At 61.4% G+C, this 57,671-nt stretch carries 43 protein-coding genes and 1 pseudogene (1 of these 44 running past the window's edge); 17 read left to right on the forward strand and 27 right to left on the reverse strand.

Annotated features, from left to right (window positions below; all coding sequences use genetic code 11):
* Positions 1–179: 179 nt before the first annotated feature.
* Positions 180–6,449 (reverse strand): amino acid adenylation domain-containing protein, encoded by a 6,270-nt coding sequence (locus AC19YS_RS29980; protein ID WP_500603392.1) that lies wholly within the window; start codon positions 6,447–6,449, stop codon positions 180–182.
* Between the two features lie 490 nt (positions 6,450–6,939).
* On the opposite strand from AC19YS_RS29980, the gene AC19YS_RS29985 reads away from it, so the two are divergent.
* Both AC19YS_RS29985 and AC19YS_RS29990 read left to right on the forward strand, forming a co-directional pair.
* Positions 6,940–7,734, forward strand: coding sequence for a helix-turn-helix transcriptional regulator (locus AC19YS_RS29985; protein WP_106578919.1), 795 nt, complete (start codon positions 6,940–6,942; stop codon positions 7,732–7,734).
* Entirely contained in the window at positions 7,734–9,158 is a 1,425-nt protein-coding gene (locus tag AC19YS_RS29990; RefSeq protein ID WP_119742839.1) for an efflux transporter outer membrane subunit, read from the forward strand. Before AC19YS_RS29985 ends, AC19YS_RS29990 begins: the two co-directional genes overlap by 1 nt.
* Before the next feature lie 42 nt (positions 9,159–9,200).
* Here AC19YS_RS29990 and AC19YS_RS29995 read toward each other — a convergent pair whose 3' ends face one another.
* From AC19YS_RS29995 to AC19YS_RS30020, 6 genes are all read right to left on the reverse strand, one after another.
* Entirely contained in the window at positions 9,201–10,541 is a 1,341-nt protein-coding gene (locus AC19YS_RS29995) for a PQQ-dependent sugar dehydrogenase (protein WP_500603393.1), read from the reverse strand.
* A gap of 153 nt (positions 10,542–10,694) precedes the next feature.
* The gene (locus AC19YS_RS30000; protein ID WP_500603394.1) at positions 10,695–11,630 is read right to left on the reverse strand and encodes a flavin-nucleotide-binding protein; all 936 of its coding nucleotides are present in this window, start codon (positions 11,628–11,630) and stop codon (positions 10,695–10,697) included.
* Positions 11,631–11,709: 79 nt separating this feature from the next.
* Positions 11,710–12,594, reverse strand: a complete 885-nt coding sequence (locus AC19YS_RS30005) for a LysR family transcriptional regulator (RefSeq protein ID WP_106578922.1) — start codon at positions 12,592–12,594, stop codon at positions 11,710–11,712.
* Positions 12,594–13,514: a LysR family transcriptional regulator gene (locus AC19YS_RS30010; RefSeq protein ID WP_214247801.1), complete on the reverse strand. Its 921-nt coding sequence runs from the start codon at positions 13,512–13,514 to the stop codon at positions 12,594–12,596. Before AC19YS_RS30010 ends, AC19YS_RS30005 begins: the two co-directional genes overlap by 1 nt.
* 29 nt (positions 13,515–13,543) lie before the next feature.
* Positions 13,544–14,176 carry a glutathione S-transferase family protein gene (locus tag AC19YS_RS30015; protein ID WP_200624492.1) on the reverse strand — a complete coding sequence of 211 codons (633 nt, stop codon included), beginning with the start codon at positions 14,174–14,176 and terminating at the stop codon, positions 13,544–13,546.
* Between the two features lie 103 nt (positions 14,177–14,279).
* Positions 14,280–15,152 carry a LysR family transcriptional regulator gene (locus tag AC19YS_RS30020; RefSeq protein ID WP_500603395.1) on the reverse strand — a complete coding sequence of 291 codons (873 nt, stop codon included), beginning with the start codon at positions 15,150–15,152 and terminating at the stop codon, positions 14,280–14,282.
* Positions 15,153–15,293: 141 nt separating this feature from the next.
* Between AC19YS_RS30020 and AC19YS_RS30025 the strand changes: the two genes are divergently transcribed.
* The 3 genes from AC19YS_RS30025 to AC19YS_RS30035 are packed head-to-tail and all read left to right on the forward strand — an operon-like array spanning position 15,294 to position 18,507.
* Complete coding sequence (locus tag AC19YS_RS30025) at positions 15,294–16,646, forward strand: GntP family permease (RefSeq protein ID WP_106578926.1); 1,353 nt, start codon at positions 15,294–15,296, stop codon at positions 16,644–16,646.
* 20 nt (positions 16,647–16,666) lie between these two features.
* Complete coding sequence (locus AC19YS_RS30030) at positions 16,667–17,440, forward strand: glucose 1-dehydrogenase (RefSeq protein WP_106578927.1); 774 nt, start codon at positions 16,667–16,669, stop codon at positions 17,438–17,440.
* 14 nt (positions 17,441–17,454) lie between these two features.
* Positions 17,455–18,507: an L-idonate 5-dehydrogenase gene (locus AC19YS_RS30035; RefSeq protein WP_500603396.1), complete on the forward strand. Its 1,053-nt coding sequence runs from the start codon at positions 17,455–17,457 to the stop codon at positions 18,505–18,507.
* 256 nt (positions 18,508–18,763) lie between these two features.
* On the opposite strand, the gene AC19YS_RS30040 is transcribed toward AC19YS_RS30035, so the two are convergent.
* Both AC19YS_RS30040 and AC19YS_RS30045 read right to left on the reverse strand, forming a co-directional pair.
* Positions 18,764–19,558, reverse strand: a complete 795-nt coding sequence (locus AC19YS_RS30040) for an ABC transporter permease (protein ID WP_500603397.1) — start codon at positions 19,556–19,558, stop codon at positions 18,764–18,766.
* Entirely contained in the window at positions 19,555–20,232 is a 678-nt protein-coding gene (locus AC19YS_RS30045) for an ABC transporter ATP-binding protein (protein ID WP_500603398.1), read from the reverse strand. The genes AC19YS_RS30040 and AC19YS_RS30045 overlap by 4 nt, the downstream gene beginning before the upstream one ends.
* A gap of 132 nt (positions 20,233–20,364) precedes the next feature.
* Between AC19YS_RS30045 and AC19YS_RS30050 the strand changes: the two genes are divergently transcribed.
* Positions 20,365–21,441: an aldo/keto reductase gene (locus AC19YS_RS30050; RefSeq protein ID WP_448194106.1), complete on the forward strand. Its 1,077-nt coding sequence runs from the start codon at positions 20,365–20,367 to the stop codon at positions 21,439–21,441.
* A gap of 266 nt (positions 21,442–21,707) precedes the next feature.
* On the forward strand, positions 21,708–22,913 hold the full coding sequence (locus tag AC19YS_RS30055; RefSeq protein ID WP_500603399.1) for a DUF1835 domain-containing protein: 1,206 nt from the start codon (positions 21,708–21,710) through the stop codon (positions 22,911–22,913).
* Here the strand turns inward: AC19YS_RS30055 and AC19YS_RS30060 are convergent.
* Positions 22,899–24,014 carry a catalase family protein gene (locus AC19YS_RS30060; RefSeq protein ID WP_500603425.1) on the reverse strand — a complete coding sequence of 372 codons (1,116 nt, stop codon included), beginning with the start codon at positions 24,012–24,014 and terminating at the stop codon, positions 22,899–22,901. The genes AC19YS_RS30055 and AC19YS_RS30060 overlap by 15 nt on opposite strands.
* A 234-nt stretch (positions 24,015–24,248) precedes the next feature.
* On the opposite strand from AC19YS_RS30060, the gene AC19YS_RS30065 reads away from it, so the two are divergent.
* On the forward strand, positions 24,249–26,567 hold the full coding sequence (locus tag AC19YS_RS30065) for an FdhF/YdeP family oxidoreductase (protein ID WP_500603400.1): 2,319 nt from the start codon (positions 24,249–24,251) through the stop codon (positions 26,565–26,567).
* 199 nt (positions 26,568–26,766) lie between these two features.
* Here the strand turns inward: AC19YS_RS30065 and AC19YS_RS30070 are convergent, their stop codons facing one another.
* From AC19YS_RS30070 to AC19YS_RS30090, 5 genes are all read right to left on the reverse strand, one after another.
* The gene (locus AC19YS_RS30070) at positions 26,767–27,531 is read right to left on the reverse strand and encodes a fimbrial biogenesis chaperone (RefSeq protein ID WP_200624500.1); all 765 of its coding nucleotides are present in this window, start codon (positions 27,529–27,531) and stop codon (positions 26,767–26,769) included.
* Positions 27,528–28,841, reverse strand: a complete 1,314-nt coding sequence (locus AC19YS_RS30075; RefSeq protein WP_500603401.1) for a fimbrial protein — start codon at positions 28,839–28,841, stop codon at positions 27,528–27,530. Before AC19YS_RS30075 ends, AC19YS_RS30070 begins: the two co-directional genes overlap by 4 nt.
* Before the next feature lie 23 nt (positions 28,842–28,864).
* A complete protein-coding gene (locus AC19YS_RS30080) occupies positions 28,865–31,474 on the reverse strand; it encodes a fimbria/pilus outer membrane usher protein (protein ID WP_500603402.1) in 2,610 nt (869 codons plus the stop codon).
* 49 nt (positions 31,475–31,523) lie between these two features.
* Positions 31,524–32,249, reverse strand: a complete 726-nt coding sequence (locus AC19YS_RS30085) for a fimbrial biogenesis chaperone (protein WP_500603403.1) — start codon at positions 32,247–32,249, stop codon at positions 31,524–31,526.
* A gap of 89 nt (positions 32,250–32,338) precedes the next feature.
* Positions 32,339–32,866, reverse strand: coding sequence for a fimbrial protein (locus AC19YS_RS30090; RefSeq protein ID WP_200624503.1), 528 nt, complete (start codon positions 32,864–32,866; stop codon positions 32,339–32,341).
* A gap of 247 nt (positions 32,867–33,113) precedes the next feature.
* Here AC19YS_RS30090 and AC19YS_RS30095 point away from each other — a divergent pair, with 247 nt between their 5' ends.
* Complete coding sequence (locus AC19YS_RS30095) at positions 33,114–35,921, forward strand: ATP-binding protein (protein ID WP_500603404.1); 2,808 nt, start codon at positions 33,114–33,116, stop codon at positions 35,919–35,921.
* On the forward strand, positions 35,918–37,114 hold the full coding sequence (gene pvrR / locus AC19YS_RS30100) for a response regulator cyclic di-GMP phosphodiesterase PvrR (protein ID WP_200624505.1): 1,197 nt from the start codon (positions 35,918–35,920) through the stop codon (positions 37,112–37,114). Before AC19YS_RS30095 ends, pvrR begins: the two co-directional genes overlap by 4 nt.
* 154 nt (positions 37,115–37,268) lie before the next feature.
* Here pvrR and AC19YS_RS30105 read toward each other — a convergent pair whose 3' ends face one another.
* Complete coding sequence (locus tag AC19YS_RS30105; protein WP_500603405.1) at positions 37,269–37,394, reverse strand: hypothetical protein; 126 nt, start codon at positions 37,392–37,394, stop codon at positions 37,269–37,271.
* Between the two features lie 216 nt (positions 37,395–37,610).
* Here AC19YS_RS30105 and AC19YS_RS30110 point away from each other — a divergent pair, with 216 nt between their 5' ends.
* The 5 genes and pseudogenes from AC19YS_RS30110 (at position 37,611) to AC19YS_RS30130 (ending at position 43,011) form a co-directional block, all read left to right on the forward strand.
* On the forward strand, positions 37,611–40,457 hold the full coding sequence (locus AC19YS_RS30110) for a hybrid sensor histidine kinase/response regulator (RefSeq protein ID WP_500603406.1): 2,847 nt from the start codon (positions 37,611–37,613) through the stop codon (positions 40,455–40,457).
* Positions 40,454–41,101: a response regulator gene (locus AC19YS_RS30115; RefSeq protein WP_200624506.1), complete on the forward strand. Its 648-nt coding sequence runs from the start codon at positions 40,454–40,456 to the stop codon at positions 41,099–41,101. Before AC19YS_RS30110 ends, AC19YS_RS30115 begins: the two co-directional genes overlap by 4 nt.
* A gap of 86 nt (positions 41,102–41,187) precedes the next feature.
* Entirely contained in the window at positions 41,188–41,580 is a 393-nt protein-coding gene (locus AC19YS_RS30120) for a hypothetical protein (protein WP_200624507.1), read from the forward strand.
* A gap of 104 nt (positions 41,581–41,684) precedes the next feature.
* Positions 41,685–41,963: pseudogene (locus AC19YS_RS30125) on the forward strand (FimD/PapC C-terminal domain-containing protein); the annotation flags it as partial.
* A 211-nt stretch (positions 41,964–42,174) separates the two neighbouring features.
* Complete coding sequence (locus tag AC19YS_RS30130) at positions 42,175–43,011, forward strand: HAD family acid phosphatase (protein WP_500603426.1); 837 nt, start codon at positions 42,175–42,177, stop codon at positions 43,009–43,011.
* Positions 43,012–43,026: 15 nt separating this feature from the next.
* Here the strand turns inward: AC19YS_RS30130 and AC19YS_RS30135 are convergent, their stop codons facing one another.
* Positions 43,027–43,515 (reverse strand): Hcp family type VI secretion system effector, encoded by a 489-nt coding sequence (locus AC19YS_RS30135; protein ID WP_106578945.1) that lies wholly within the window; start codon positions 43,513–43,515, stop codon positions 43,027–43,029.
* Between the two features lie 185 nt (positions 43,516–43,700).
* Between AC19YS_RS30135 and ssp4 the strand changes: the two genes are divergently transcribed.
* Positions 43,701–44,615 (forward strand): Ssp4 family T6SS effector, encoded by a 915-nt coding sequence (gene ssp4, locus AC19YS_RS30140; RefSeq protein WP_448209099.1) that lies wholly within the window; start codon positions 43,701–43,703, stop codon positions 44,613–44,615.
* Positions 44,612–45,181: a hypothetical protein gene (locus AC19YS_RS30145; protein WP_500603407.1), complete on the forward strand. Its 570-nt coding sequence runs from the start codon at positions 44,612–44,614 to the stop codon at positions 45,179–45,181. Before ssp4 ends, AC19YS_RS30145 begins: the two co-directional genes overlap by 4 nt.
* A gap of 4 nt (positions 45,182–45,185) precedes the next feature.
* Here the strand turns inward: AC19YS_RS30145 and AC19YS_RS30150 are convergent, their stop codons facing one another.
* From AC19YS_RS30150 to gspM, 10 genes are all read right to left on the reverse strand, one after another.
* Positions 45,186–46,544, reverse strand: a complete 1,359-nt coding sequence (locus AC19YS_RS30150) for an LLM class flavin-dependent oxidoreductase (protein ID WP_200624511.1) — start codon at positions 46,542–46,544, stop codon at positions 45,186–45,188.
* 218 nt (positions 46,545–46,762) lie between these two features.
* A complete protein-coding gene (locus AC19YS_RS30155; RefSeq protein WP_200624512.1) occupies positions 46,763–47,197 on the reverse strand; it encodes a RidA family protein in 435 nt (144 codons plus the stop codon).
* Between the two features lie 11 nt (positions 47,198–47,208).
* Positions 47,209–48,792: a flavin monoamine oxidase family protein gene (locus AC19YS_RS30160; protein ID WP_500603408.1), complete on the reverse strand. Its 1,584-nt coding sequence runs from the start codon at positions 48,790–48,792 to the stop codon at positions 47,209–47,211.
* Positions 48,793–48,803: 11 nt separating this feature from the next.
* The gene (locus AC19YS_RS30165; protein WP_169367199.1) at positions 48,804–49,727 is read right to left on the reverse strand and encodes an ABC transporter substrate-binding protein; all 924 of its coding nucleotides are present in this window, start codon (positions 49,725–49,727) and stop codon (positions 48,804–48,806) included.
* Positions 49,728–49,744: 17 nt separating this feature from the next.
* On the reverse strand, positions 49,745–50,518 hold the full coding sequence (locus AC19YS_RS30170) for an amino acid ABC transporter ATP-binding protein (protein WP_106578951.1): 774 nt from the start codon (positions 50,516–50,518) through the stop codon (positions 49,745–49,747).
* Positions 50,511–51,482, reverse strand: coding sequence for an amino acid ABC transporter permease (locus tag AC19YS_RS30175; RefSeq protein ID WP_500603409.1), 972 nt, complete (start codon positions 51,480–51,482; stop codon positions 50,511–50,513). Before AC19YS_RS30175 ends, AC19YS_RS30170 begins: the two co-directional genes overlap by 8 nt.
* A 25-nt stretch (positions 51,483–51,507) precedes the next feature.
* Positions 51,508–53,901 carry a TonB-dependent receptor plug domain-containing protein gene (locus AC19YS_RS30180; RefSeq protein ID WP_500603410.1) on the reverse strand — a complete coding sequence of 798 codons (2,394 nt, stop codon included), beginning with the start codon at positions 53,899–53,901 and terminating at the stop codon, positions 51,508–51,510.
* A gap of 1,019 nt (positions 53,902–54,920) precedes the next feature.
* Positions 54,921–57,044, reverse strand: coding sequence for a type II secretion system secretin GspD (gene gspD / locus AC19YS_RS30185; RefSeq protein ID WP_500603411.1), 2,124 nt, complete (start codon positions 57,042–57,044; stop codon positions 54,921–54,923).
* A 5-nt stretch (positions 57,045–57,049) separates the two neighbouring features.
* Positions 57,050–57,568 (reverse strand): type II secretion system protein, XpsN-like, encoded by a 519-nt coding sequence (locus AC19YS_RS30190; RefSeq protein ID WP_500603413.1) that lies wholly within the window; start codon positions 57,566–57,568, stop codon positions 57,050–57,052.
* Positions 57,565–57,671, reverse strand: the 3' end of a protein-coding gene (gene gspM, locus AC19YS_RS30195) for a type II secretion system protein GspM (RefSeq protein ID WP_500603414.1). 493 nt of this gene lie beyond the right edge of the window; 107 of the gene's 600 nt are visible here — the last part of the coding sequence; the start codon falls outside the window, past its right edge; it ends in the stop codon at positions 57,565–57,567. The genes AC19YS_RS30190 and gspM overlap by 4 nt, the downstream gene beginning before the upstream one ends.

The following is a 57,671-nucleotide window of genomic DNA, read 5'->3' on the forward strand; positions in this document are numbered from 1 at the left end:
GCCGGAGTGAGGGCACACCGAGCCTAAGCGAGGTGCCGAGTGGTGGGGCAAAGACCTTTTGGTTACTTTTGGCTGGGCCGGCATTCCGGGCGTTTGCCAAAAGTGACCCGCTGTAAGAGCGGAACCCTAAGTGGCCGTTACCGCAGCAACGGATATGCACTCCCCCAAAAGCCCCCCACTCAAATCCGCCGACGCCGACCAAGCTGCGGAATAGCCGTCTGCACAACATCCACACCCTCCACCCGTGTCGCAGTGCAGGCTGCAAGCTGCGCCAAGGTCGGCTGACTGAACAACATCCGCGCATCCACATCCAACCCCGCCTTGCGCATACGCGCCACCAAACTCACCGCCAGCAACGAATGCCCGCCCAGCTCGAAGAAATGGTCATGCCGCCCTACCCGCTCCAACTTCAAGACCTGCGCCCAAATCCCCGCCATCAAGGTTTCCACCTCACCAACCGGCGCTTCATACGCACGGCTGACCACCGCCTCCAACCCCGGCTCAGGCAACGCCCTGCGATCAAGCTTACCGGCAGGATTAAGCGGCAATACCTCAAGCTGCACAAAAGCCGCCGGCACCATGTACTCCGGCAATTGCTCCAGCACATACGCACGCAAGGCCTCCAGGCTCGGCGCCTGAGCGCGCAGGGTGAAGTAGGCCACCAGCCGCTCATCGCGAATCAGCACCGCCACTTCGCGCAACGCCGGATGCGTCGCCAGACGTGACTCGATCTCCCCCAGCTCCAGGCGTACCCCGCGCAGTTTGACCTGAAAGTCATTGCGCCCCAGAAACTCCAGATTACCGTCCGGCAAGTAACGCACCAGATCGCCCGTGCGGTACAGCCGGTCACCCGCCACGAACGGGCTGTCGATAAAGCGCTCGGCCGTCATCTGCTCCAGCCCCAGATAACCCCGCGCTACGCCAACGCCGCCGATATGCAACTGGCCGCTGACGCCCATCGGCACCGGCGCATCGTGTTCGTCCAGCACATACAGACGCGTGTTGTTGATCGCACGGCCAATCGGCAACTGCAAGGCCGGCACCGGATCGCCGGGTTCCAACGTCCACGCGCTGCTGTCCACCGTGGCTTCGGTGGGCCCGTAGACGTTATGCAAACGCACCTTGGGCAAGCGCGCCTGCACGCCACGGGCCAGGGCTTCGGTGAGTTCGCCGCCGCCGCAGAGCACGTCGGTGAGGCTGGTGCACAACGCCGACTCTTCCAGCTCGAGAAACTGCTGCAACATTGCCGGCACGAACTTGATCACCGTGATCTGCTGCTCGCGGATCACTTGCGCCAGATAAGCCGGTTCACGGTGGCCGTCGGGCCGCGCAAGGACCAGGCGCATGCCGTTGGCCAGCGGCCAGAACAGCTCCCACACCGAGCCGTCGAAACTGAACGGCGCACGTTGCAACAACGCGCCGCCTTCGGCATTCGGGCACAGCCGGGAGCCCCAGTGCATCAGGTTGCCCAGGCCGCGATGCTCGATCATCACGCCTTTTGGCGTGCCGGTGGAGCCCGAGGTGTACATCACGTAGGCCAGGTTGGCGACGCTCAAGCCGGGCACCGACGGATTGCCGATGGGCGCCTGGCTCCAGGCGTTCTGGTCAAAGTCGATCACCGGGACAGACACCGCGCCCGGCACGTCGCGGGTGGCGGCGTGCACCAGCAGGGCCACCGGTTGGCTGTCGTTGAGCATGTAGGCCAGGCGCTCGCGCGGATAGCCAGGGTCGAGCGGCACATAGGCGCCGCCCGCCTTGAGAATCGCCAGCAAACCCACCACCAGGTCCAGCCCGCGTTCGACACACAGCGCCACCCGCGAATCCGGCTCAACCCCGCGTTCACGCAGGTGAAAGGCCAGCTGATTCGCGCGCTCATTTAGCTCGCGATAGGTCAGTTGCCGTTCGCCGGCCTGTACCGCAATGGCATGGGGAATGTGCCGCGCGTGGGCTTCAAACAGCGCCTGCACGGTAAGGGTTTCGGGGTAGTCGGTTTCAGTGGCGTTGAGGTCCACCAACAGCCGGTGCAGCTCGCTGGCAGGCAGCACCGGCACCGTGCGCAATGGCGTGGCCGGTGCGTGTTCAAGGGCATGGGCCAGGCCATGCAGGGTCGTGTCCAGGTACGCCAACAGTCGCTCGGCGCCAACCTTGCGCGGCGCCTTGGCCTTGAGCCGAAAGCCACTGGCAACGTCGTCAACGGTGAGCATCAACGGGTAACTGACGATATCTTCACTGCTGAGCAACGCAATGCCCGGCACCAGGTTCAGGCGTGGGTCGGCGTCGGTGTGACGGTAGTTGAGCAGGCTGTTGAACAGCGGCGACGCACTGCTGCAACGCTGGGCCAATGCGAGCGAGGCCTGTTCATGGGCCAACAAGGCGCTGAGCTGGGTGTGGGTGTCGTTGAGCGCATCGAGCACGGTTTGCCCGGCCAGGCGCACGCGCAACGGCAAGGTATTGATGAACATGCCCAGCGCGCGATCAGCGCCTTCGCCGGCTTGCAGACGGCCGAGCAGCACGGTGCCGAACACCACGTCATCGCGGCTCGCGACACGGCTGAGCACGTGCGCCCAGGCCAGATGAAACAGGCTGGCAGCGCTGACGCCAAGGGCACGCGCCTGGGCCCGCAGGCGTTGGTTGAGCACGTCGCCGAGGGGTTGTTCGGACTCCTCGATTTCAGCGCGGTCCGCCTGCCGCTCCTGCAAGCCGAACGCCAGGGTCGGCTCGTCGACATCCGCCAGGCGCTCGCGGAAGAACGCCTCGTGGGCGGCCTGTCGTTCCGGCGCCCGGGTCTGTGCGACCACATTGCGATACGGCACTGGCACCGGCAGTTGCGCCTGCTCCCCAAGCAAGTGCGCGCGAATTTCGTCCACCAGCACGGTGGTTGAGGTGGCGTCGTTGACCAGGTGATGGAAACGCAGTTTGGCAACCCAGCGCCGGTTGTGCGGTTCTTCGGCGTAATCCAGGGCCATCAGCGGCGCCTGGCGCAAGTCCAGCGGCTGATGTTGTTCGCGCAGGGGTTGAACCCGCAATTGTGCGTCGCGCCACACCACTTGCATGGGCTGGTCCAGGGCATCCCAAACCAGGCTGGTACGCAGGATATCGTGACGGTTGATCACCTGTTGCAACGCCTGGGCAAACGCGTCGAGCTGCGCGCGACTGGCGAAACTGAACAGCGCATGTTGCTGGTAGGGATCGCGCTCGTCGGTGAGGTGGTGGTAAAGCAAGCCTTCCTGCAACGGCGCCAGCGGGTAGATTTCCTGCACATTGGCCGCCCCTCCGGGAATGCCGGCGACGATGCGATCAATGCCGGGCTGATCCAGGTCGGCCAGTGCGAGCATGTCTGGCGTGATGTGCGTGCAACCCGACGGGATGCGGTTAGCCGGCACCTGTCTGTCGCTGCCGGCACTGGCCGCCGCCAACGCTGCCAGGGTGGGCTGGCCGAACAACACCTGCACGTCGGCGCGCAACCCGGCATCACGCATGCGTTGCACCAGTTGCACCGCCAGCAGCGAGTGCCCGCCCAACTCGAAGAAATGATCATGACGCCCTACCTGCTGCACGTGCAGCAATTGCGTCCAGATCTGCGCCAGGGTGGTTTCCACGCCTTCGCGTGGCGCTTCAAACAACCGCGTCACGAAAGCCGCTTGTGTGGGCGCCGGCAAGGCCTTGCGGTCGAGCTTGCCGTTGGCGGTGAGCGGGAAAGCCGCCAGCTTCACGTAGGCCGCCGGCAGCATGTAGTCAGGCAGCGAGGCTTGCAGATGGGCACGCAGCGATTCGACAGTGACGCTGGCGCGTTCGACATACCACGCCAGCAATTGCCCCTCACGAAACAGCACGGCGGCTTCCATGACGGCCGGGTGCGTGGCCAGCGCAGATTCGATTTCCCCCAGCTCGATACGCACGCCGCGGATTTTCACCTGATCGTCATTGCGGCCCAGGTACTCGAGATTGCCGTCGGGCAGCCAACGGGCCAAGTCGCCGGTGCGGTACATCCGGCCGTCGCTGAAGGGGTCATCGAGAAAGCGTTCGCCAGTCAGTTCCGGACGGTTGAGGTATCCGCGCGCCACGCCCTTGCCGCCGACGTACAACTCCCCCGTCACACCGATGGGGACCGGGCGTTGCTGCTCATCAAGCAAGTAAACGCAGGCGTTGGCGACCGGTGCGCCGATATGCAGCGGCCCGCCCACTTCGACACGCCCGGAGGTGGCGACCACCGTGGTTTCGGTGGGGCCGTAGTTGTTGATCACGTCGAAGGTCTGCGTTCGGCTGAACGAGCGCAGACGGTCGCCGCCGATCAGCAATGTACGCAATGTAGGGTGTTCCAGGCGCTGACTGAAGGCGTACTCGGCCACTGGCGTCGGCAAAAAGCACACCTGCAACGGCTGCGCGCGCCACCAACTGAGCAATGCATCGATGTCCTGCGCGTCATCCTGTGCCGGCGGCAGGTGCAGCGTCGCGCCCACACACAGTGCCGGCCAGACTTCCCAGGCCATCGCATCAAACCCGAAGCCGGCCACGCTGGCCGTGTGGCTGCCGGCGCGCAGGTCGAACGCCCGGCAATGCCAGTCCACCAGGTTCGCCACCGTATGGTGCTCGACCATCACGCCCTTGGGCTGCCCGGTGGAGCCGGAGGTGTAGATCACATAGGCAAGGTTCGACGGCGTGACGGCGACCCGCGGACTCTCGCCCAGGTGCCCGGCCGGGTGCTCCAGGCGGATGACCGGCACGTCCAGCAAAGGCAGGCGATGCAGCAAATCCTGCTGGGTCAGCACCGCCACGGGCGCACTGTCGTGTAACAGGTAGTTCAGGCGTTCGGCAGGATGGGCCGGGTCCACGGGGACATAACAGGCGCCGGATTTGAGGATCGCCAACAACCCCACCAAGGTATCCAGGCCACGCCGGGCCACAATCGCCACGCGATCGTCCAGCTGCACGCCGTGTTCGAGCAACTGCCAGGCCAGCGCATTGGCCTGTTGATCGAGCTGGGCGTAGGTCAGTTGCCGGCCCTGGTGCACCGCCGCGATGGCCTGCGGCGTGCGTGCGGCTTGCGCTTCTATGCGCGCGTGCAGGGTTTGCGGCTCGGTGGCGGGTTGTGCGGTGGCATTCCAACGCAGCAATTGGGCCTGTTCGGCGGGCGTGACCAAGGACAACTCACCCACGCTCAGCGCGGTGTCTTCCAGGCCCTGCTCCAGCAGCCAGGTAAAGCGCTGCGCCATCGCTTTCACGTCGTCGTGCTGGAAATACGCCTCGTTGTACACGCAATGCAGGCACGCGGTGTCCTGGTAACGGTTGCTGCGCAGGTGGATGGCAATCGGCAGCGGCTCATGATGGTTGGAAACCTTAATCGCGCGGGCCTGGACCTGACCGTAACGCAGGTCGTGGTCGTCCTGCTCGAAGGACACCGACAGGTCGAACAACTGACCGCGATCTGTACGCCGCAGGCCCAGCTCACGGTTCATCTCGCTCAACGGGAAGCGTTGATGACGGAAATCCTGCTTGAGCTGGTCACGTATGCCACGCACCAAGGCGCTGAAGGGCAAGTGCTGGCTGAACTGAAAACGCACCGCACTCACCTGGGTGAACAAACCCACGGTAGAACGAAAACGCGCGTTGGAGCGGTTGAGGATCGGCAACCCCACCACCCATTCATCGCGTTGGCTGGTGCGGGTGAAATACACGTACATCGCCGCCAGCAACACATGAAAGGCCGAGGCCTGATACCGGTTGGCCACTTGTTCCATACGGTTGAGCAGCGCCACCGGGAACGCTTGCACCAGCGTATTGCTCGGCGCCTGCGCGTTGTGCCGAGGCGTCAACAGCGGCGCGGGCAGCACCTGGTATTTGTCCAGCCAATAGGCGCGGTCACGGGCGTAACGCGCCGATTGCAAGTAGCGCTGGTCGGTGTCGATGAAGTCGATATAGGACGGCGCCAGTGGCTCCGGTTGCCGACCTTGCTCCAGGTCGCTGTACAGCCGAGCCAGGGATTGCAGCATCTGGCCAAAGCCCCAGCCGTCGAGGATCAGGTGGTGAGCCTGGGTACCGAGGCGGTAGTGGTCATCGTCGAGTTTGACCAGGAAAAACCGAAACAGCGGTTCACCGCTCATGGCGTACGGGCGGGCCATTTGCGCCTGCATCAATGCCTGGGTCGCGACCTGCGGGTCGGGCAGCGCAGAGAAATCGTACTGCCCCACTTCCACCGCCATAGCAGGGACGAAGGTTTGCCGAGGCAGACCCTGGTCGTCGCTATGCAGCTGGGTGCGCAACGCATCGTGTTTGGCCACCAGCCGCTCGACCGCGCGCTGGATCAAATCGGGGACCACCGGCCCGGCAAAATCGACATAGCCGCCGATGTTGTACAGCGGTGAGTCGCCCACACGCAGTTGGTCGAGCCAGATGTCCTGTTGGGCAGCGGTGAGGGGGAAGCTGGCCGGCTGGCGGGTGAGATGCGTCATAAGATCCTTCTCATGGGAGGTCAGGCACTGGCCGCGCGAGGGCCCATTTCGCCGAAATTGCCGGATTTGAGCATGGGGGTTCGGGGCTGTCTGTCACCCGAAACCCGGACATCAGAAAGGCGCAAAACGGCCTTGGCTGAGGGTTCATTGCTGAATCGATTAAACGTTTGTAGGAAATTGGCTATTTGTGGCCGCTACCAATGCTTAAAGGGTTCGTTTAAAAAATTATATTTTCCATATAAATCAATAATTTAATTAAATCTAAAGACGATAGGCAGTTTTTCGTGGGCGGAATAAGCCGTCAGAAACGTCGAATTAATGACGTGGTTTTTATGGCAGGTTGTGTCCCTCGTTTCCGCTGCATACGTAGGACAAATCCCTATGGCTAAATAAAATCTCGAACGCCGAATTACGTTCAAGGAGCACGGACCGCGCCTCACAAACCCAGGGCGCCCCGTCGACGGTTTTCGACATCAAGGATGAGATGGCTATGAGTCTGACCCGCAGTATTGGCGACACACAGAGCCCGCATTTCTACGCCGAAATGGGTGAGTTGATTTCAAGCAGTGGCCACCAGCACTTCGCCGCCAACATGTTGCACCTCGTGGACAAGTGGGTGCCGATTCATCTGGTGGACCTCAGTGAATGGACGCTCGACGAGCTGCGCGACAGCGTGCGCGAGATCAAGCTCCTGGGCAGCGCCGGCGTTAAAAATGACCTGTCTGCGCCGCAGACCCTGCACCCCATCAAGGATCACCCGCTGCTGCGGCAAATGCTGCGCATGCAGGACCCGCTGCTGATTCAGATGAAGGCCAAGGCCAACAGTGCGCACCCGCGCGGCAGCTCACACCAGTGCAACCTGGTGTCGCGCCAGGGCAATCGACGCTGCGTGATTTCGTTCTATCGCCCGCCAACCCAGCCAGGGTTTTCGCTGGCGCAGTTGTCGTTTCTCAAGTGCCTGTCGGACACCCTGCTGCCGTTGATGGAACGGCACGCGCAGATCCTGCGCCAGGCACCGCACACCGAGATCGAGCCGGCGCACAACCCGCTGGAGCAATCGCAGCTGCAGCGCGAGTTCTACAAGCGTTTGTCGTTAAGCGATATCACCCTCTCGGCGCGTGAGCAGGAAGTGTGCCTGGGCCTGTTGACCGGCGGCACCGTGCCGCAAATGGCGGAAAAACTCAGCGTGAAAAACAGCTCGATTGAAACCTACCTCAAACGCGCCGCTGCCAAGTTGGGCGTCAGTGGCCGACATGGCCTGGCCAAATGGATGGTTGGCGCCTGATGAACAAAGCGATGCTCACAACGGTAGGCATGGCCTGGATGCTCGGCGGTTGCTCGCTGATCCCCGAGTACCAGCGGCCAGCGCCGCCTGTGCCTGCGCAGTACCCGCAAAGCGGGGTTTACCGCCTGGCGCAATCGGGCACCGTGGCGATAACACAGGACTGGCAGCATGTGTTCCACGACCCTGCCTTGCAGCAGTTGATCGCCAATGCGCTGCTCAACAACCGCGACCTGCGCGTTGCGGCGCTGAATGTGCAGGCGTTCCAGGCGCAGTACCGCATCCAGCGTGCGGACCTGTTCCCGGCCCTATCCGCCACAGGCGCCGGCAAACGCCAAAAGTTGCCAGGCGATGTGACCGGCACCGGCAAGTCTGCGATTACTTCCAATTATTCCGCCACGTTGGGGCTCAGCGCTTATGAACTGGATTTGTTCGGCCGTGTGCGCAGCCTCAGCGAACAGGCGATGCTCACGTACCTGGGCACCGAAGAGGCACGACGCAGCGCGCAGTTGAGCCTGGTGGCCAACGTCGCCAATGCGTACCTGACCTGGCGCGCCGACCAGGAACTGCTGGCCCTGGCCCAGCAAACCCTGGAAGCCGACGACCACAGCTGGCAGCTCACCAGCCGCAGCAAAAGCGCGGGCAAGGCCTCGGCGCTGGACGTGGTGCAAGCGCGCACCGCAGTGGAAAGCACGCGTGCGAGCGTGGCCCGTTATGAACGCCAGGTCGCCCAGGACCTGAACAACCTCGCCCTGCTGGTGGGCGCGCCGGTGGATGAGCGTTTGCCCGCGCGACCGCTCGCCGATGAGCTGGTGGCGCGCGTGCCCGCAGGGCTGCCGTCCGACGTGCTGCAACGGCGCCCGGATATTCTCCAGGCCGAATATCAGTTACAGGCCGCCAACGCCAATATCGGCGCGGCGCGCGCGGCGTTCTTTCCATCCGTGACCCTCACGGCCAACGCCGGCAGCACCAGCACGCAGCTGTCGGGGTTGTTCAAGGGCGGCTCGGGCACCTGGACGTTCCAGCCGCAGATCAACCTGCCGATTTTCAACGCCGGCAGCCTGCGCGCCAGTCTCGACTACGCAAAACTGCAAAAGGACATCACCGTGGCCCAGTATGAAAAGTCGATCCAGACGGCTTTTCAGGAAGTCGCCGACGGCCTCGCCGCCCGCCAGACCTTTAATGACCAGCTGGATGCACAACGCGATTTCGTCGCGGCCAACCAGGCCTATTACGACCTGGCCCAACACCGCTATCGCAGCGGCGTGGACAGCAACCTGACGTTTCTTGATGCACAGCGCTCGTTGTTCAGTTCGCAACAAGCGCTGATTGTCGACCGGCTGGCACAGTTGGTGGCTGAGGTGAACCTGTATACCGCGCTAGGGGGCGCATGGGGGGATACGCCGGTGCTGGCGACGGCAAAATAAAGCGGGTTTGGATGTGGGCTAGCCACATCCTTTGTGCAGCGTTCAAGGCTTGCGCTGTGCCACCCGCCACACCTTGTTGCCCACATCGTCTGCCACCAGCAACGCGCCTTGCGCGTCGAGGGTCACACCCACCGGCCGGCCCTGGGCCTGGCCCGCGGCATTCAGAAAACCGGTCAGGAAGTCGACCGGCGTGCCAGCGGGTTTGCCGTCCTTGAAGGCAATGAACACCACCTTGTAACCGGCCTGCGGGTTGCGGTTCCACGAACCGTGCTCACCGACAAACACGCCATCGGCGAACGCCGTCGGCATGCCGCGCGCATCCGAGAAGGTCAGGCCCAGCGGCGCGACGTGCGTGCCAAGGGCGTAGTCGGGGGCAATGGCCTGGGCCACTTTGTCCGGACGCGGCGGTTGCACGCGCACATCGACGTGGGCGCCGTAGTAGCTCCACGGCCAGCCGTAGAACGCGCCGTCCTGCACCGAGGTGAGGTAATCGGGCACCAGGTCGCTGCCGATTTCGTCACGCTCGTTGACCACTGTCCACAGTTGTGTGGAGCCGGGCTTCCAGGCCAGGCCATTGGGGTTGCGCAAGCCGCTGGCGAACAGGCGCTTCTTACCGCTGGCGAGGTCCAGTTCCCAGATGGCGGCGCGGCCTTCTTCGGCGTCGAGGCCGTTTTCACCGACATTGCTGTTGGAACCCACGGTCACATAGAGCCGCGTGCCGTCCGGGTTGGCCAGCAGGTTTTTGGTCCAGTGATGGTTGATCCCGGCCGGCAGATCTGTGACCTTTACCGGCGTGGCGTCTATATGGGTCTGGCCCAAGGTATACGGCACCTTGACCACCGCGTCGGCGTTGCCGATGTACAGCGCATCGCCCACCAGCGCCATGCCGAAGGGTGATGTCAGGCCGGCAAGGAACTCAGTGCGTACCTCGGCGTGACCATCGTGATCGGCGTCGCGCAGCAGGGTGATGCGGTTGGCGCTGGGCGTATCGGCGCCCACCCGGCCCATCACAAAACCCATCGCGGTACGGCGTGCCCAGGCGATCAAGCCCGTGCCGCCGTCAGTGGCGCCTTCGGGCATCGGCGGGTGATTGCTTTCGGCGACCAGCACATCGCCATTGGGCAAGGTGTAGACCCAGCGCGGGTGGTCGAGATTGTCGGCCAGCGCCGTTACGGTGAAACCTTCAGGCACCGTGGGCTGGGCGTTGCCGGGCCAACCGACGGCCTTTGAGACCTTGAGTGTGGGGATCAGCGACGTGCTGGGTTCCGGTAATTGCGGGGTGGGGCCAACGCTGGCCTGGAACGGCAACTTGGACGATTCACCACAGGCGGTGAGAGCAGTGGCAGCGCAGATCAGGAGCGCAAGGCGGCTCGGTACATTCATAGTTGAAACCTCGGGGCGAAATCCCGACGGAGTATTGCGTGATGAAGCGCGGGTAAACACCGGCAGTGGCGCAATTGAATATTAACCGGCGGGCACGAATGCCAAGGGATGCGCCTGGCCGGCTTGCGGCAACCACTCCGGCCGCGCTGCAAGTCACAGCCAACGGCCCATCGCCAGGCTGAACGGCGAGAACTCGGCAAACTGCCAACGCAACGCCAGCGCTGCCGGGCGCCGTACCGCATGCTCCACGGTCAGCGTCCATAGCCGCTGGGCACCGTCGAATATGGCCACCTCTGGGCCGCTGAGGATCAGCGCGGTGCGCCCGGCAATCTGCAGCACATCGCCCGATTCGAAGTCGATAAACAACAGCCCCGCCACCGGATTGGCCGACAGGTTGCCCAAGGTGTTGAAGAACAGATTGCCGGCGAAGTCGGGAATGGTCAGCACATTGCCGTCGACGCGCACGAAGCCGGTGTTGCCGCCGCGATGGGAGACGTCTACCGAGCGTGCGCCCTCCTCGTCAACGTAGCTTGCGACAAAGAAGGTGTCAGCGTTGCGGATCAAGTCTTGCGCGGCGTCATCCAGGCCGTTCAAGGGCTCGACCAAGGTGCCAGGTTTGCGCGCGATCCCCTCGACCGGGCGCCGTTGAATGTACTTGGGGCAGTTACCGAACGTGTGCACCACATCAACCGAAAAGCCAGCGTGACCAAGGCTGCCCACGCGCCCATTCATGCGGTTGCGGCGGCGGGTAGTGAGGTCGATACCCAGCAGGCCCACGGACGCACCGCGGTGTAACGCAGCCAGCGCCGGATCGCCTTTGGACGGCAAGCTGTCGATCAGCAACGTGTGCGGGTCGGGTGAATGGGCAAACCCCGGCGCACCTTCGAGCAGCGTCGCCCAAGGGATGCCCTGCGCATCCACCACCGCGAGCATCAAGTAGGGCAACAGCGGATAAAAATCCCGATGCTGCTCCGGCAAATGGTCGCGGATCACCTTGGGCCCCACGACTGCCATGCGCTCGGCAACGCCGGCGCTTTGCTGCATCTGCCGTTCGCCGGCATGCCAGGGGGAGGGTTCGATCTGGTTCATGGCGCACTCCTCAGGTTCGATGAGTGGATGCTGCGCCCTGTCACCCTTCAAGAGAATGCCCACGCTTGGCAATCCAGCATTACGCCAACTGAAACGCCGGATGGTCCCGCAGCGCTGCCACGCAGTGATCGACAAAACTGCGCACGCGCATCGGCGCGTTGCGGCCTTCGCGGTACACCACGTGCACCGCCAGCGCCGGCAGTTCAAAGGCCGGTAGCAGGCGACGCAACTGGCCGCTCGCCAACTGTTCATGCACCGGGTAGCTGAGGCAGCGAATCAGCCCCGCACCGTGCACAGCGGCATTGATCGCGCCCTGCACCGTGGTGCAACTCAAGCGTGCGCGCGCCTTTAATGAGCCGCCTTTGAAGCCCCAGTCAACCTGATCGGCACTGGCGATCAGGCGATGCTGCTTGAGGTCGTCAGGATGCGCCGGCTCGCCGTGAGCGGCCAGGTAATCGGGGCTGGCGCAGAGAATCGGGCGCACCTGCCCCACCCTTCGGGCGATCAGTGACGAACTGGGCAGTTCACCGACCAGGATTGCCACGTCCAGCCCCTCTTCATGCAGGTTGGGGTAATGGTCGTGATAGCGGGCGACGAGACGCACGTCGGGGTAGCGCTCCATATAGCCAGCCAACACCGGCGCCATGACGTAGCGGCTGAACAGAAACGGCAGAAAGACTTGCAGGTTGCCCTGAGGCTGCGCGTGCAAACCCTGGGCCGAGGCTTCGGCGGCGTCCACCGCGGCCAGCAGGCGTAGGCAGTCAGCCAGGTAGACGCTGCCCGCGTCGGTCAGGCTCACACCTCGCGTACTGCGTTGCAGCAACTGCGCGTGCAGGCGCGCCTCCACACGCGCAATCGCACGCATCAGGGTCGGGCTGGAGACGTGTGCGTGACGGGCCGCCGAGGCCAGGCTCGGTTGCCCGGCGAGCGCCGTAAACAGCTGCATGTCGCGATAACGTTCCATCAACTGCGCCGCTTCAACGCCGGGTTCAGGGCCGCGTCCTGCCCGAGGCGGTGGGTGAGAAAGTCGACAAAGGTATGGATTTTGGCCGGTACCCGGCCGCTCTTCTGGAACACCACCTGGATCGGCAGCGGCGCCGGCTCGAATTCCTCCAGCACAATCTCCAGCTCGCCCGCCGCCACCGCCGCTGCGACTTGATAGGACAGCACCCGCGTCATGCCCCAACCCAACCGCGCCAGGTGGATCGCCGCGTTATTGGCCGTGACCACCAGACGCGGCTCGATAGGCACGGTCAGCGGCTGGCCGCCGTCGACAAACCGCCACTCGCTCACCAACTGGCTGGAGGACGACGTGACGATCTTCGCTTCACGCAGTTGCTCTGGCCGCGCCGGCCTTGCGTGCTGGTCGAGATACCCTGGCGCAGCACACACTACGCGGCGCACTTCACCCACCTTGATCGCCTGCTGCCCCGGCTCTTGCAGATGGCCGATGCGCACGGCCACCTCCACGCCTTCATCGACCATGTTCACCACGCGATCGACCAGCAAGGCGTTGATGCTCACCCGCGGAAAACGGTCCAGGTAATCGCCCAGCACCGGCGCCACATACAACTCGCCAAACAGCACGGGCGCGGTCAGCGTCAGTTGACCGCTCGGGATGGAATAACTGCCTGCCGCCGCTGCCTCGGCCTCGTTCAGTTCGGCGAGGATGCGTCGGCAATCTTCCAGGTAACGCTGGCCGGCTTCGGTCAGGTGCAGGCTGCGCGTGGTGCGCGACAGCAGTTGCGTGCCGATGCGTTGCTCCATGGCGGCAATGGCCCGGGTCACGCTGGGCGGCGAGGTTTTCAGGCGGCGTGCGGCAGCGGCGAAGCCCGCCTCCTCGGCGACCGCGAGAAATACCTGCATTTCATGAAATCGGTCCATCGGCGCTCACTCTTCTAGCCACAGATCATTTACTGCGCTTGCAGCCCCACTGCCGTGCGCGGCATGCCGACAAAGCCCGGCAAGGCCTCGATGCTGGCAAGCCAGGCCCGCACCTGAGGGTAGTCGGCCAGCGACACATTGCCTTCCGGCGCGTGGGCGACGTAGGTGTAGAAGGCAATATCGGCAATACTCGGCTGTTCGCTGGCCAGGAAGCGGCTTTGGGCCAGTTGCTGCTCCACCAGAGTCAGCAGCGCGTGCGAGCGACTGATGGCGGTGACGGTATCGACCTCGGCGCCAAACACCACGGCCAGTCGCGCGGCCGCCGGCCCGGCGTGAAGTTGACCGGCCGCGGCCGACAGCCAGCGCTGCACGCGCGCCTGGCCGACAGGATCACTCGGCAGCCAGCGGCCGTCGCCGTAGGTGTTCGCGAGATAGACCAGGATCGCATTGGAATCGGCCAACACCGTGCCGTTGTCATCGATCACCGGCACCTGGCCGAAGGGGTTGAGGCGGGCCATAAAGTCCGGGGCTTTCTGCGCGCCGTGCTTGAGGTCAACCAGAATAAATTCGCGGGGCAGCCCCAACAGCGACAACATCAGCTCCACGCGGTGAGAGTGGCCAGACAGTGGGAAACCATACAGTTTGATCGCAGACTGAGACATGAAAGGCTCCAAGGATGGGGGATCGACGCCCGCATCTTCCGCCGCTGCACTGATCGAGAGAATCATCAGGATTTACAATCGAGCATTTCACCGGACGAAACAATCACTGCGCGAATAATTCCATGATCAGGCTGAACAGGGTGATCTTCACCGCGCTGTCCAGCTCGGTCCAGGCCAGTCCGGTACTGGCCTCATACGCCCCCAGCTCAAGGTGACGCGACACGCAATTGGCCGGCAGCGCGCGCGCCGCCTGTTGCGGCAACACCCCGACGCCCAACCCGGCAGACACCAGCGCGAGCATGGTGGTGAACTCACCCAGTTCCGAGGCGATGTCCAGCGTGATGCCCAGGGCATTGATGAACTCGTCGTAGAACCCCGGCGCATAACGACGCGCGAGGATGTACACCGGCACGTTGAGCAAGTCCTGGGGCTGGAGGGTGGTCTGGGCCGCCAAAGGATGATCGACCGGCAATGCCACGCAAAAACTTTCATGCAATACCGCGCGGGTCTGCACGCCGGGATGGGCGGCCGGCAGGCGCATCAGGCCGAAATCCAACAGGCCGTTTTTCAAGGCGGCGGCTTGATCGGGGCCGGGCATGTCCTTGAGTTCCAGCTCGATACGCGGGTAGCGCAGGTGCACGGCGCGGATCAGCTGCGGCAACAATTGCGGCAATACCGACGACACAAACCCCAGACGCACTCGGCCGATTTCGCCACGATGAGACGCCCGCGCGGCGTCTGCGGCGCGCGCGGCCTGGTGCAAGGTGGCCTGGGCTTCGGGCAAAAATGCGCGCCCTGCTTCGGTCAGCATCACCGAGTGGCGATTGCGATCCAGCAGGCGCACACCCAGGCCGCTTTCCAGCAACTTGATCTGCATGCTCAGCGCCGGCTGCACAATCGATAACTGCGCCGCCGCCCGGCCGAAGTGCAGTTGCTGGGCAAGCACCACGAAGGCGCGCAAGTGCTTTAACTCCACGAAATCTCCCGGTTATCAAAAACCATGATCACCCGATCACAAATGAAAATTGGACGCTGACCCGCGCCTGCGGTGAAGTAACGCACCGTCATACACGATATGACAGGGCTTGGCCTCTAACAATGAGAACAAGGAGGCACCATGCTCGGCATGGCTAACGACACTTATCTGCTGGTGGATGCGCTGGTCACGATTATCGGATTGATATTGTTGATCACCCATTTGAAGGTCCATCCGTTTGTCGCGCTCACCGTTGCCGCAGGCTTTCTTGGCCTGACCTCCGGCATGCCGGTGGACAAGGTGATGAAGTCTTTCCAGGACGGTTTTGGCGGCGTACTCGGGTTTGTCGGCATCATTCTTGGCCTGGGCACCATGCTCGGCAAACTGATGGCCGACTCCGGCGGCGCCGATCAGATCGCGCGCACGTTGATCCGCGCATTCGGCAAACAGCGCGTGCACTGGGCAATGATGTTCTCGGCGTTCCTGGTGGGCATTCCGCTGTTTTTCGAGATCGGGTTTGTGCTGCTGATCCCTCTGGTGTTCATCGTGGCACGCCGTACCGGGCTGTCGCTGATCAAGGTCGGCATGCCGCTGCTCGCCGGGTTGTCGGTGGTGCACGGGCTGGTGCCGCCGCACCCGGGGCCGCTGCTGGCCATCGGGATTTTTGGCGCGGACATCGGCAAGACGATTTTCTACGGGCTGATTGTCGGCCTGCCCACGGCGGTGATCGCAGGCCCGCTGTTCGGCAACCTGATTTCACGCTACGTCCCCGGCCACGCATCGCCGGAACTGATGGAGCAACTGGCGAAAGAGTCCACGGGGGAAAACCTGCCGGGCTTTGGCATCACCGTCACCACCATCCTGTTGCCGGTGGTGCTGATGTTGCTCAAGACCTTCGCCGACGTGGCCTTCGCTGCCGACAGCGTGTTCCGCGTGTGGATGGACTTTATCGGCCACCCGATCACCGCGTTGCTCGCGGCGCTGCTGCTGGCGTTCTATACCTTTGGGGCGGCCCGCGGTTTCTCGCGTGAACAGCTGAGCAAGCTATTGGATTCAAGCTTGGCCCCGACCGCCGCGATTGTGCTGATCGTCGGCGCCGGCGGCGGCTTCAAGCAGATGCTGGTGGCCAGCGGCGTCGGCGACGTGATCGGGCACATGGCGGTGCGCGCCGAGATCTCGCCGATCCTGCTGGCGTGGTTGGTGGCGGCGGTGATTCGCGTGGCCACCGGTTCCGCCACCGTGGCGACGATCACCGGTGCGGGAATTGTCGCGCCAGTGATCGGGCTGATGCCCGGCGTGAACCGTGAGCTGCTGGTGCTCGCCACCGGTGCCGGTTCGCTGGTGCTGTCACATGTCAACGATGCCGGGTTCTGGTTGGTGAAGCAGTATTTCAACATGACCGTCGTCGAAACTTTCAAGACCTGGACGCTGATGGAGACCGTGCTCTCCTTCGCCGCCCTGGGGTTCATCATGCTGCTGTCGTTGGTGGTGTGAAGCGTTAGGAGAGGTAGCCCATGCAAAGCGTTTTAGACAACTTCCGCCTCGATGGCCGGCTCGCGCTGGTCACCGGTTCCAGTGCCGGTATCGGCCTGGCGATTGCTCGTGGTCTGGCCCAGGCCGGTGCGCGGGTGGTGCTCAACGGGCGCAACCGCGCCACCTTGCGCGATGCGGCCGCACTGCTGACGCTCGAGGGCCTGGAGGTGCACACCCAGGCATTCGACGTGACCGACAGCGCGGCGATCCAGGCCGCCGTGGCCGACATCGAGGCGCGCCTGGGGCCACTGGAAATCCTCGTCAACAACGCCGGCATGCAACGCCGTGGCCCGTTGGAAGACTACAGCGAGCAACACTGGCGCGAGCTGATCAGCACCAACCTCGACAGCGCCTTCCTGGTCGGCCAGGCCGTGGCCCGAGCAATGATCCCGCGCAAGCGTGGGCGCATCATCAATATCTGCTCGGTACAAAGCGAGCTGGGCCGCCCTGGCATCGCGCCGTATGCGGCGAGCAAAGGCGCGTTGAAAATGCTCACCAAGGGCATGGCCATCGACTGGGGCCCGCACGGGCTGACCGTCAACGGCATCGGCCCTGGCTACTTCAAAACCGAACTGAACGCCAACCTGGTGGCCAACCCCGACTTCAGCGACTGGCTGGTGCAGCGCACGCCGAGCCGCCGTTGGGGCGACGTGGCCGAACTGGCCGGTGCCGCGGTATTCCTTGCCAGTGACGCCGCCAGCTTCGTCAACGGTCATATCCTCTACGTCGACGGTGGCATCACCGCGTCGCTGTAATCCTGGAGAATTTTATGCACGCTATCGTCTGTCACGCTTCAAAGGACCTGCGGGTCGATCCCCAGGATGAACCGCAACCCCTCGCCCCCGACCAGTTACGCGTGCGCATCGCGCGGGGCGGTATCTGCGGTTCGGATTTGCACTACTACCAACACGGCGGCTTCGGCACCGTGCGCCTGCGCGAGCCGATGGTGCTCGGCCACGAAGTGTCGGCGGTGATCGACGCGGTAGGCAGCGACGCCGGGGTATTCAAGGTTGGCGAGCGCATTGCGGTGTCGCCATCGCGCCCCTGCGGCGGCTGCCGCTATTGCCATCAGGGCTTGCCCAACCACTGCCTGAACATGCGCTTCTACGGCAGCGCAATGCCCTTTCCCCACATCCAGGGCGCGTTTCGCCAGAGCCTGGTGATCGAGACCCATCAGGCGCATCGCCTGGCCGACCACGTCAGCCTCGCCGAGGGCGCACTGGCCGAGCCGTTGTCAGTAGGCTTGCACGCGATTCAGCGCGCTGGCGCGGTGTTCGGTAAACGCGTGCTGGTGACCGGCTGCGGCCCGATTGGCAACTTGCTGATCGGCAGCCTGCGTGCTGCCGGTGCCGGTGAAATCGTGGCTGTGGACCTGTCCGCCAGCGCCCTCGCCTGCGCCGAAAAAATGGGAGCCACGCGTACCCATAACATTGCCGACGGCGCCGATGCGCTCAAGCGCTACACCGCCGAAAAGGGCTATTTCGAGGTGATGTTCGAAGTCTCCGGCAGCGCCCAGGCCCTGCGCAGCGGCCTGGATTGCATCGCCCCGCGCGGGGTGCTGGTGACGGTGGGCCTGGGCGGTGATGTGTCGCTGCCGCTGAATTTGCTGGTCAGTCGTGAGATCGACTTGCGCGGCACCTTCCGGTTCCACGCGGAGTTTGCCCAGGCGGTGGATTTGCTCAATCGCCAGATCGTCGATGTACGCCCGGTGATCTCCCACACCGTGCCGTTCGGTGATGCGGTGCAGGCATTTGAACTGGCGGCGGACAAGACCCAGGCCATGAAGGTGGTGCTGGACTTTGGTGTGCCGGATCTGGATTGACGCCTGGCCTGGAATGCAATCCCCCCAGCAAAGTTGATCCCTGTGGGAGCTGGCTTGCCTGCGAAAGCGGTGGCTCAGTTACACATGAGCTGGCTGCCCCACCGCATTCGCGAGCAAGCCCGCTCCCACATTTGATCGACATCAGTGCTGAAGGCTGCGCAGGTCGCTGGGCCGACTGGACCAGTGCCGAGTGTCTGTCTACGCTCACCACCGAGTGGAACCCTCCATCGCCAAGGGTTGCAACAACACGTTAGGCTCAGGCGCGCTCTTCAAGCCTGAAGCGCAAAAAACGATGGCTCTTGGAAAACAACCGCCGGTAGGTGAGCAGTACCGCACCTACCGTGCCCAACGCCGACGACGCGGCGATCAGAAACATGATCACGATCTGATACCGCACCGCGTCCACCGGGCTCTCTCCCGCCAGCACCTGGCCGGTCATCATGCCGGGCAGGCTGACGATGCCAACCACGGTCATCTGGTTAAGCGTCGGGATCATCCCGGCGCGTACTGCCTGGCGGATGGCTTCCTGCGCGGCTTCCCAGCGCGAACCGCCCAACGCCAGGATCATCTCGATGGTGTTGCGCTCCGAGGTCAATTCCTGGGTCATGCGCTCGATGCCCAGTGACACGCCGGTCAGGGTATTGCCAAGGATCATCCCCAGAATCGGAATCGCATACTGCGGCTCGTACCACGGGTGGATGCGGATCACCGCAAACAACCCCACCGCCGTGACCAGCCAGGAGCTGCCCCACACCGACAGGATGCTGTCGACCCGTTGCCCACGATAGGTCCTGCGCCCACGTCCGGCCGCCGACAGGCCGGCGATCAAAGTCATCGCGCACATCAGCGGCAGCACCACGTACCAGTAGGCAAACTCGAACACCCAGCCCAGCAGATAACCAATGGCCAACAATTGCACCACCGTGCGCACCGCCGCCCACAGCAACTGGCGACCCAGGCCCAGGCGCAAGAGCAACGACAGCGCGCCGTTGATCAGGATCAGCGAGGCGGCGATGCCCATGTCCAGCGCGGTGAGATTTTGATAATTCATGGTTGGGCCACTGCGCTCAGCACGCCGGCGCTCATCTGCAGGTGGATGGCGCTCATGCGTTGGGCCTGGTCGAGGTCGTGGGACACCCAGATGAAAGCACGCGAGTTGTCGCCGGCAAACCAGGCGTCGATCAGCGCTTCCACATCACGGGAGGACGTGGGATCGAGGGCCGCTGTGGGTTCGTCGAGCAACAGCACTTCGGGGTTGAGTTGCAGCGTGCGGATCAGCGCGACCACCTGGGCTTCACCGCCCGACAGGTCACCGGCATTTTTGTGCAGAAAGTCCGCAGTTTTACCGGCATGCCCCAGCAGCGTGGTGACCGCCTGCAGGTCAAAGCGGCGCTTGCGCAACGTCTTGAGGCTGAACGGAAAACGCAGGTTGTCCTGCACCGTGCCATCAAGCAGCGCAGGGCGTTGCGACAGGTAGCTGATGTGGCTGCGGTAATGGGGAATGTCGGCATTGGCAACCGGCTGGCCATTCCACAGAATCTGCCCCGAGGTGGGCGCATCCAGCAGCGCCAGCGCGCGCAGGAACACGCTTTTGCCGGAGCCGGAAGAACCGGTGATCGACACGCGGTCGGCGCTGTTGAGGGTGAAGTCCGTCGGTTCAAGCAAGGCCACTTGGCGACGCTCGTCCACGCGCGTGAGGGCGCGGGTTTCTATCAGTGTGCTCATGGACGCGGTGTTCCTCTTAAATCCTGTTGGGGGCAATGGTGCGGCAGGTGCACGAAGATTTCATGAAAAAATTCAAACTATCGCCATTCATGTCGTTCACACCTTCACGTGCAACGTAAAACAGGAGGCGACATGCAATACCGACAACTGGGCCATTCAGGCCTGCTGGTATCCGAAATCATCCTGGGCACCGTGCCCTTCGGCGGTCGCGCCGAGTTTGAAAAGTGCGGCGCGGTGGACGTGCCGCAGGCCAAGCGCATGTTCGACATCGCGTTCGACGCCGGCGTGAATATGGTCGACACTGCCGATCTCTACTCCCACGGCCTGGCCGAGGAAGTGGTGGGCAAGGCCTTGGGCGACAAGCGTCACGACATCCTGTTGGCCACCAAGGGCCGCAGCCCGGTGGACAAGAACCCGAACAACTCCGGGTCCTCGCGCTACCACTTGATTCGCGCCTGCGAAGCCAGCTTGAAGCGCCTGGGCACCGACCACATCGACCTGTACCAATTGCACAATTGGGACGGCATGACGCCCATCGAGGAAACCCTCGAAGCACTGCGACTGTTGGTCGGTTCGGGGAAGATCCGCTACTTCGGCACCAGCAATTTCACGGCCTGGCAAATGATGAAAACCCTGGGCAAGGCCGAGCTGCACGGCATGCTCAAGCCCATCACCCAGCAGATTTACTACACGCCGGAATCGCGCGAAGCCGAATATGAACTGCTGCCGCTGGCACTCGACCAGTCCGTCGGCACGCTGGTGTGGGGCCCGATGGGCGAAGGCCTGCTGACCGGTTCGACGCGGCGCGGGCACACACCACCGGCCACTACCCGCCAAGGCAGTGGCTGGCCGGAACCCTATGTGCATGACCAGGAACGCGCGCTGGATATCATCGAAACCCTCGCCGCCGTGGGCGACGAACACGGTGTATCGGTGGCGCGCACTTGCCTGGCGTGGCTCAAGGATCGCCCGGGCATTACCTCGCTGATCGTCGGCGCCCGCACCGAAGCACACTTGCGCGACAACCTTGCGGCGACCGAACTCAAACTCACCGAAGAACAGTTTTCACGCATCGAGGCGGTGACACGGCGCCAGCCGTTGTACCCGTACTGGCATCGCTTCACTGCCGGGATTGACCGTTTTGATCCGGCGGAGCAGCCGTTCCTGGCCGAGCATCAAAAGACCATGGATGCGCGCAAGGACAAGTAAGAGCAACACGACAAAAAGGTGGGGGCGGGCCTGCCCGCGAAGGCGATGGTTCCGTCAGCGCATTGGCTGACGGAACCATCGCCTTCGCGGCCAGGCCCGTTCCCACACTGGCAGGGTTGCACTGAGCGCCAATGCTGCCTATATTTCCCGCCTGGCGCTCTCTACGCCACCTTCCGCGGAAAGGGCTGCGCCCAAGACACTCAAGCTGCATTTCATTTTTACGACTCCCAACCTTAAAGCGGAAAAGGTCTGTGCAAGGAGATCGTATGTCGCAACGCCCTTTATCCTCCAACACCGATGGCCGTCTTAACCTTGAGCAGCAGCGCAAGCGCGCCAAGGAACTGTTGCCGCGCCTGAAAAGCCAGGACCCTACCGCCACGTTGTCCCAGGCCCAATGGTACGTCGCCCGGCAACTGGGGTTCAGCAGTTGGCCCAAGCTCAAGGCGCACGTCGACGCCCTTGACTTCGCCGCCCGCCATCCCGCGTTTGAGGCCAGCGATGAAGCCCGCACCACCCACTGGCGTTGCGGCAGCGACATCGCCCATAGCCTGCAGGTGGCTGGGTTCAAAGGCCGGTTCCAGATGCTCACCGATCCGCTGTGCATGGGGCCGGTGCGTGACCTTCCCGGCGACGCATTCGGCGCGATGCGCAGCGCGTTTATCAGCCAGGCCTTCGCCCTGGACCCCACCGAAGTCGCGCGGCGCATCAACGATGAATACCACCAACTTGGAGCCTTGGCCGACGCCGATCACAGCGTGCTGTGGTGTGAGGCGGATGCCTACGACCAACTGTTCCTGATCCGCGCGTTGGCCGGGCTTGAGCAGGCACCGCGCAAGCTTGAGCTGATCGAAGTGGACCGCATTCCCGGCGTCGAGCGGTTTATCGGCATTGGCCAACTGGCACCCGATGTCCTCGCGTGGTTATGGCCACAGCGCCGGTTGATCGACGATGAGGCCGTGCAACTGGCCAAGCAGGCCTGGTCGGCTTACTGCAACCCCTCGCCGGTCAACTGGGCGCAACTGGCTCAGGGCAACCACCGCGCCCTGCCCTTGCTCGCGCCGGCACTGACGCGTCAATTGCAGGAATTGCCAGGCAGGCGGGATGGTTTGTCACTCACCGAACGCTTGTCCCTGCAGTACATCGCCGAAGCCGGACCCGTGCCGTTTGGTCGAGTGTTCGCAGAACTGATGGGCAAGCGCGAGCCGCTGCCGTTTCTGGGCGACATGATGTTTCATGCGTTGTTGCGGCCGTTGATTGATGGTGACGAGCCGTTACTGGTCGAGACTGCGACCGAGCCCGAATGGCCGCGTCGCCCACTCGCACTGACCCCACTAGGGCACGCGGTGCTGAACGCCGACGCTTATTGGCTAGACCACGCCAACCAGGTGCGTTGGGTTGGCGGGGTGTGCCTGGAACCCCGCCAACCCCACTGGACGCTGGATGACGACCACCAGCCTTTATGGCGTGATTGACGGCCGCGGTTCGTGGATCGGGCACCCGTTGTGCTCGGCCCTGAACCCCGACGACATCTCGTAAGCCGGTTTACGCACGCGCATTACTCCGCCCAACGGGCGATGCGCCGCCAGCCCGTGCCACGGGCTGAAGGCCATGCCGTCGTCGATTTTCTGGACGTTTTCAGGGCTCCAGGCCGCTTGGGGCTCAAGGTCGATGCGCGCCACGGTCACGTACGGGCTGAGGTCCTCGGGCCATTGCACGGAAGCATCCTCGATGGGCATTTTTTCCAGGTCAGTGGCCAATTGCACGCGCACCTCCCAAGTGCCGCCGCTCTGGGCAAAGTAAGCCTCAACGGCTGCGCGCAGGCCGTCGGGGTTATCGCCAAAGTCCACGTGCAAGTCGGTCAATGCCGTCAGGTTGGACGACACCGGCACCACAGCGATTTTGGCGTAGTAAGGGCCATAGAGCATCGCCACCACGCTGGAAAAACTCTCGCCGAGGATATGGGTCTGGGGATGGCCGCCGAGGCTCTTCAGCGTGCCGCTTTCGCCGCCCATGGATTCGAGTGTGGCTTCCACGCCTCGCAACAGCGCCGAGAAGGCTTTTTTCATGCCCGGCGCCTTGTCAGTGGTCTTGGCCAACAATTTCAGCGTCTTCAAAAAAGCCTTGGGCGTCGCGGCCGTGAAGGCCTTGGCGTTTTGCATGACGAAATCCTGGGTGACCTCGCCCTCACTGCCCGGCAATCGCGGGCCGTCCACGCCGACGATCTTGATTGCCAACCCGCGGGGCGTGGACACCTTGTCATCGAGAATATCGCCTGGGTTGGTCGAAAAGCGCAGGTACACCGGCAAGCGCACCGGTTTGGCGAAGGCGCCCTGGGCCAGTGTGGCGGGCAGGTTTTCCAGCACGCTGATGTGCCCGCGCAGCAAGCCATGGGCCTTGGCGTGGACACTGCGAGTGGCATGGCCATTGTCGCGAAAGGTAGTTTCCATGATGCCGTGCAGCGCTTCAGCCAGCTCCTTGCTGGTCTGCGCTTCATCATCGGGAATCTGTTCGAATGACGGCTCAAAAGCCAAAGGCTGAATCGCTGGGTTGACTGCAGGTAGGTCGTTCATCAGGCGTCTCTCCGCTCGGCAAGGTATTCACGGCAGGCTTTTTTCTAATAGGCAGCGACGACTGAATAAATGCGGCCGTCTTGATTGATAGGGCCGAGGCAGAGAAACGGATGTTCAACAAATCCGCACGGCGTCGGACGAGCGGTTAGCCTGCCGCCCGGAAGCCCGCTCGAACCTTTTGCCAAGCGTACTCGTCGTAACGTTATCCCTCACCGATAAAGCCCTCAGGTGCAGCCCATGCTCATCTATCCAAAAGCCCACTTTCACCCCTACACCCACGCGAGCGGCGGCTGGGGCTCGGCGCAGTCGGTGATGAAAATTCTCTGGCGCGAACAGGCCTTTGCCAAGGCCACCAAAGCGCTGCTCAAACAGAACAAGCCCGATGGCTTCGCGTGCGTCAGTTGCGCCTGGGCCAAACCCGGCAAGCCGCATGCCCTGGAGTTCTGCGAAAACGGCGCCAAGGCCACGGCCTGGGAACTGACCTCGCTCAAAACCTCACCCGCGTTCTTCGCCGAACACTCGCTCAGTGAGCTGCGCCAATGGTCGGACTACGCACTGGAGCAACACGGGCGACTGACCCATCCGATGCGCTACGACGCGGCCACCGACCGCTACCGCGAAACGTCATGGGAGGAGGCTTACCGCGAGATCGGCGCGCAATTGCAAACGCTGCAACCCGACAGTGTGGTGTTTTACGCCTCGGGCCGCGCCTCGCTGGAAACCTCGTTCATGTACCAGCTGTTCGCCCGGGCCTATGGCACCAACAACCTGCCCGACAGTTCGAACATGTGCCACGAAAGCACCTCGGTCGGCTTGCAGGAGAGTATCGGCATCCCCGTCGGGAGCGTGACGCTGGAAGATTTCGAGCACACCGACTGCCTGTTCTTCTTCGGCCAGAATGTCGGCAGTAATGCCCCGCGCATGCTTCACCAGTTGCAGGATGCGCGCAAACGCGACGTGCCGATCATCACCTTCAACCCCTTGCGCGAACGTGGGTTGGAACGCTTCGTCAATCCGCAATCACCGGTGGAAATGCTCACCCCCGAATCCACCGTGATCAGTACCCAGTATCACCAGGTGGCAATCGGTGGCGACACGGCCGCCCTGCTCGGCCTGGCTAAAGTGCTGCTGGAGCTGGACGACCAGGCACAGCGCGACGGGCGTGCGCCGGTACTCGACTACGGCTTTATCGCCGAACACACCGAAGGCTTCGACGCGTTTGCGGCGATGGTTCGCGCCGCGCAGTGGCCGACCATCGAGCGCCGCTCCGGCCTGAGCCGCAGCGCCCTGGAGGCGGCCGCGCAGGTGTACGCGCGCAGTAACCGGGTCATGATGATCTACGGCATGGGCCTGACTCAGCATCGGCACGGGGTGCAAAACGTGCAAATGCTGGTGAACCTGTTGCTGATGCGCGGCAATTTCGGCAAGCCGGGTGCAGGTATCTGCCCGGTGCGCGGCCACTCCAATGTGCAGGGCCAGCGCACGGTGGGCATTACCGAAGACCCGAAAAAAGTCCCGGTCGAACTGATCGAGCAGCAGTTCGGCTTCAAGGTGCCGGAGCAAATGGGCCTGTGCACGGTGGACGCCTGCGAAGGCATTCTGGCCGGGCGCGTGCGCGGCTTTATCGGCTTGGGCGGCAACTTCCTGCGCGCGATTCCCGACACGTCGCGCATGGAGCCGGCCTGGCAAACCTTGCAACTCAACGTGCAGATCGCGACCAAACTCAATCGCACGCACTTGTTGCCCGCGCAACACCAGTGGCTGCTGCCGTGCCTGGGGCGTATCGAAATCGACCGGCAGCAGGGGGTCGAGCAAACCTGGGCCACCGAGGACAGCACCGGCTGCATCCACGGCTGGCATGGCAGCGCCGAACCGGTCAGCGCCCACGTGCGCGCCGAGGCCAGCATCGTCGCCGGCCTGGCCCAGGCCACGTTGCCAGCGGGCGGCTCAATTGACTGGCAAGGCTGGAGCGCGGACTACTCAAAAGTGCGCAGCGCCATCAGCCTCATCTATCCGCAGATCTTCCACGACATGGAAACCCGCATGGCCGAACCGGGAGGATTTCACCGCCCCATCGCCGTTGCACACCGCGAATGGCTGACCGACAGCGGCAAGGCACAGTTCGTGCTGCCCGCCACGCTCAATGAAGACGATGACGTCAACACCCAGGTGCTGGCGCGTGATGTGCTGCAACTGATGACGCTGCGCAGCAACGACCAGTTCAACACCACGATCTACGGCTACGAGGATCGCTTTCGCGGCATCAGTGGCACGCGCGAGGTGATCTTCATGCACCGCAACGATATCGCGCGGCTGGGTTTCGAGAACGGTCAGGGGGTGATGTTGACCACCGCCATAGAGCCTGAGGTCAAGCGCCAGGTCGGCCCGCTGGAAATCGTTGCGTATGACATCCCCGAAGGCTGCGCCGCCGCGTATTACCCTGAATGCAACCCACTGGTGCCGCTCTGGCACCACGCCGAACGCAGCAAAGTGCCGGCGGCCAAATCGGTGCCGATACGCTTGAGCGTGCCGGTTGATGCGCTTGGGCGACAGTGACAGGTGCAGGTCTGGTGCTCTGACTGACACCACCAATCGCTAAGCGATTGGTGGCCCAGTGGGTTGTTATGGCTGTGCATCAACGCGTTGACCTTCCACCGTGCGACAACGCAGCGTTGATGATCCTCGGGGCGAAGGCAAGTCGCCCGCCCGGCCTATAGCAACGCTGAAGTGTTTGCGGCTTGATCAACGATTGTCATTAAGGCGCCTGAAGCACCGACGCGCTCGCGTGGCCGTCCACATAGTGGCCGCCGTCATCAATCAGTGTGTAGCTGATCTGTACGCTGGTAACGGCGCTATAGGTGAAGTTTTCCAGCGGGTAGATTTTGTCGCTGAGCGGCGGCGCCATCATATCGAGTGACTTTGCAACGGGCTGTTCACGCCCTTGAACACCTACGCGCAGAGAAGAAAACGAGGCGTGATAAGGGCTGGGGTTATGGCACACAAGCACCCAGCTGCCGGCATGCGGCTCGATACGAAAGGTAAGGGTTTCTGCCATTTTCTCGGGAGCGCCAGGCAGGTGGGCGGGACGATAAAATATTTTCATCTGGGTGTTCATGGCCACGGCGACGCGCGTCGATAAGGCAGGCGCGTCGGCTTTGGCAGGAGGGATCTCGTACAAATTCAGCCAGCTCACGGACTCACGGTCCTTGGGCAGCGCGCTACCGTCATAAACAATGCGCAGGCCCTGCAACGCCTGAGGTTGCAGGCGAAATACCGAGGGCAGAGCAATCATTGCCGAGACTGAGTTTTCCGGCGCGCGGTTGCCCTCACCGTTGTCGACCCAGGTTTGTACGACTACGGGGTAAGAGTTGGTGTTGGCCAGCATCAGCGAGCGTTGGGTCTGGCCCTCGTGAAAAATCAATCGCGTCTGTTCGGGCATTAGCCCGGCGCGGGCAATTGAGGACGCACTCATTGCCGCGCACATCCACAACAGTGCCGAGTAGAACGCCAGCCTGATCATTGGACCTTCACCAGCACGTACGCGGTGGCGTTGACCTTGCCCGGCTTCGCTGTTGCGCCAGGCAGCGTGCTGAGGGTCGCGGTGATCGTCTGTAGGTAGCTGGTGTAACCGGACGCATTACTGCCGGCGCTACTGGCACCCGCCAGTACCGGATACCAGCCGCCGGTGGCGCCCGCGCCGGTGCCTGACCATCCCAGAAAATTCATGGCACTGCCGTTGCTGGCGTTACGCAGACTGATACCCACCCCGGTGGCTACCGAAGGATCGGTGCCATAGCCATTGGACACTAGATAGGTCACCCCGCCTCCACTGGTCAGCAACCCCAGGGACTGGGCTTGGGTATAGGCGCTGTAGGCCACTTGAATACCCAGTGCGGTCTGGTTGCTGGCGGTTCCGGAACTGGCGGTGTTGCTGCATTCCAAACCAATGGTGAAGTCGCTGCTGCGCGTCATGCCCTGGTTCAACTCAGTCGCGGTGATCGGCAGGAAACTCACTACGGGCGTGACATTACGCGCCACGCAGGTAGCGGTGTAGCTGATTGACGCGGCGGAACGCATGCCAAATGCAATACCGTTACCCGCGCCCCAAAAATTGTAGTTGGTGTTAGAGTCCGACCCAACCGCGTCCGAAGCGATGCCACCCCCCCGAAACTGGACGTAGCCATTGGGCTGGGTGCAGGTATAGCTGTAGGTGCCACTGCCGCTGGAGGCTGCCAGCCCCCCGCAGTAGTTACTTCCCGAGCCAGACGATGGCGGGAGGCTGGAGACGCGAGCCAGTTCGCCTTGGATCATACTCAAGTGTTTGGCTTTGATCTGGATCTTGCTGCCGACCGTATCGTACTGGGTAATCTTGGCGTCCTGCCAATAGCGGGTGAACACTTTCCCTGAGTTCAGGTGCGTCAATTTAACCCCAACATAGGGAAACCAACTGGCGTAATAACCTGGCAGCCCATCGTTGATCGAGGCCCCGGAACCGTTGCCGATTTCCCAGTATCCACCCACGCGATCGTCACCATTGGTGGCGAATACCTCGTAGATGCTATCGGCGTCACTCAGGTCGCACTCCCACAATACGGTCTCGCTGGTGAGACCGGGCGCCGTTGCGGCCGAGACCACAACTGAACCTAGCTGGGTGCCTACCGGTTGCAGGTAGGTTGAAGTGAGGTTGACCCTGCCAAACGTCAGCTGTGCCGAGTTGCCATCGTACACCTGACTGCCGTTGTATACGCGTCTGCAGGTGGCTTCGGCGTCCATGACCACAGTGGCACCGAGGGCCACGAGCAGCATAAACAGAGGGCGAAAAAGAATCATCGTTAGCTCCAGTAACAAATAGTTCAGGGGCGGCGGCAATCGCTATTGAGTTTGATCAGGGTCTGGCTGACATCCTGGTGCGCCAGATCAAACTGCATCCGGCACTGCTCGCTTGCGCCGTCACCCCATCGAACGGTCAGGCGGCCTTTGAGTTTTTCGGTGCGCAGGTATGCCTGGCTGCCTTGGCCGACCATGCCGACGAGGCTGCCGTTTTCGTCCAACACATCAGCTCCCATAGGCACGGCCTCACCACCGGGGCGCACGGCTTTAACCAGAATTGCGTTACCAACGCGGGTCTTGAACTCCACTTTCACCGCAGCGCCTGCATAGGGTGCGACGCGACGCTGACCGTCATTGAGTTCGGCTTTTTCACTCATGCCCTCAGGGTTGATGGCCACCGTGTTGTAACGGTACGGGGTCAGCGACGGCACCAGCGCGTACCCGTCGCTGTTGATGGTTGCCCCCATGCCGTTCATGACTTTCGCACCGCTGGCACCCTTGGCTTCGATCAAGGCGAAGGTGTCGCCCAGGTAAGGCCCGAAGGTCACCCCGCCGCTGTGCACCGCCAAGGCACCGCGAGCGCTGCCGGAGGCTTGCCAGTAATCTTGCCCTTTGGACGCGCTGGCGCTGACTGAGGCGTTGGGCAGATATTTCTGAACGTTGGCGCTCCACACGTTCTGTTTTTGATCGGCATCGCGGGACACATCTACGCTGTAGCTCAAGCTCTGATCGGCACCCTGGGTGCCCGACAATGAGGTTTGATAGAGGTCGCCAGAGGTAGAGCTGTGTGTCACCGAGCTGCTCAGCGACGGTACATTCGAGCGAGCCGGGCTGCCCAGTGGAAAGGACACCGAGAGCAGCGTGACGGTCTCTTGGGTACCGGCACTGCGGGTGGTGCCCACCCCGTTGTCCGGGACGGTGTTACCCAGTTGGTCGTTGTAGTTGCCGCTTCTGCGGTTCAGGTAACTGCCGGTGCTCTGGCGCGACACCGAGAGGTTGACGCTGACGTTGTTGCGCAACGTGTTGGACCAGCCAAACTGCAGTTGCGTGTCGCGTTCGCGGCCGCTGCGGTAGTCCTGGGTCGAACCGGACAAAAACACACTGCCGTAGTCATTGAGGTTTTGATTGATCGACACCTCAAAGCGTGAGCGTTGCATATAACTTGTCGACTCCCACGTTTGCTGGTTGCGGATCGACTCGCGCACACCGAGCACGTCGCCGAGGTCCCGATAGCCTTCGGTTGAATAACGGTAGCCGGCAATCGACAGCGTGGTATTAGTCGGCTGGAAAGTGCGGCTGTAGGACAGACGCGCCATCCAGCCATCGAGCTGACCTTCGTTCGGCAGGTCAGCGCGCGAGTAAGTAGTGTCCAACCCGAATGCGCCCAGGGTGCTGGCGTAGACGCCGCCGAGCACCAGCGCCTGGTAGCCGTCGGCTACCCGCAAGCCGCTGTTGGCGGTCACGCTGTTGGTCAGGCCACGCTGGTAAGTTATTTCACCGAACGGGTCGTTGTCGCCGAGATCGCGGCTTCGGCCCAGCGCCATGCTGTAGCGTGAAAGGCCAGGTCGCAACGATTCGGGTACCGCAGAAAAAGGTACTGTAAAGCGGCTGACGCTGCCGTCGGCCTCGACCACCGACACTTCAAGGTCGCCATTGTAGCTGGTGGAATACAGGTCGCTGATTTCGAAAGGACCGGGCGCGACGGTGGTCTGGTAGATGTCATTGCCATTCTGGCGCACGATGACCTGCGCGTTGGTTTTGGCAATCCCACGCACTGTAGGTGCATAGCCGCGCACTGACTCCGGGAGCATGCGGTCGTCCGACGCAATCTCCAGCCCGGTGTAGCTCATGCCCGAAAAAAAGCGACCTGAAGTAAAACCCTGGCCAACGGTCATTTCGCCTTGTAATCCGGGCAAGGCGCGTTGGGCATAAGTACGGGTAGTGTTCCAGTGGCTGCCATTGTCGTTGTCGTATCGTAAGTTGCCTTGTTGGCGCAGGCGCCACAGCCCCATGTTCAAGCCGCTGTTAAGAGCTAGGTAGCTGGAATCGGAACTGCCGCTGTAGTTGCCTGTGCGTGTGACGTGGTATTGGCTGGCGCTGTAGTTCACGAAACCGATGGTATTGCCATCGTCCAGGTTTTGCGCCGAGACGTAGCCACGCGGGGTCTTCTGCATCAGGCTTTGTGGCACATTAAGGTCCAGCCGCAACTGCCCGAAATCGAATGCCGTCGACGCACCCGGAACGGATTGGCCCAACACCAGGCACCGGTCGGCGCCGGGGGGCTGAATCGCACTTTTGAGGACCCCACTGCTTTCCAGCAACGCAACGGGCAGACAGGGCTGCACATCCCCTTCACCCTGGTCGGCGAAGCGCAGGTCGACGCGATTGACAAAGCGCCCGTTAATGAACAAATCCACCCGGTATTGCCCAGGCTCAATGGCATTGACCTTGTTAAAGCGCGTGAGTGAACCGCTGCCAAACAGCATGTTGTCGTCGAATACATAAGCGTCGGTGGAAGCTGGGGCGGTGCTTTGCGCAAAGGCGATGCCTGGACTCATAAAGCTGACGGTGCTGAACAGGCTTGACTGCACGAAATTGCGTAACCAGCGGTTACGTTCCAATACAAGATCCATCTTGAATGCTGATACGCGACAGGTAGGCATGACTATCACCCCAGGCCGATCAAAGAAGCGGCAGATCAGTGACTACATCAGCACCGAAATCGTTGACCAATGTCAGCCGCACGGTGTCACCCGCAGCGGCGGAAGCGCCGGCAGGCAGCGCCCAGACGGCTTGGCTCAACGGAGCGACCATCGACTCTTGGGCAATCGCGTAAGACTTGCCCCGGCTGACCACGTCGGCCCGGCGCACGGTGGCAAAATAGCCGCTGTCATTACTCGCGGTCACCGCCCTGCCCTGAAGCTTGAAATGCAGGGACTGGCTTAGCGCATCGGGGTTTCCGGCCAATGCTTGTGGGCGGTAAAACAACTTCATGCGGCTACTGACGCTGAGCAGCAACTTGTTGGCGTGCAACTCGCTGGCCTTCATCGCCGGCATCTGCACGAAATTGAGGTAGAACAGCGATTCGCGGTCCTTCGCCAAGTCGCTGCCGGTGAAGACCAGACGCACGACCTGGCCGGCGTTGGGGTTCATGCGAAAGACCTGCGGGCTGGCGAGGAATGGCGCGTCAGCGGTTTGTGCCGTGAGGTTCGGATTGCCCGTGTCGAGCCACACTTGGACCAGGTAAGGATGGGTGTCCTGATTGGTCAGTTGCACCATCTTTTCCTGGGCTTGAGCCGGGTAGATCACACGGGTACCGGTCATTACAACGCTGGCATGTGCATAGGAAGTAATGGCCGTGCCAAAGGTCAGCGCCAGTGCCATTGCGGTTTTCTTCAGGCGAGTCATGGTGTTCTCCGTCCAACACGTGCAGAGCGGGTGAAGAATGAGGGCGTGGGTAAAAGTGCCGGGCACAGGGCCCGGCAGGGTGACTGGGATTACAGATAATCCAAGGCGTATTGCGCGGTGGCCGAAACAGTACCGGCTGTAGCGGCGCCTTCTTCGCTGATGTAGCGAACCGCAAAATCATGGCTAGCGCTGGTGGCGCCGGAGCTCAGGGTCAGGCCTGGAACAGAGGTAATCCCGTTGAGCACAACGGCGGACCCACCCGTTTCGCCGAGCAGTTGCACTTGTACGTTAGTGGCCGTACCCGCGTTGGCCAGGTTGCCTGCGCTGGTCACGTTGCTACCCAGGAAAGCCGTCTTGATGGCAAGGTTCGAAGAAGGTGCAGTGCATCCGCTCACGCTGATGGTGAATGGTGTCTCGCCTGCCGTGCTACCCACCGCATTCAGGGCCGCAGCGCTGACAGTAGGCATCAGGATGACCGGGTTCGCCGCGTTGCCATTGACTGCTACAGCGCAGGTCTGAGCCGACACCTGGCCGGTAAACGTGATGGTGTTCTGGGCAGCTGCGAAGGTCAGTGCTGGAGCGGCGGTCATGGCCAGGATCAAGGCGATGCGTTTCATTGTGGAACTCCTCATTAAAATCGATTTGGGCTGTGCGTGGATGCTGTCCGGTATTCGCCAAGGGGCGTAATGGAGCCGATCCAGGCACCGCAATTTTAAGGAAAGGAGGGGTTGGGTTTAATCAGGCGATTCTTAAAAAGCACACCTGGCCATGCCTGGCACCCGCTAGCCCAACCCGGCCGAAAACGCTAGGGAATTTAAGGATCGTCTTATTCCGACGTCTTGGCCGTTGCATTAACGTTGCCTGATGAAACTACGCCAACCCCTACCTCCGTTCGATACGTCGTTCTCAACTCCCACGGCCGCGAGAAAGTTGCTGCGCCTGTTGGTCATCGCTCTGGTGTTGGGGTTTTACGCGGGCGTCTATAGCTATGTGAGCGGTACCTTGAGCCAGGAGATATCCCAACGACGCAGTTACATGAATGCGGCGATATCCAATGCGCAGAGTTTTTTCGTCAGCCGCCAGACACTGCTCAAGACGCTACGGTTGGCAGCCGTGCGCCGCATCACCGCGCCGGTAGCCAATGCGAACGTGGTGGAAGGTGAGGAAGTCCATCTGGGCCTGGGATCGGGCAAACAGGCCTGGAGCCTGTGGTTGACCCACCGCATGATTGACTACCTGCGGTTCAATAACGTGAATCTGTTGTACGTCGCGACCGGCACCAAAGCCGAAGTGATGCGCCTGATTCCCGCACGCGAACCGGTCCAGTTGATTGCTCCGCACTTGCTGACGCGGCTCAACGCTGAATATGACAGCACCGCCGACGAGCTATGGCTCACGGACCCTGAGCGTGACGATTCGCCCCTGTATATATTCACCCGCCTCGATGACCGTAATCCTCACTCGGGTTGGCTGGGGTTAGAAGTCGAGTCGCCAGACCTGCTCAACGCCCTGCGAAACGAAAACGCCGGCCAGTTCACCTTGCTCGATGCGAGCGGCCAGTTGATCTTTGATAGCGTGCAGGGGCATGCATTACGCCTGGAATTAGCCCAAATGCCAGCGCATCAATCGTTCGGCTTTGTAGGCGGCCACTGGCTACCCGACCATCTGGCGATTCGCAAACAGCTGGGCTTTTCGAATTGGCAGCTGGTCTACGCGCTCGACATGCACTCATTGCTCCCGGCGTTGATAACGCCCGTGCTGATCAGCGTATTGCTCTGCGTGCTTGTCACCTGGCTGATGATCTGGCTGATGCGGCGTGTCGATCAGCGCCTGATCATACCCGCCGGCAATCGCATTGAGGCGCTGGTGGAAAGTGAGGCTTTCAGCCGCGCAGTCATCCGCATTGCGCCAGTGGCGCTGTGCGTGCTGCGCCGCCAGGACGGCGAGGTGGTGCTTGATAACCCGCTCTATACCCAGTGGATAGGCGACAGCCAAGAGCGCCAGCAGCGCAGTGCGGAATGGATCCGTCGCGGCTTTGATGATGCCGAACACAACACCGTCGATGAGTTGCAACTGGCGGATGGTCGGCACCTATATCTGAGCTTCGCGCGTACTCGCTACAAACGCGAAGACGTATTGATTTGTGCGTTTAGCGACATCAGCGCACGGATGCAAGTAGAAGTCGCCCTGGATCGGGCGCGGCGCATGGCTGACGCCGCCAACGAAGCCAAGACGTTGTTCCTAGCAACCATGAGCCATGAAATACGTACGCCGCTGTACGGGGTGCTGGGCACACTGGAGTTGTTGGCGCGCACAGAGTTGAGCGATCAGCAAAAAGGCTATCTGCAGGCTATCGAGGGGTCTTCCGCCAACCTTCTGCAACTGATCAGCGACGTGTTGGACGTATCGCGTATCGAAGCGGGGCAGTTGCAACTGGAGTGCAGCCGATTCTCGCCGCTGGACTTGAATGAGGAAGTGATTCACGGCTATGCCGCCGCGGCTCAACGCAAAGGCCTGCAATTGTTCGCCTGTGTCGATCCGCAATTGCCGGATTGGTTGAACGGCGACGTCAGCCGTATTCGGCAGATTCTCAGCAACCTGCTCAACAATGCGCTGAAATTTACCGACAGCGGCCGGATCATTCTGCGCGTCAGGCTGGACAGCTGTGACGGTGAGCGTGTGATGTTGCACTGGCAGGTGTCCGATACCGGCAAAGGTATCTCCCACGAAGAACAGCAACACCTGTTCGAGCCGTTTTACCAGGCCGATGGGAACACCCATGTGGTGGCGGGCACCGGCCTGGGCCTGTCCATCTGCAAGCGCTTGATGCACCTGATGAACGGCAGCATGCGTGTGGTGAGTGAACCGGGCCTGGGCAGCAGCTTTACCCTGCACTTGCCTCTTGAGCAACTGTCGGCGCTGGCACCGTCACTGGGCGCTGACGATCTGTTGCCAGAGTTGGTCTGCGTGCTCTCGCCGGTACGCGAGTTGGCCGTCAGCATCTGTGGCTGGTTGTGTCGATGGGGCGCGCGCGCCCAAGTCGGCTTGCCTAAGGCCTATGACCACACGGAGGGTGCGGTGCTGCTTGAATTGCACCCAGGACGGCTTGGCGAAACGTTGGCCCCGAAGTGGGAAGGCCCGCGCGTACTGGCTGCCAGTGACCTGCATGATGATGCAGTGAATAACCCGGTTGGCACGGTCAGTTTCAACAGTTTAAAAGCCCTGCGCATGGCGATAGGGGCCGCTCAAGGGCAACTCATGCGTGGCACGAAGGCATCTGCGCAAAGCTATCCGGTCTTCAATCTGGGTATCCACGTGCTGGTGGCCGAAGATAACGTCATCAACCAGTTGATTTTGCGCGATCAGCTCGAAGAGCTTGGCTGCACGGTCGAATTGGCCGGTGACGGGCTCATCGCCCTGGAGATGTGGCGCCATTCGGCGTTCGACCTGATCCTCACCGACATCAATATGCCGCGCATGAACGGCTACGAACTGACCGCAAAGTTGCGTAGCCTCGACTGCCACTTGCCGATCATCGGGGCTACCGCGAATGCAATGAGCGAAGAAGGTGAGCGTTGCCTGGAAGCGGGCATGAACCGCTGCCTGGTCAAGCCTTTTGCATTGCGCACGCTTTACGCCTGCCTGGAACCTTACCAAAGGAGTGGCAATTGAAACCCTATCGGGTGCTGATTGTTGAAGACCACCCCTTTCAGCATGAACTTTTGCGCAATCTGTTCAGTACTCTCGGTGGGTTTCACGTAGAGGCCGTATGGGATGGCGTTACGGCGCTGCAGCGCCTGAACATTCAGACTTACGATCTGGTCGTGACTGACTTATTCATGCCCGTAATGGATGGTGTGCAACTGATCCAGAACATTGGCAGACTCGGCAAAGCGCCTGCACTGGCGCTGATGAGTGTGGCCTCGCGACGCATGTTGGTTAGCGCCGGGCTCGCGGCGAACAATCTGGGCCTGGAAGTGCTGAGTCTTATTTCAAAACCGGTGGATGCGTACGACATCACGCGCTTGCGCGATTGCCTCGATAAGCGCCGCAGTGACTTGGATGCTTCCCGTGCCCATGCGGCCCCCCCAGCTCGCCAGTGCCTGCTGGCGGCCATGGAAAGCGGTGAAATACAGGCTTGGTTTCAACCGAAAAAATCGTTGCGTGACGGCCGAGTATGCAGCGCCGAAGCGTTGGTGCGTTGGCGACATCCACAGCAGGGAATGTTGCTGCCAAGAGATTTTCTTCCAACACTTCAACGTTTCGGGCTGGAAGAAAGACTGCTCTGGCTGATGCTGGAACAGACTATCGAGGCGCAGTCATTGTGGCGCCGACGTGGCTGCGAAGTGCCCGTGTCGATCAACTTGCCGACCCATCTGCTCGACAGCCATGACCTTGCCGATCGTTTGCATGATCGCGTCTTGGCCCTGGGCGCGGAGCCTGCCTCGATTGGTTTCGAGCTGATGGAGACCTCCACCACCGAGTCGCTCAGCCACTACTACGCCGGCGCCTGTCGCTTGCGCATGAAAGGTTTCGGACTGGCGCAGGACGACTTCGGCAAAGGTTTCAGTTCCTATTTCAACCTCGTGTCCACCCCCTTCAGCGAACTGAAAATTGATCGTTCATTGGTACACGGGTGCGTCGACAACGAAAACCTCGCCACCGCGTTGCAGAGCATTGTCGAACTGAGCCGCAAGCTGGGCTTGACGGTGACGGCCGAAGGTGTGGAAACCCAGGATGAACTAGAGTTCCTGCGCAAGATCCAGTGTGATCAGGCGCAAGGCTTCCTGATCTGCTGCGCCGTACCGCCCGAGCGTTTTTTTGAACTGCTGCGCGAAGATGGCCTGAAGCCAGCACTAAAGTGAAGTCAGATTGTCTACCTGTAACGCGCCATGGAATGGCAACAGTGGCGGAGAAAATCCCCTCTGTCTTATTCCAAGACCCGGGGCGTCAGCGATGAAAAATGCAAGCCTCAAGTTCGGCGTCTTCGCCTTGAGTTCTCAACGAATCAACAAGCTATTACTGGTGCTCGCCGGCCTCACGGTGCTGCTGGTCAGTATGTGTTACTGGGCAGTTGAACGGGTGCTGGATGAAGAACGGATCAAGGTCGAATTCCATTTTTCGGGCTTGATCGAAAGTATTCATGAATACGACACGTTTTTACGCAGTGCCGCCAGCGCTTATGACCGCAGCAACCAGAACACCCTGACCGACATACGCCCGGTTTCGCGCGTCGAAATTTTGCAGAAAGGCCAGGAGCGTGTATTCCAGAGTCACGGGTTGGCCCTGTCCCAGGCTTTCACCCTCAGCGAGCGTAAGCACTATAGCCCGGAGCAGTTGCAGGGCAGCTATTCGCTGGCCGTGCAACTGACCGATTATTACAGCGCGTTCTGGGCCAGCTCCTTCTACTCGGCGCCACAAATATTCCTGTTTTCGCCGACTGACCAATTCAACATCGCAATTCCAGGCGTCGATGGCATGCGCAAGCAATCGTTATTGCTCAAGAGCAACTTCTTCGACGTGACATCTCGCTTATACCAAGGGCTGCTTGCCCGCCACGAGCAGCTCAATAACCGGCGCGTGAGCTGGATGCGTGCGCCACAGGGACTGTTGCAGGGTACTGAGACGATTGTGGCATTCATTGGCGTAGACGTGAATCCATCGATCATGCCTGAACGCCGCAGTGATGGTTTGCTGACGATTGCAGCGTTACTGGACGCTGGGCAAATCAACGATCTGGACAGGCTGCTGACACGGCCCATCGACCATCGCGTCACGCTGATCTCTCCGGCAGGGGATGTGCTGCTGGGTGATGCTCAGGGTTCAGCGTCACTGCCGGTTGGCATGAGCCTGGCCGCCGACGGCTTACGCTTCAAGGTCGTTTCGACCGGCAAAGACCAGTGGGTTGGCTTGTACACCATCAGCTATGAAAACTTCTTTCGCTTCGCCAAGTGGTCATTGCTGGGCACGGCTGGCGCGTTTCTACTTGCGGTGATTCTGGGCTGGCGGATCAACCGTTGGTATCGCGCTGGCATCGTGGAGCCTGCGTTAAGAGCGACACGATTGCTGACCGAAAGCGAAGAGTTCAACCGAGCCATGTTGCAAAGCGCCCCGATTGGCCTTTGCGTGGTGCAACGGAACAACAATAAGGTATTGCTGGAAAATCAGCGCGCGCAGGAATGGCAAGGCACCGCTGAGCTGATCGGCTTGCTCAACCGCGACTATCGAGACGAAGACCCTCGCGAAATGCAGATTGAAGTAGCCGGACGGCATTTGCTGGTTTCGTTCAGGTTCAGTCGCTATCAGGATGAGGATGTGGTGCTTTGCGGGTTCAATGACATCACCCGCCACGTTGATGACGCCCTGCTGATGGAGCAGGCCAAACGCTCCGCAGACGAGGCCAGTGCTGCCAAGACGCTGTTCCTGGCAACCATGAGCCATGAAATTCGCACGCCCCTGTATGGCGTATTGGGCAACTTGGAGCTGCTGGGGCTGACCCACCTTGATGCCCGCCAACAGGACTATCTACAGACCATCGAACGTTCGTCGGCGGTGTTGTTTCAGTTGATCAGCGATGTGCTGGATGTGTCGAAAATTGAATCGGGGCAGATGGCGCTCGAGAACGTGACCTTTTGCCCCCTGGATGTCTTCGAAGATGCGGTCAACAGCTATGCTGCTGCGGGCCTCAACAAGGGATTACAGATCTTCGCCTGTGCGGATGCAAACTTACCGGCGTTGATGAGCGGCGACCCTAGCCGCATTCGGCAAATCCTGAATAATTTGCTCAGTAATGCCATCAAGTTCACCGATTCCGGGCGAGTCATCGTGCGCCTCAATGTGACGGAACTGGAACTGACTCACGCAACGCTGCAATGGCAGGTTTCCGACACGGGAGCCGGCATCAGCGAAAAGCAAATGGGGCAATTATTCAAGCCGTTTTCGCAACTGGCCGGCAGCCAACAGGCCGGCGGCGCGGGCCTTGGCTTGTCGATCTGCTCACGATTGAGCGAACTGATGGACGCTCAACTGCGCGTGGTCAGTGAGCCGGGGCTTGGCAGCAGTTTCTCTCTTCATCTGCGTCTGCCTATCGTTCCTGGCTCCTTACCTGACTGCTCGGACATTGAGCTGCAAGGGTTGGCGGTATACGTGCGAGCACCGTTTAAGGAGCTTGAGCAATCGCTGATTGACTGGCTCAACCGCTGGGGAGCGCGTGCGGTAGCACTGCCACCGGGCTACCAGGGCGGTGAACATGAGTTGCTGCTGGACAGGGTGACCGGGGCGGGCCAGCAGATCGTTTGGAATGGCCGGCGTATTTACGCGACCGAACTCGGCGCACCTCAGAGCGACGCGACAGAGCACGCTTGGACGGTTAACGCCTACGATATTCGCGGCATCGTGCGGGCCCTGTCGCAGGCGCACCCGGGCAGCGTCAAACCGCTTGAATCAAACGAACGCGTTGTTGGCCAGAGGTTGAGGTTGAGGGTGTTAGTGGCAGAGGACAACCCGATCAATCGCGCCATTTTGCAGGAGCAGCTCGAAGCGCTAGGTGCATCGGTGGTCGCAGCTGAAGACGGTGAGGAAGCGCTACAACGCTGGTCGCCCGGCACCTTTGATCTGGTCATCACCGACATCAATATGCCTAGGCTTGACGGCTATGACCTGGCCCGCGCTTTGCGCGAGCGTGACAGGCACATACCGATCATTGGCGTCACTGCAAACGCCCTGCTTGAGGAGGGTGAGCAATGCCTGGCGGCGGGAATGGACGCATGGGTGGTTAAACCCTTGAGCCTGGACGCGCTGCGCAAAACGTTGCTGCGTTATTGCAGCGATCGCGTGGAAAAACAGCACTCTGGCGCTCACCTGCAGCAGGGCGATATGGACGGTTGGATCACGCTGTCCGCTACCATGCACCGGTTGTTCATCACCACCATGCTGGACGATATTCGCCTGACAAGGCAAGGCCTTGATGCCAATGACAAAGAACAAGTAGTGCGCTATTTGCACCGCATGAATGGATCCCTCGCATCGCTTCGTGCTTCGCGCTTGAGCGCTGCATGCAACGCTCTGGAAGGGGCTCTCTACAAAGGCTCACTGAGCCCGAGCCTGGTGGCTCAGGTGCGTGACCTGCTGCAGCGCCTCGAAGAAGTAATGGACGCCATAGCGCTCAACCCAAGCTCTCAAGGCCAACCATCAAACAGGTACATATGAAAAAAATAAAGGTAGTGATTGCTGACGACCACCCTATCGTGCTGCTTGGCGTGCGTGAGGTCATCCAGCGCGACCGCCGTTTTGAAGTGGTGGGCGAAGCGACCAGTTCCAGCCAATTGATCGACAGGCTACAGAGTGAAAAACCGGACGTGGTCATTACCGACTTTCACATGCCCGGCGATTCGACGTTTGGTGACGGCCTCAAATTGATCGAGTATCTCACCCGAAGGTTTGTCGACGCGCAGATCCTGGTGCTGACGATGATGTCCAACAACTTGATCGTGTCCCGTCTGCATGAACTGGGGGTGATGGGGGTTATTCAAAAAAACCATTTGCACGAAGAAATTGAACACGCACTGAACGCCCTCGCCTCGCGCCGTAATTACCAGAGCCCTGTGCAGGAAGCACTCTCGGTTACCCACAATCAGCAACAAGTCGACGAACGCTTTGCAAGTTTATCCCTGCGTGAAATGGAAGTACTGCGGCTCTTCGTGGCTGGCCACAGTGTTACGGATATTGCACGCATGGTTAATCGCAGCAGTAAGACAGTGAGTTCACAAAAGGTCTCAGCGATGCGCAAACTGGTGGTCAGTACCGACCAGGCACTGGTGACTTACTGTGTGAACGCAGGGAAGTTTCAATGACGCCTGGAAATTTAAGAACTGTCTGATGGGCCGCTGCCAGCGCACAGCCGATAATGCGCGGACCTCTGTGTACGGATCGTTAAAAAATGAGCGGCAAGTACGTAAAGCAGAAAACCATCATGGTGCTGTGCCGCCACGCCGGTGTTCTGCTTAATTACAGTGCCTTGTTAAATGAAGCAGGGTATTTCCACATCATCCTCTGTTCCAACATGAAAGAAGCGACGAGCAACGTTGCTAAATCCAGAAAAATCGACTGCTTCATAATGGACAATTTTCGAGTGTCCAATACTGATAAACACTGCATCCGACACTTGAATCGGTCCTGCTTGATAAAGCATTTTCTGTTACTGGGTGATTTTGGTTTTGACGATCAGCCGCGCGTATTTAGTTGGGCCAAGAAACATTGCATCCCCTTATTAGGGATGGCCAGGCAACCTGTGAAAGCATCCGATTTGGGGCGATATCTGGAAATCTTATAATGAGGCACCTCGGTGCTGAACCACAGTTGAACCTGTCGACTGCCTCGCCACTGGACATCAAGGCCCAGGGCCACAACTTCCAGAACTTCAACCTCGCCGGTTCCGTGGTGGCGCACTACAGTGGCACCACCGGGCGCCGGGTGTTGTTCGCGTTGTTTGATGCGCAGCACAAGCCTCTGTCGTTCGGCGCTTCGCTGGAAGACTCGGCCGGCAAGCAACTGGCGATTGCAGACCCGAATGGCAATGCGCTGGCGTTGGTGGAAGAGGATCAAGGCACGCTGGTCATCAAGTGGGGCGATCAGCAATGCAGCGCAAGCTATGCGTTGGCGCCGCAGAACAAGGCGCTGAACTATGAACGCCAGGCGTTGGTGTGTGGGCCTTGAAGGGGCAATCCACATCCTTGCTGTCTGATTCACGAAGATCCAAATGTGGGAGCGGGCTTGCGCGCGAACGCAGTGTGTCAGTCACCAGATACATCAACTGACACTCCGCCTTCGCGAGCAATCCTGCTCCCACATTTGGGTTGAGGTACAGCTTAAGGTCAGTGTTTAGGCTAAGGTGCTGCCGATGCGCCCTCCTCTTCGAGACTTGCCCATGCGTAACCTGATTTTCGCCGGCGTTTGCCTGCTGACCACCGCCCTCGCGGGCTGCCAGCAAACCCCACCGGCCAACGACCAACTCGACGCCGTGCTCTGGACCCAGACCTCCATCGAGCACGAGTTGATCTACCGCCAGCTGTTCGCCAACGCCACCCGCCAGCTCGACGTGGCCCTTGCCGACCCTACCTGGGACGCCCTGCCGTTCCCGCCGCGCAACCTGACTGGCCTGCCCCCGGCCGTGGTCGTCGATATCGACGAAACCCTGCTCGACAACGTGCCACTCAACGCCCGCGACATCATCAATGATCAGGTCTACTCCTACGACCGCTGGAACACCTGGGTCGACCAGGCCAAGGCCCAGGCATTGCCGGGTGCAGTGGCATTCCTGCAAGCGGCCGAGCAAAAAGGCATCAAGGTTTACTACCTCACCAACCGCGAACACAGCCAGGTCGCGGCCACGGTCGCCAACCTGCGCCTGCGTGGCTTCCCGGTGGACAGCGACGAGCAAGTGCTGGCCGCCAGCACGCCGACCGGCCATTGCGAAAGCGCCGGTTATGGCAAAAATTGCCGCCGCCAATGGGTCGCCAACCACGCCCGCGTTTTATTGATGGCGGGCGATTCGTTGGGGGACTTCGTGCAGGCCGAACACAACACCCTCGCGGACCAGCGCAAGGCCGTCGCACCGTATGTGAATTGGCTGGGGCAGCGCTGGTTTTTGCTGCCGAACCCGAGCTATGGCAACTGGTACAGCGCGCCGTATGGCGATGATGAGAAGTTGCCGTTTGAACGTAAACGCCAACTTAAGCAGCAGGCGTTGCAGTTGGAGGAATAAAGGGCTGGCTGGGCCTCAGGCTTTCACGTTCTGCCGGATGTTCCAGCCAAACTTCACCGGCCCACCGTCCTTGCCGCCATCGGCTTTCTGCGGTTGGTAACTGACGTCGACGGTGGCGAAATTCAAGGCGAAACTGTCGTGCAGCACATCGGCGCCGTTTTCAGCACTCGTGCTGTAGGACACCACCATGACCTCCTTCAGGGTGATCACCAGATACGCCACCGGGCTCGCGCCTCCCGCCTTGCGCACCACCAGTTTCGCCTCCGGATAATGCTTGCCGCTGGCGCAGGCCATCATCAGGTTAGGGCTGGATTTATCCAGCGGCTTTGTCAGGTTCAAGTTGGCAATAGTGACCTTGCCCGCACCGCCGCCCGTACCGCTGTGCATCGAACCTGACTGCGACATTCCCCACGCCCAGTGGGTGATATCGATCTCGTCGCGATGGGCTTGATCCCTTGACTCACCCTTGATGTCGCCCAGCTTCAAAAACATATCGACGGCCATGTTTGCTCCCTGCCTTGGTGTGCGTTGGTAGTGACGTGGGCGCACTTTTCCTTAGCCACCACGCTGCACGCAAGACGCCAAAGCGGGATAGAGACGCACCCCACTTGAATTGGCGAACCTTCCGACATTCATAGGTGCCTGCTGGTCTTTACGCTCTCGACTCCCACAAAAACCAGGCGTTCAGGATGACTGCGTCCCTGTTGAAAGACGGTTTCCCCTCGGCTCACCGCACCACGCGTCAGCGGATTGAAAGCAGTATTGATTTGCGTCGGCTGTTTTTTGCCATTGATACCGACCCGGGGCTGATTGGCGCGGGCGTGGTGTACATCGATGAGGCGTTCAACGTGGTGATACTGCGTGAGTTTCAGGCGGTATGCAGCGTGGTGCCGAAGAAGCTGGTGTTGCGCGAGGCGCCTCGCTATGTCGGGCCTGCGGAGTTCAAGCGGATGTTGGAGCATGAACCTCGGGAGTCGAGGTTGGTGGCGCAGGCGCTGAATACGGCAGTCACTTGTACGGGTGCGTTGTTGAGCTGGATGGTAGTTTCGAGTGGAATTGCGTTAATACCGTTTTCAGCGGGAGCGAGTACAGCTATTACGTTTATTGGCCAGGCTGCCTTGGCAGCCAGTCTCGCCCAATGTTTTATCGGCGTTGGTAGAACCGGCGCTGAGTTGATTGCTCCGCAAATTCTTGATCGTCTCGACAACGAGGTTTGGTATGAGGCCGCTACCTCTGTGCTGGATGGCGTCGCTTTACTTGGAATTGGAATATCAGCCCTGACGACAGTCAAAGCCATTAATGTGAGTACCAGGGTAACGGGTAAACCCCTCAGACAAATACTCAAAGGGCTTACGCGACAAGAGCGGGTAAAACTCAACGATGAATTGCTCAGAATCAACGACCCGCGATTGACGACGAAACTACTCAAGTTGAAACAAGCTGCTGGCACCGCTTCTAAGCGCATCAGTGCGACACACATGCAACGTGCCACAGCCACTCACATAAGGGATGCATGCGCGGGAATACTGGGGATAACCAGCAGCGCAATGTCAGGGAACGTCAAGACCCTCGCTATTGGTATCTACGAGGAAGTCAGACCGTGAAAAAGCAGCGAGCTCAAAAAGCCCTGGAAAAAATGGGTTACAGCAATCAACCCGCTCTTGACTGGAAAAACATGAGCGCAGAAAACTTCCATTATTCAGTTTTCTACTTAGAAGACCCTCGTTTACTGCGCAAACGCTACACACCCGTCATTGCTGGATGGATGCTTGCCGGCGGATTCTCAATTGCACTGACCGGTTTGCTGGTATTGGTCACCTATCTTTCCGGTGCACCGGACGATACAACGTTGCGAAATTGGTTTTTTTCCTGGCTGGCAATCACTGTAGTCTTTGGTATCGCCAAAGCTCGAGTGTTGTACGGTCACATTCATTGGATCTGGATTCATGTCGGCGTATACAGCATCTGTTTTATGGTCTCACTGGCCTCAATCATCTACGCCCCCAATATTTACCTCTACTCCACAGCCCTCCTCTGCCCCTTGATCGGCCTACTGATCCTCAACAGCCACCGCTGCCGCGAACTCCGTCACAAGATGGTAGAACTCCGCCATAAACGCGAAGCCATCATCGCGACCCTGAAACAACAGGGTCGCTGGAAATGGTGGTAATCCCCTATCCGACTGCCTGCAACACCTCAGGCGCAGGCCCGGCGCGCGCCGCGGTGTGCCGATTTACCGGCACCGGCAAGCCCAAGTGCCCGCGCAAGGTGCTGTGGCTGTACTCAGTGCGAAACAACCCGCGATCACGCAACAACGGCAACACTTGATCGGTGAAGCGCGCAAAGTCGTCCGGCGCGCCCACGTGGATATTAAAACCGTCCACCGCCTCTTCGACAAACCAGCGTTCGATCTCGTCCGCCACGGTTTTGGGTGAACCGACAAAACTGGAGAACGGCTTGGCGAAGCGCAGCGCCGCCTGGCGCAAGGTCAGCCCTTGATCGCGGGCGACTTGCTTGATGTTCTCGGCATGCCCGCGATAGCCATTGCTGCCCAGGTCACCCAGGTCAGGGAACGGCTCATCCAGTGCGTACTGCGTGAAGTCGTGGTAGTTGAACGGCCGACCCAGTTGCACCAGCGCCTTGTACAAGTCCAGCTCGCCGTTGCGCTCACGGTCGATGGCCTGGGCCTGTTCGTCGGTGTCGGCAATGATCGGCGAGATACCGGGCAGGATGGTCACGTAGTCGGGGTTGCGCCCGGCGGCGGCAGTGCGTTGTTTGATGTCGCGGTAGTAGGCCTGGGCGTCTTCAAAATTGCCCACGCCGGCGAAAACCCCATCGGCGTAGTTCGCCGCCAGGCTGCGCCCGGACTCGGAGATCCCGGCCTGGAAGATCACCGGTTGGCCTTGGGCCGAACGAGCAATATTCAGCGGCCCGGTGACTGAGAAAAACTCACCGTGGTGGTCCAGGCGATGCTGACGTTGGGGGTCGAGGAACACCTTGCTGGTTTTGTCGCGCACGAAGGCGTCGTCCTCGTAGGAATCCCACAGCCCTTGCACCACTTCCAAGTGCTCAGCCGCACGGCGATAGCGCTCGGTGTGGTCGATATGCTGCTCGCGGCCAAAGTTACCGGCAGCGCCTTCCAGGCCGGTGGTCACCACGTTCCAGCCGGCGCGGCCGCCACTGATCAAGTCCAGGGAGGCGAACTGCCGCGCCACGTTGAAAGGTTCGGTGTAGGACGTGGTCAGTGTGGCGACCAAGCCGATTTTCGAGGTGGCGCCGGCCACCGCCGAAAGCAGGGTCAGCGGCTCCAGGCGGTTGAGAAAGTGCGGCGCCGAATCCGCGGTGATGTAGGGGCTGTCGACGATGAACACCAGATCGAACTTCGCCGCTTCGGCCTGCTGCGCCTGGGCGCGATACCAGTCGATGTCGACACTGGCATCGCCGGGGATTTGCGGGTGCAGCCATTCGTTTTGCGCCGTGCCGACGCCCGTGAGAATGGCGCCGAACTTGAGTTGCCGGGGGGATGTGGACATTTTGATGCTCCTCCGTGGATAAATATGAATCACTGTGGCGAGCGCGCTTGTTGTGGCGAGCAGGCTTGTTGTGGCGAGCGGGCTTGCCCCGCGTTGGGCTGCGAAGCGGCCCCAACACCTCACGCCCCAGTTCTTTCTGGATGAACTCGGTGCCTGTAGTGGGCCGCCACGCACGCGCGCAACCCCGCTCGCCACGACACCCGCGCAGACCTCAAAAATCAGGTCGTACGGGCGGCAATGGCTTCAACTTCCACCAGCGCTCCCGGCAAGGGCAACGCCACCACTTGCAACGCGGTGCGCGCCGGCTTGTTCGGCTGTTCGGTCGTGCCAAAGAACTGCGTATAACCACGCTGCAACCCGGCAAAGTCGAGCTTGCCACCGGTTTCTTCAGCACCGACCAGAAAAACCCGCAACTGCACGATATCGCCCAGGTCCAGGTCTTGTTGCTGAAGGATCTTGCGCAGTTTGTTGAACACCGACACCGTCTGCACTTCGGTGCTGCCGTACGCGGCTGGCGTGCCCGCCGGAGCCTGGGCGTCGGCAAGATCCGGCAAGGTGCCGCTGACGAAAATCAGGCTGGCAGACGCCGGCACAGTCACGGTTTGCGAGATCGGAAAATCACCGACGCTGGTACGTTGAATGCTGTCGCTCATGAGGATGCTCCTTAAGAAGCGGCCAATGCCGCACGCTGTGTTTGTTGCGTCACGCGGTCCGCCAGTTGCGCAACCACATGGCGCGCCGAGTTGGCCGCCGATTCCTGCCAGATACCCACGCCGCTTTGCACCAGACCGTCCCCGGCGAAATACACGCGACCATGGGCCTGTTCGAGCAAGGCGCTGGCGTCGGCGGGGAAGTGTTCGCGTTGCAGCCACGGGCCTTCGCTGTAGGGGATCTGTTCCCAGGACACGGCCAGCGGGTTGCGCAGGTGTTTTGAGTAACCCGGATGCAACAGCTCCACGGCCTCCCTGGAGGTCGCGTACTGCTGATCGAACGGCTGCGCGCCAAACACGTCGGCGCCCTCCCCGGTCACGTAACCGGCCACCAGCAACCCTTCGCGGGTGTTGAGGTCGTTGCTCGGGTACCAGAGCAGGCGCGCCGGGTGTTCGATCCAGGACAGGCCGCCGTAGGTGCGGTAGTCGGTTTCCCAGAAGCGCGGCGATTGCCACGCCACTTTGGTGGCCTGGTCACTGCGGGTGCTGAGCAACGCGGCCTTGATCGGGTCGCCGAAATCAGTATCGAGTTTGGCCAGCAGCGGCAGCGGCAACGTCGAGACCAGATAGTCGGCGCGCACCACCTGTTCGCGGCCACTGTGCTGGTCGTGATAAGTCACTGCCACGCCGTGTTCCAGCTGGCGGATCTGCCTGACCTGCGCGCCCAATTGCACGTGTTCGCTGACGCGCTGGTAAAAGGCATCGGTGATGCGGCCCATGCCGCCCACCGGTTGGAACATGGTCGCCGAAAACTCAGGGAACTCCGTGTGCAATAACGCGCCCCACAGCTCGGGATGCAGCAGCCGATCCAGTGCCAGCGGGCTTCGCGTGGCGGGCAATGCGCCGGGGTGCGCAGGCGATTCCAGGTGACCGGCGCGCAGGCTGCCTTCATAGGCCAGCGCTTGCGACAGGTCGCCGTACACCTGCAAAAACGCCAGCAAGCGGGTGCGCTCTTCGCTGCTCAACACATCATCAAGCGCATCGCGCTGCACGGCCTTGGCCAGCAAGCCGGACAAGTGCCCGCGCGTATCGTTGATCGCCTGGCCAACGGTGAATGCCGGCTGTTGCAGGTCCGGGCGCACCTGGGCGCCATGGCTGCTGTTGACCAGCACTTCGAGCGGTACGCCCAGCTCGCTGCAGTAATCCAGAATCGTGCGGTGCTGGCTGGGAATCCTGGCCGGGCCGGCGTTGAAATACAGGCCCTGATCGAATGCCACGGTTTGCGTGCGGCCGTCCTTGTAGTCCACGCGGTCGCCATGGCGCAGGGTCCAGGTGCGCCCGCCGACGCGATCGCGCGCCTCCAGTACTTGCACACTGAACCCGGCGCGGGTCAGTTCCAACGCAGTGACCAGCCCGGCAATGCCAGCGCCCAGCACCAGCACGCGGGTGCCCTGCCCCAGGCCGGGCTTGAGTTTCAGCGGCTGTGGGCGCCGGTGCGACGACGGCCCCAGGCCCAATGCCGCGAGTGCATCCTTGACGGCCGGCTCGCCACCGACTGCGGCGATACTCGACAGCGCTTCACGTCGTGTCAGTCCCATGATCGATGCTCCTAGTCCGGCAGGCCCGGTGGGTTGATCAGCGACGTGTCGACGCGCTCGATGTCCAGGCCCCAACGTTGCAGCACCTGTTCGTATTGGCCACCGGCAATCGCGCCTTCAAGTGCCGTGTGAATCGGCTGGACCAGGCCGTTGTCCTTGCGCGTGGTCACGGCGATATCCGCTTTCAGCGGCCAGCCACCATTGACCGTGCCGACACGCTTGATGCCGCCGGTGATGGCCGCCGAATAGGCGTACACCGAGTTGGGCCCGAACAGCGCATCGCTGCGCCCCGATTGCACCGCCAGCTGCGCGGCGGCCTGGTCGTCGAAGTACTGCAACAGCGCAGGCTTGATGCCAGCCTTCTCATTCGCCTCGTTCCACGCCAGCAGGACTTTTTCCTGGTTGGTGCCGGAGCCGACGATGATCTTCAGGCCGGCGATATCCGAGGCTTGTTTGATCTCGGTGATCTTGCTGGTGCTCTTGACGTAAAACCCCAGCACATCCTGGCGATACGTGGCGAAGTCAAAACGCTTCTTGCGTGCTTCGGTCACGGTGACGTTGCTGATCACCGCGTCGTATTTGCCCGAGCTGACACCCAGCGGCCAATCTTCCCAGCTGGTCTGAACCACGTTGAGTTGCAGGCCAAGACTGTCGGCGACCAGCTGTGCGGTGTCGGCCTCGCTGCCGATGGTGGTCTTGTCGTCATTGGCCAGCAGCGCCAGCGGTGGCCCGGCCACGCCGGACACGGCCACGGTGAACTTGCCCGGCTGGGCAAACTTGAAGCCCGGCGGAATCTGCGCAATGGCCGCTTCGTTGCGCGGCACATGAATGCGCACGCGGTCAGGGCTGAGGTCGACCTGTTGCACGGCGAAAGCGGTTTGCGCGGTGCTGACGGCTAGCGCCAGCAAGGCCACGCGAGCGGTATGGATGAACATGGCAGTCACTCCTTGAACTAAAGCACCTTGCCGAGAAAGGCCACGGTGCGGGGATGTCGGGGTTGGCGGAAAATCTGTTCGGGCGGGCCCTCTTCGATCAATTGGCCGTCGCACAGAAACACCACGTGGTCGGCCACCTCGCGGGCGAAACCGATCTCGTGGGTGACGATCACCAGGGTCACGCCCAGTTGGGTCAGGCCCTTGATCACATCGAGCACCTCGCCCACCAGTTCCGGGTCGAGGGCTGAAGTGGGTTCGTCAAACAGCAGCACCTTGGGGTCCAGCGCCAGGGCACGGGCGATGGCCACGCGCTGTTGCTGGCCGCCGGAGAGCTGGCGTGGGTAGGCATCGACCTTGTCTGCCAGGCCGACCTTGGCCAGCAGTTCGGACGCCTTGGCCTGCGCCTCGGCCCTGCTCCAGCGCTTGTGCGCCAGCGGCGCTTCGGCGATGTTTTCCCAGGCGGTGAGGTGCGGGAACAGGTTGAAGTTCTGGAACACGAAGCCCACGTCGATGCGGCGTTTAAGAATCTCGCGCTCTTTCAATTCGTAGAGCAGGTCACCCTTGCGGCGGTAACCGACGTATTCACCATCGATGGTGATGTGCCCGCTGTCGATCTTCTCCAGGTGGTTGATGGTGCGCAGCAAGGTGGATTTGCCCGAGCCGGACGGCCCGAGAATCACCGTGACCTTGCCCGGGTCGATGGTCAGGTCGATGTCTTTGAGCACCTGCTGGTTGCCAAAGCGCTTGCCCACGCCCTGGATCTGGATGCGCCCCGCGCGTGCGTCACTCATGGGTTTTCTCCTTGAGCCAGCGGCGGATGCGTTGCAGCGGTGTCGGCGGCAACACGCGTGCGGTGCCACGCGCGAAGTGGCGCTCGACGTAGTACTGGGCGCTGGTCAGCACGGTGGTGATGATCAGGTACCACACGGTGGCCACGATCAGCAGCGGGATCACCGCCTGGGTGCGGTTGTAGATGACCTGCACGGTGTAGAACAGCTCCGGCAAGGCCAGCACGTAGACGATGGAGGTGCCCTTGACGAGGCCGATGACTTCGTTGAAACCCGAGGGCAGAATCGAGCGCAAGGCCTGGGGCAGAATGATGCGCAAGATACGGCGCGAGGCCGGCAAGCCCAAGGCCGCCGCCGCTTCATGCTGACCGGCATCCACACCGATCAGGCCGCCGCGAATGATCTCTGCCGCGTAGGCCGCTTGCATCAGGCTCAGGCCCAACACCGCCACGGTGAATTGACTGAGCACATCCACCGTCGACCATTCGGCGAACACCACGCCGGTGAACGGCACGCCGAGCACGATGTGGTCATACAGGTAGGCAAAGTTGTAGAGGATGATCAGCACCAGCAGCGCCGGCATCGAGCGGAAGAACCAGATATAGCCCCAGGCCAACGCCGCCAGCAGCGGCGAGCCCGACAGCCGCGCCAGGGCCAAGGCAGTGCCGAGGATGATGCTGAACACGGTGCTGAGCAATGTCAGCAACAGCGTCTGGCCCAGGCCACGCAGCACCGACGGCGAGAAGAACCACTGGCCGAATACGCCCCACTCCCAACGCGGGTTGGTGGCCAGCGAATGCACGATGGCGAGCAGCACCAGCGCGGCGAAAATCGACCCGGCCCAACGCCACGGGTGTCGGGCCGGCACTACGTGCAAGGCTTTGATCGGCGTTGCGACACGCGCCTGGCGAACCGGGTAGTCGGTGACCTCATCGATCAGGGCATAGGTTTTGGCGACAATGGGCATGGTCTATTCCTCGCGAGTTGCGGCCTTAGAAGGCGTAAGTCAGCCGGGTGTAGTAGTACCCGCCGGTAAAACCGTAGGGCGAATACGTGCCGTAGCTGGCGAGCATGGTGCTGCTCGGCACGCCTTGTTTTTTGGGGTATTGGTCGAACAGGTTCTTGGCGCCGACGGCGACGTTCAGGTCTTTGGTGAGGTTGTAGCCAAGGTCGAGGTCGGTGATCCACTTGGCGCTGTAGACCCGGTCGAGGCTGCGGTCGGCGGAGACGTTGACCTCTTTGTACGAGCCGTAACGGGTCAAGGCCAGGTTGAGGTTGAAGCGGTCGATGCTCCAGTCGCCGCCCAGGATCAGCTTGGTCTTGGGCTGCACGTCGGTGATCAGGCCACGGGCCTGGCGGTCCATCAGGTCATAGGAGGTGCCAAGGATGTCGGTGGACGCCTTGTAGTTGAGGATCTTGGTCTGGTTCCAGTTGAACGCCGCCGTCCACTTCAGCGAGCCGTACGGGCCGATGTCCTGGTTGTAGTTGCTGACCAGGTCCACGCCTTTGGTGCGGGTGTCGGCGCCGTTGATGAAGTACTGGCCGCCGGAGGTGGAGTTGATGCCGTTGTTCTGCAAGACCTGGGTGACTTCCGGGCCGAGCAAGGTGCCGGTCAGGGTGATGCGGTCACGCAGGTTGATCACGTAGGCGTCGGCGGTGAAGTTCAAGCGGTCGGTGGGCGTGAGGGTGAAACCGAGGCTGAAGTTGGTCGAGCGCTCGGGTTTCAAGCCTTCGGCGCCCAAGGCCTTGGCCGCCGCCGACCCCACGGGCAACACGCCGTAGTTGATCGATTGATACACGCCGTCGACCACGCCATAGGTCGTGGAGCGCGCGCTGAACAGGCTGTTGGCCAGGGACGGCGCGCGAAAACCATTGCTGACCGTAGCGCGCACGGCGAACTGCGGGGTGAAATCGTAGCGCGTGGTCAGCTTGCCGCTGCGGGTCGCGCCGACGCCTTCGTTGTAATGCTCATAGCGAAACGCGGTGCCCACGTACCAGTCCGGCAGGGGGTTGAACCCAACATCCACATAGCTGGCGAGGCTGTTGCGTGAGGCACTGCTTTCTTCAGCCGGTGAAATGCCGTTGGTGACCTGCGCCCCGGAAGACGCGCAATTGCCCGGCGCCACGCAGTAACCGCCATTGGCATAGGAGGCGTAGTCACCGGCCTGCACCTCATAGGTGTCGCGCCGATGCTCAAAGCCATAAGACAGGTCCAGCGGCTTTTGCAGGCCAATGTCGAAGCCGCGCTTGAAGTCGAGGTTGGTGGTCAGCTCGGTGGAAATCCAGGTGCCGGAGGTGAAGCTGTTGGGCGTGTACTCGCCCAGCGACGGGTTCTGGTTGTGGGTGGTGCCCTGCTCCGCTTCGTTGCGCCCGTAGGTGGTGGACAAATCCCAGTCCCACGCGCCGACCGTGCCCTTGGCGCCGAACGCGACCTGGAAATCATCCTCGTCGATGTACCAGGTCGGCGTGTAGCCGGCCGGGTAACCATTGGGCCCGGTGGTGATGGTGTTGGTGATGGTCGGCAAGCGGAAGTTCTGGCCTTGCTCGGCCTTGCGTCGCGAGTAAGTGGTGAAGGAATACAGGCTCAAACTGTCATCAATCGGCAGCTCGGCGTTGTAGCCCAGGGTCAGCAGGTTGGTCTTGGGCGTGCCGTAGCCGCCATAAGTGGACGTGCCCGCCAGGCCATAGGCTTGCTCGTAGGTGTAACCGTTGGCGCTGGCCTTGTTGTCGTCATTCTGGCTGCGTGCATCCAGGGCCAACTGCACGATGCCGCCGTCGCCGATTTCGAAACCCTTGTTGAGGCTTTGCTGCACGGTCTGTTTTTTGCCGTCGTAGCCCTGGCCGATGTTGGTCACAGCGGTGCCGCTGGTGTCGGCCTTGAGGATCACGTTGATCACCCCGGCGATGGCGTCCGAGCCGTATTGGGCGGCAGCGCCGTCGCGCAGCACTTCAACGTGGTCGATGGCGCTGATCGGGATCAGGTCGAGGTCGGCCGGTGCGGCGCCGGTGTTGATGCCGTTGATGTTCAAGGTGGCGCTGGTGTGACGGCGTTTGCCGTTGACCAGCACCAGCACTTCGGCGGCACTCAGGCCGCGCAGGTTCGGAGCGCGGGCAATGCCGCTGGCGTCCCAACCGGTTTTTTCCGGCAGGGTCAGCGACGGGATCACCGCGCTCAGGGCTTCCATCAAACCGGGCTTGCCGGTGCTTTGCAGTTGCTTGGCGCTGACGACATCGATTGGCACCGGGCTGCTAGTGACGGTGCGCTGCTCGGCGCCACGGTTGCCGGTGACCACCACGGTGGACAGAGTGCTGTCGTCCTGGGCCTGGGCCGTGTGTGTCAGTAAGGCCAGCGCCAGTGCGGCGGTGGGGTGTAAAACGTGCTTCATGGCCACTCCAGACTTTCCAGATCGCGAAGTCGGGCGCTCGCGCGGTCGTGCGCGGTGCTCGGATTTTTCGAGGGTGTTTCGGCGATTGGAAACTAGGTGTGGGGCGAGCGAGGGGTTTGAATAGGCAACATACGTTGAACTCCGTTCCAACGATTCTGCCGCAGGGTCTTTACCCGGTTATGGCGCGCAGAATCTGAATCACGCTGGGTACCATCCGAGGTCAGGGGTAGGCTGTTGCGATCAAACATAACGGAATGGATTTCAAAAATATAATGCTATTTGGGTATAAGCTAATATTCTATACTTTCATTATTTATTAATAATTTTATTCGTATTGGTAATGTCTTCTTGAGATCAGGCGCGGGTTGCCAGCGTGGTTTAACGGAGCGCCCAAGATCAAAATCTACAGCACGGCAACCTGACAGCCGACCTGACCCTGGAGGCTGCACTCGACCAAATGTGGGAGCTGGCTGGCCTGCGATGCAGACAACCCGGTGTATCAGCCATGCCCGGTTGATGCCATCGCAGGCAAGCCAGCTCCCACACTTGGATCTCTGTGCACCAGACAAAGATGGGTTGCTATGCTTTTGCTTCTACCACTCAGGTCGGCTACCAAGCCGCCGTGCTCTGCTTTTGATCTTGATCTTGATCTTGATCTGCTTTGGACTTTGATCTCAGGCGCCCCGTTAAACCACGCTGGCCTCACGCAGGTTTTGGAGCGTGGGTAAACCGGCAGGACGCCGGTTTAGCCGTGTTGGGCCATGGATGGCCCATCGCGGCGGCCCACGGTCCAAAGCCTGCGTGAGGGCACACCGAGCCCAGGCGAGGTGCCGAGTGGTGGGGCGAGGACCTTTTGGTTACTTTTGGGTCCCTCCAAAAGTGACCCGCTGTAAGAGCGGAACCAATAGCAGCCGTTACCACAGCAACGGATATGCACCCAATCGACCTAAAAAAGCGCAAGCCCAAAGACCGCCATCGCAGGCGACCCTGCTCCCACATTCTCTACCGCCCCCCTCAATTCATCTCGCCGGCCGCAGCAACTGCATCTGCTGGCGATAATCATCCGTCACCTGCCGCGCCTGGCTGCTGCTGGTAATCACCCGAGGCGTAATCAACACAATCAACTCCGTGCGATCCTTGGACTTGCTGGTGTTACCAAACAACCACCGCAACCCAGGAATCTTGCCCAAATACGGCACAGCACTGACACTCTGCGCGTTGTCCTGCTTGATCAACCCGCCCAGCAACACCGTCTGCCCACTTTGCACCGCCACCTGCGTCGACACCGACCGCGTCGATATCCGTGGATTCACCGGCGTATCACTGGTACCACTCTGAGTCTGGGCATCACTGACCTGCTGCTGAATATCCATGTACACCAACCCGCCCGGATTAATACGCGGCACCACATCCAGAATCACCCCGGTCTGCACGTATTCGACGCTGCTCAAAGTGGAATCGGCGTTGCCGGTATTCACCGTGGTCTGACTGATAGGAATGTTATCCCCCACCTGAATCTGCGCCGGCTGGTTATTCATCACCACCAACGACGGCGCCGACAGCACCTGAGTGCGCCCATTGGTCTCCAATGCATGCAACGCCACCTGCAAATTGGCCCTGACAAACGAGTAAAACAACGAATCCGACGCTCCCAGGCCTGCGCCGCCGCCCCCTAGCGCCCCCTGGCTACCCGAGGCATTTGCCACCGTCTTACTCCCCGAGGTCCCCGCCAGGCGTCCCAGATACCACTGCACCCCAAGGTCCAGCTCCCCGGTCAACTTGACCTCAAGAATGCGCGTCTCGATCTGCACCTGAAGCGGCGGATTATCAAGGCGTTTGATCGCCGCTTCGATCTCCTTCCACTGCGCCGGACGCGTGCGCACCAGCAGCTGATTACTGCTCTTCTGCGCCGTAATCCGAGTACCGGCTTCAAGACTTTTATCCGGCGCAGGCGCAGCAACGTCCGGTGCTTGCTCAGGCTCGTCAGCGGGCGGCGGCGCATCTTGCAACCCGCCGGCATTGCTGTTGAGCGACGACAACGTAGCCGTGCGCAAGCCCGGCGCAACCTTCGCCGGCGCGTCGTCCTTGATCGCGTCATTGCCATAGATCTGGCGCAGGTACTTGGCCAGGTCAGAAGCCTTCATATTGCGCACATCGTAGACATACATCTGCGGCTCGTTACCGCCGCCCTCATCGATGGTGCGGATCCAGTCACCCACCTCGCTGAGGTACTGCGGCTGTGAAGAAATCGCCACCACCGAATTGGTGCGCTCAATCGGCAAAAACCGCAGCATGCCCGCCAACGGCATGCCACTGTCCGGGCCGAACATGGCTTGCAGCTCGGGCATCAACTCGGCGACTGACGCGCGTTGCAGGCCGAACACGCCCACCGACATGCCCTTGAGCCAGTCCACATCAAAGGTGTCGATGGTCTCCTGATAGTTGGCCAGCTCCTCCGGGGTGCCGGCCAGGCTGAGGATATTGCGCGCCGGGTCCACCAGCAAAAACGCGTTCTCGCGCGCAAACGGCTTGAGCAGCTTCTGCATCTCGGTGGCGGAGATATACCGCAGTGGGAACAACCGCGCAGAGAGGCCGCTGGACGGCGCCGCCACGTGCATTTGCGGCACCAGCTTGCCGGCCACGGCCTGGTCGGCGGGCAGGATCACATAGCGCTGGCCCTGGCGGATCATCGCGTTGTCGGTCCAGGACAGCAGGGTTTCCAGAATCGACAACGCCTGCTGCTTGTCCACCGGTTTGGAGGTGGAGAAGCTGACATTGCCCTTCACGCCCTGGGCGATGCTGTAGTTTTCGTGCAGCAGGTCGCCCATCACGCTGTTGATCACTGCCTCGATGGGCTGGTCGGCGAAATTGAACACGATGTCGCCGCCCTGCTCCTTCGCGCTCGGCGTTGCGCTGGGCGGGCGCACGAATTGCTGGTTGCCACGGATCACCTGGCGCTGTGGCGCTGACCTGGTTGCAAGCGGCGGGCTTTGCGGTGCAGGCGCCTCAGTCGGCGGTCGTTGCGAACCGGTGCCCTGCATGGCTTCGTGCAGCAGCTCGTCGTCCGGGTCGGGGCGGTCGGGGAAGGCGCCACAGCCGCCCAGTGCGAGGGCGGTGGCCAGGCAAAATGTTGAAGTGCGCATGTCGATCAAGGGAGGGGCTCGCGGGGAAGAGTAATCGGGGGCCGGGTGGACGGCGGCGGCAGGCGCTTGGCATAGAGGTTCAAGGTTTGCGTGCGGCCATCCAGGGCAAAACGGGCGTATTGCGGCGTCAGGTGTTCCAGGCGCCAGCCGTTGGGCAGCGTCTGGCCCAGGCGCACGGTCAGCGGACGGCCGTCGGCCTGCTTGAGCATCGCCAGTTGCAGGTTGCCGGTGATCATGATGCCGCTGAGGGTCAGGTTGGCCAGGCTCGAGACCCGGGCTTTGCCCACCAGGCTGTCGGGGCTGCGATCAGGGCTGAACAGCGGCGTTTGCCAGGTGGCGGCAAGGCTGTCGAGCGTGACGCTTGGCGCCACGCGCGCACTGACCGCAGGGTGCGCGCGCGCGACGGGTTCGGGCAGCCACTGCGGTTGATCGCCGATGCTGCTGAGGATGACCGCCATCAGCACGCCGAGTACCCCGGCCAAGCCGAGCAAGCCCCACTCCAGGGGGCGCAGGGCGCCGATCATCGCGCCACCTGCGGTTGCAGATAGCCGCGCACCAACAGGTGCACCAGCAGTTTCCCCGCCCCACCGGTGGCGGGCGCCTGCTGGCCACGGCGGATGCGCAGCT

Source organism: Pseudomonas sp. MF08831 (assembly GCF_059862645.1).

Bases quoted from the DNA above. Each gene is read 5' to 3' on its own strand.
- AC19YS_RS29980 (WP_500603392.1), bottom strand. From the start codon at position 6,449: ATGACGCATCTCACCCGCCAGCCGGCCAGCTTCCCCCTCACCGCTGCC.
- AC19YS_RS29985 (WP_106578919.1), top strand. From the start codon at position 6,940: ATGAGTCTGACCCGCAGTATTGGCGACACACAGAGCCCGCATTTCTAC.
- AC19YS_RS29990 (WP_119742839.1), top strand. From the start codon at position 7,734: ATGAACAAAGCGATGCTCACAACGGTAGGCATGGCCTGGATGCTCGGC.
- AC19YS_RS29995 (WP_500603393.1), bottom strand. From the start codon at position 10,541: ATGAATGTACCGAGCCGCCTTGCGCTCCTGATCTGCGCTGCCACTGCT.
- AC19YS_RS30000 (WP_500603394.1), bottom strand. From the start codon at position 11,630: ATGAACCAGATCGAACCCTCCCCCTGGCATGCCGGCGAACGGCAGATG.
- AC19YS_RS30005 (WP_106578922.1), bottom strand. From the start codon at position 12,594: ATGGAACGTTATCGCGACATGCAGCTGTTTACGGCGCTCGCCGGGCAA.
- AC19YS_RS30010 (WP_214247801.1), bottom strand. From the start codon at position 13,514: ATGGACCGATTTCATGAAATGCAGGTATTTCTCGCGGTCGCCGAGGAG.
- AC19YS_RS30015 (WP_200624492.1), bottom strand. From the start codon at position 14,176: ATGTCTCAGTCTGCGATCAAACTGTATGGTTTCCCACTGTCTGGCCAC.
- AC19YS_RS30025 (WP_106578926.1), top strand. From the start codon at position 15,294: ATGCTCGGCATGGCTAACGACACTTATCTGCTGGTGGATGCGCTGGTC.
- AC19YS_RS30030 (WP_106578927.1), top strand. From the start codon at position 16,667: ATGCAAAGCGTTTTAGACAACTTCCGCCTCGATGGCCGGCTCGCGCTG.
- AC19YS_RS30035 (WP_500603396.1), top strand. From the start codon at position 17,455: ATGCACGCTATCGTCTGTCACGCTTCAAAGGACCTGCGGGTCGATCCC.
- AC19YS_RS30040 (WP_500603397.1), bottom strand. From the start codon at position 19,558: ATGAATTATCAAAATCTCACCGCGCTGGACATGGGCATCGCCGCCTCG.
- AC19YS_RS30045 (WP_500603398.1), bottom strand. From the start codon at position 20,232: ATGAGCACACTGATAGAAACCCGCGCCCTCACGCGCGTGGACGAGCGT.
- AC19YS_RS30050 (WP_448194106.1), top strand. From the start codon at position 20,365: ATGCAATACCGACAACTGGGCCATTCAGGCCTGCTGGTATCCGAAATC.
- AC19YS_RS30055 (WP_500603399.1), top strand. From the start codon at position 21,708: ATGTCGCAACGCCCTTTATCCTCCAACACCGATGGCCGTCTTAACCTT.
- AC19YS_RS30065 (WP_500603400.1), top strand. From the start codon at position 24,249: ATGCTCATCTATCCAAAAGCCCACTTTCACCCCTACACCCACGCGAGC.
- AC19YS_RS30070 (WP_200624500.1), bottom strand. From the start codon at position 27,531: ATGATCAGGCTGGCGTTCTACTCGGCACTGTTGTGGATGTGCGCGGCA.
- AC19YS_RS30075 (WP_500603401.1), bottom strand. From the start codon at position 28,841: ATGATTCTTTTTCGCCCTCTGTTTATGCTGCTCGTGGCCCTCGGTGCC.
- AC19YS_RS30080 (WP_500603402.1), bottom strand. From the start codon at position 31,474: ATGGATCTTGTATTGGAACGTAACCGCTGGTTACGCAATTTCGTGCAG.
- AC19YS_RS30085 (WP_500603403.1), bottom strand. From the start codon at position 32,249: ATGACTCGCCTGAAGAAAACCGCAATGGCACTGGCGCTGACCTTTGGC.
- AC19YS_RS30090 (WP_200624503.1), bottom strand. From the start codon at position 32,866: ATGAAACGCATCGCCTTGATCCTGGCCATGACCGCCGCTCCAGCACTG.
- AC19YS_RS30095 (WP_500603404.1), top strand. From the start codon at position 33,114: ATGAAACTACGCCAACCCCTACCTCCGTTCGATACGTCGTTCTCAACT.
- AC19YS_RS30105 (WP_500603405.1), bottom strand. From the start codon at position 37,394: ATGAATACTTTCGATCAAGCCCGAAAAATGGAATTCGACCTTGATCCG.
- AC19YS_RS30115 (WP_200624506.1), top strand. From the start codon at position 40,454: ATGAAAAAAATAAAGGTAGTGATTGCTGACGACCACCCTATCGTGCTG.
- AC19YS_RS30120 (WP_200624507.1), top strand. From the start codon at position 41,188: ATGAGCGGCAAGTACGTAAAGCAGAAAACCATCATGGTGCTGTGCCGC.
- AC19YS_RS30130 (WP_500603426.1), top strand. From the start codon at position 42,175: ATGCGTAACCTGATTTTCGCCGGCGTTTGCCTGCTGACCACCGCCCTC.
- AC19YS_RS30135 (WP_106578945.1), bottom strand. From the start codon at position 43,515: ATGGCCGTCGATATGTTTTTGAAGCTGGGCGACATCAAGGGTGAGTCA.
- ssp4 (WP_448209099.1), top strand. From the start codon at position 43,701: ATGACTGCGTCCCTGTTGAAAGACGGTTTCCCCTCGGCTCACCGCACC.
- AC19YS_RS30150 (WP_200624511.1), bottom strand. From the start codon at position 46,544: ATGTCCACATCCCCCCGGCAACTCAAGTTCGGCGCCATTCTCACGGGC.
- AC19YS_RS30155 (WP_200624512.1), bottom strand. From the start codon at position 47,197: ATGAGCGACAGCATTCAACGTACCAGCGTCGGTGATTTTCCGATCTCG.
- AC19YS_RS30160 (WP_500603408.1), bottom strand. From the start codon at position 48,792: ATGGGACTGACACGACGTGAAGCGCTGTCGAGTATCGCCGCAGTCGGT.
- AC19YS_RS30165 (WP_169367199.1), bottom strand. From the start codon at position 49,727: ATGTTCATCCATACCGCTCGCGTGGCCTTGCTGGCGCTAGCCGTCAGC.
- AC19YS_RS30170 (WP_106578951.1), bottom strand. From the start codon at position 50,518: ATGAGTGACGCACGCGCGGGGCGCATCCAGATCCAGGGCGTGGGCAAG.
- AC19YS_RS30175 (WP_500603409.1), bottom strand. From the start codon at position 51,482: ATGCCCATTGTCGCCAAAACCTATGCCCTGATCGATGAGGTCACCGAC.
- AC19YS_RS30180 (WP_500603410.1), bottom strand. From the start codon at position 53,901: ATGAAGCACGTTTTACACCCCACCGCCGCACTGGCGCTGGCCTTACTG.
- gspD (WP_500603411.1), bottom strand. From the start codon at position 57,044: ATGCGCACTTCAACATTTTGCCTGGCCACCGCCCTCGCACTGGGCGGC.
- AC19YS_RS30190 (WP_500603413.1), bottom strand. From the start codon at position 57,568: ATGATCGGCGCCCTGCGCCCCCTGGAGTGGGGCTTGCTCGGCTTGGCC.